Origin of the sequence: Streptomyces mauvecolor, assembly GCF_039532965.1 — a bacterium.
Classification (GTDB): domain Bacteria; phylum Actinomycetota; class Actinomycetes; order Streptomycetales; family Streptomycetaceae; genus Streptomyces; species Streptomyces violascens.
This window is the reverse complement of sequence record NZ_BAAASQ010000018.1, coordinates 282,609-324,238: the sequence shown is the minus strand read 5'-3', so window position 1 is coordinate 324,238 and position 41,630 is coordinate 282,609. Positions and strand designations below refer to the sequence as shown.

General features: G+C 71.3%; 38 protein-coding genes and 1 pseudogene (1 of these 39 only partly in view). 23 read left to right on the top strand and 16 right to left on the bottom strand.

What is annotated here, in order from left to right:
- Positions 1–567: 567 nt before the first annotated feature.
- Entirely contained in the window at positions 568–1,929 is a 1,362-nt protein-coding gene (locus ABD346_RS24510) for a glutamine synthetase family protein (protein WP_114035578.1), read from the bottom strand.
- 289 nt (positions 1,930–2,218) lie between these two features.
- Here ABD346_RS24510 and ABD346_RS24505 point away from each other — a divergent pair, with 289 nt between their 5' ends.
- The 6 genes from ABD346_RS24505 (at position 2,219) to ABD346_RS24480 (ending at position 9,000) form a co-directional block, all read left to right on the top strand.
- Positions 2,219–4,195: an APC family permease gene (locus ABD346_RS24505; protein WP_344377682.1), complete on the top strand. Its 1,977-nt coding sequence runs from the start codon at positions 2,219–2,221 to the stop codon at positions 4,193–4,195.
- A 102-nt stretch (positions 4,196–4,297) separates the two neighbouring features.
- Positions 4,298–4,696: a hypothetical protein gene (locus tag ABD346_RS24500; protein WP_344377680.1), complete on the top strand. Its 399-nt coding sequence runs from the start codon at positions 4,298–4,300 to the stop codon at positions 4,694–4,696.
- 69 nt (positions 4,697–4,765) lie between these two features.
- Entirely contained in the window at positions 4,766–5,458 is a 693-nt protein-coding gene (locus ABD346_RS24495; protein ID WP_344377679.1) for a thioredoxin-like domain-containing protein, read from the top strand.
- On the top strand, positions 5,455–6,096 hold the full coding sequence (locus ABD346_RS24490) for a DUF305 domain-containing protein (protein WP_381226590.1): 642 nt from the start codon (positions 5,455–5,457) through the stop codon (positions 6,094–6,096). The genes ABD346_RS24495 and ABD346_RS24490 overlap by 4 nt, the downstream gene beginning before the upstream one ends.
- A gap of 150 nt (positions 6,097–6,246) precedes the next feature.
- Positions 6,247–8,205, top strand: a complete 1,959-nt coding sequence (locus tag ABD346_RS24485) for a S53 family peptidase (RefSeq protein WP_381226592.1) — start codon at positions 6,247–6,249, stop codon at positions 8,203–8,205.
- Positions 8,206–8,577: 372 nt separating this feature from the next.
- Positions 8,578–9,000, top strand: a complete 423-nt coding sequence (locus ABD346_RS24480; protein ID WP_344377676.1) for an NHL repeat-containing protein — start codon at positions 8,578–8,580, stop codon at positions 8,998–9,000.
- Between the two features lie 55 nt (positions 9,001–9,055).
- On the opposite strand, the gene ABD346_RS24475 is transcribed toward ABD346_RS24480, so the two are convergent.
- The 4 genes from ABD346_RS24475 to gadC all read right to left on the bottom strand — a co-directional run bounded on the left by ABD346_RS24475 (position 9,056) and on the right by gadC (position 12,371).
- Positions 9,056–9,247, bottom strand: coding sequence for an HNH endonuclease (locus ABD346_RS24475; protein ID WP_344377714.1), 192 nt, complete (start codon positions 9,245–9,247; stop codon positions 9,056–9,058).
- A 136-nt stretch (positions 9,248–9,383) separates the two neighbouring features.
- Positions 9,384–10,229, bottom strand: a complete 846-nt coding sequence (locus tag ABD346_RS24470; protein WP_344377675.1) for an alpha/beta fold hydrolase — start codon at positions 10,227–10,229, stop codon at positions 9,384–9,386.
- Positions 10,217–10,906: a DUF998 domain-containing protein gene (locus ABD346_RS24465; protein ID WP_381226598.1), complete on the bottom strand. Its 690-nt coding sequence runs from the start codon at positions 10,904–10,906 to the stop codon at positions 10,217–10,219. The genes ABD346_RS24470 and ABD346_RS24465 overlap by 13 nt, the downstream gene beginning before the upstream one ends.
- Positions 10,907–10,937: 31 nt before the next feature.
- Positions 10,938–12,371, bottom strand: coding sequence for a glutamate/gamma-aminobutyrate antiporter GadC (gene gadC / locus ABD346_RS24460; protein WP_344377671.1), 1,434 nt, complete (start codon positions 12,369–12,371; stop codon positions 10,938–10,940).
- An 84-nt stretch (positions 12,372–12,455) separates the two neighbouring features.
- On the opposite strand from gadC, the gene ABD346_RS24455 reads away from it, so the two are divergent.
- Together ABD346_RS24455 and ABD346_RS24450 are read left to right on the top strand one after the other, a co-directional pair.
- Complete coding sequence (locus tag ABD346_RS24455) at positions 12,456–13,376, top strand: DUF4190 domain-containing protein (protein WP_344377669.1); 921 nt, start codon at positions 12,456–12,458, stop codon at positions 13,374–13,376.
- 129 nt (positions 13,377–13,505) lie between these two features.
- Positions 13,506–15,257 (top strand): NAD+ synthase, encoded by a 1,752-nt coding sequence (locus ABD346_RS24450; protein ID WP_344377668.1) that lies wholly within the window; start codon positions 13,506–13,508, stop codon positions 15,255–15,257.
- 47 nt (positions 15,258–15,304) lie between these two features.
- Here the strand turns inward: ABD346_RS24450 and ABD346_RS24445 are convergent, their stop codons facing one another.
- The 3 genes from ABD346_RS24445 to ABD346_RS24435 form a co-directional block, all read right to left on the bottom strand.
- Positions 15,305–16,330, bottom strand: a complete 1,026-nt coding sequence (locus tag ABD346_RS24445; RefSeq protein ID WP_344377666.1) for an endonuclease/exonuclease/phosphatase family protein — start codon at positions 16,328–16,330, stop codon at positions 15,305–15,307.
- 183 nt (positions 16,331–16,513) lie between these two features.
- The gene (locus ABD346_RS24440) at positions 16,514–17,125 is read right to left on the bottom strand and encodes a TetR/AcrR family transcriptional regulator (RefSeq protein WP_344377713.1); all 612 of its coding nucleotides are present in this window, start codon (positions 17,123–17,125) and stop codon (positions 16,514–16,516) included.
- Between the two features lie 61 nt (positions 17,126–17,186).
- Positions 17,187–18,794, bottom strand: coding sequence for an MFS transporter (locus tag ABD346_RS24435; protein ID WP_344377665.1), 1,608 nt, complete (start codon positions 18,792–18,794; stop codon positions 17,187–17,189).
- A gap of 199 nt (positions 18,795–18,993) precedes the next feature.
- Here ABD346_RS24435 and panB point away from each other — a divergent pair, with 199 nt between their 5' ends.
- The 3 genes from panB to ABD346_RS24420 all read left to right on the top strand — a co-directional run bounded on the left by panB (position 18,994) and on the right by ABD346_RS24420 (position 21,909).
- Positions 18,994–19,866, top strand: a complete 873-nt coding sequence (panB, locus tag ABD346_RS24430; protein WP_344377663.1) for a 3-methyl-2-oxobutanoate hydroxymethyltransferase — start codon at positions 18,994–18,996, stop codon at positions 19,864–19,866.
- Between the two features lie 154 nt (positions 19,867–20,020).
- On the top strand, positions 20,021–21,058 hold the full coding sequence (locus ABD346_RS24425; RefSeq protein WP_344377662.1) for an ATP-binding cassette domain-containing protein: 1,038 nt from the start codon (positions 20,021–20,023) through the stop codon (positions 21,056–21,058).
- Complete coding sequence (locus tag ABD346_RS24420) at positions 21,055–21,909, top strand: ABC transporter permease (protein WP_344377661.1); 855 nt, start codon at positions 21,055–21,057, stop codon at positions 21,907–21,909. The genes ABD346_RS24425 and ABD346_RS24420 overlap by 4 nt, the downstream gene beginning before the upstream one ends.
- A 13-nt stretch (positions 21,910–21,922) precedes the next feature.
- Here ABD346_RS24420 and ABD346_RS24415 read toward each other — a convergent pair whose 3' ends face one another.
- Positions 21,923–25,234: an AfsR/SARP family transcriptional regulator gene (locus tag ABD346_RS24415; RefSeq protein ID WP_344377712.1), complete on the bottom strand. Its 3,312-nt coding sequence runs from the start codon at positions 25,232–25,234 to the stop codon at positions 21,923–21,925.
- Between the two features lie 166 nt (positions 25,235–25,400).
- On the opposite strand from ABD346_RS24415, the gene ABD346_RS24410 reads away from it, so the two are divergent.
- Entirely contained in the window at positions 25,401–26,204 is an 804-nt protein-coding gene (locus ABD346_RS24410) for a site-2 protease family protein (protein ID WP_344377660.1), read from the top strand.
- Here ABD346_RS24410 and ABD346_RS24405 read toward each other — a convergent pair.
- Together ABD346_RS24405 and npdG are read right to left on the bottom strand one after the other, a co-directional pair.
- On the bottom strand, positions 26,188–26,364 hold the full coding sequence (locus ABD346_RS24405) for a hypothetical protein (protein ID WP_344377659.1): 177 nt from the start codon (positions 26,362–26,364) through the stop codon (positions 26,188–26,190). The genes ABD346_RS24410 and ABD346_RS24405 overlap by 17 nt on opposite strands.
- Before the next feature lie 116 nt (positions 26,365–26,480).
- Positions 26,481–27,194 (bottom strand): NADPH-dependent F420 reductase, encoded by a 714-nt coding sequence (gene npdG / locus ABD346_RS24400; RefSeq protein WP_344377657.1) that lies wholly within the window; start codon positions 27,192–27,194, stop codon positions 26,481–26,483.
- 97 nt (positions 27,195–27,291) lie between these two features.
- Here npdG and ABD346_RS24395 point away from each other — a divergent pair, with 97 nt between their 5' ends.
- Positions 27,292–27,894 carry a hypothetical protein gene (locus ABD346_RS24395; protein WP_344377656.1) on the top strand — a complete coding sequence of 201 codons (603 nt, stop codon included), beginning with the start codon at positions 27,292–27,294 and terminating at the stop codon, positions 27,892–27,894.
- 87 nt (positions 27,895–27,981) lie between these two features.
- Positions 27,982–29,280, top strand: coding sequence for an MFS transporter (locus tag ABD346_RS24390; RefSeq protein ID WP_344377653.1), 1,299 nt, complete (start codon positions 27,982–27,984; stop codon positions 29,278–29,280).
- 21 nt (positions 29,281–29,301) lie between these two features.
- Here ABD346_RS24390 and ABD346_RS24385 read toward each other — a convergent pair whose 3' ends face one another.
- Positions 29,302–29,535, bottom strand: a complete 234-nt coding sequence (locus ABD346_RS24385) for a hypothetical protein (protein ID WP_344377651.1) — start codon at positions 29,533–29,535, stop codon at positions 29,302–29,304.
- 76 nt (positions 29,536–29,611) lie between these two features.
- Here ABD346_RS24385 and map point away from each other — a divergent pair, with 76 nt between their 5' ends.
- Positions 29,612–30,481 (top strand): type I methionyl aminopeptidase, encoded by an 870-nt coding sequence (gene map, locus ABD346_RS24380; protein WP_344377648.1) that lies wholly within the window; start codon positions 29,612–29,614, stop codon positions 30,479–30,481.
- Between the two features lie 168 nt (positions 30,482–30,649).
- Positions 30,650–31,312 (top strand): biliverdin-producing heme oxygenase, encoded by a 663-nt coding sequence (locus ABD346_RS24375; protein WP_344377646.1) that lies wholly within the window; start codon positions 30,650–30,652, stop codon positions 31,310–31,312.
- Between the two features lie 245 nt (positions 31,313–31,557).
- Here the strand turns inward: ABD346_RS24375 and ABD346_RS24370 are convergent, their stop codons facing one another.
- Positions 31,558–32,235 (bottom strand): PhzF family phenazine biosynthesis protein, encoded by a 678-nt coding sequence (locus ABD346_RS24370; RefSeq protein ID WP_344377644.1) that lies wholly within the window; start codon positions 32,233–32,235, stop codon positions 31,558–31,560.
- 22 nt (positions 32,236–32,257) lie between these two features.
- Here ABD346_RS24370 and ABD346_RS24365 point away from each other — a divergent pair.
- The 5 genes and pseudogenes from ABD346_RS24365 to ABD346_RS24345 all read left to right on the top strand — a co-directional run.
- Positions 32,258–32,498 (top strand): annotated as a pseudogene (locus ABD346_RS24365) (ATP-binding cassette domain-containing protein); the annotation flags it as partial.
- Between the two features lie 118 nt (positions 32,499–32,616).
- Positions 32,617–33,762 carry an iron uptake system protein EfeO gene (efeO, locus tag ABD346_RS24360; protein ID WP_344377642.1) on the top strand — a complete coding sequence of 382 codons (1,146 nt, stop codon included), beginning with the start codon at positions 32,617–32,619 and terminating at the stop codon, positions 33,760–33,762.
- A gap of 26 nt (positions 33,763–33,788) precedes the next feature.
- Entirely contained in the window at positions 33,789–35,051 is a 1,263-nt protein-coding gene (efeB, locus tag ABD346_RS24355) for an iron uptake transporter deferrochelatase/peroxidase subunit (RefSeq protein WP_344377641.1), read from the top strand.
- A gap of 9 nt (positions 35,052–35,060) precedes the next feature.
- The gene (gene efeU / locus ABD346_RS24350; RefSeq protein ID WP_344377638.1) at positions 35,061–36,035 is read left to right on the top strand and encodes an iron uptake transporter permease EfeU; all 975 of its coding nucleotides are present in this window, start codon (positions 35,061–35,063) and stop codon (positions 36,033–36,035) included.
- The gene (locus ABD346_RS24345; protein WP_344377711.1) at positions 35,923–36,894 is read left to right on the top strand and encodes an SCO2278 family lipoprotein; all 972 of its coding nucleotides are present in this window, start codon (positions 35,923–35,925) and stop codon (positions 36,892–36,894) included. The genes efeU and ABD346_RS24345 overlap by 113 nt, the downstream gene beginning before the upstream one ends.
- 182 nt (positions 36,895–37,076) lie before the next feature.
- On the opposite strand, the gene ABD346_RS24340 is transcribed toward ABD346_RS24345, so the two are convergent.
- A complete protein-coding gene (locus ABD346_RS24340; protein WP_344377635.1) occupies positions 37,077–37,814 on the bottom strand; it encodes a bifunctional DNA primase/polymerase in 738 nt (245 codons plus the stop codon).
- Positions 37,815–38,072: 258 nt separating this feature from the next.
- Between ABD346_RS24340 and ddaH the strand changes: the two genes are divergently transcribed.
- Positions 38,073–38,972 carry a dimethylargininase gene (gene ddaH / locus ABD346_RS24335; protein ID WP_344377632.1) on the top strand — a complete coding sequence of 300 codons (900 nt, stop codon included), beginning with the start codon at positions 38,073–38,075 and terminating at the stop codon, positions 38,970–38,972.
- Here ddaH and ABD346_RS24330 read toward each other — a convergent pair whose 3' ends face one another.
- Positions 38,973–40,025, bottom strand: coding sequence for a small ribosomal subunit Rsm22 family protein (locus tag ABD346_RS24330; RefSeq protein ID WP_344377710.1), 1,053 nt, complete (start codon positions 40,023–40,025; stop codon positions 38,973–38,975).
- Positions 40,026–40,043: 18 nt separating this feature from the next.
- Positions 40,044–41,381, bottom strand: coding sequence for a multidrug effflux MFS transporter (locus ABD346_RS24325; protein WP_344377631.1), 1,338 nt, complete (start codon positions 41,379–41,381; stop codon positions 40,044–40,046).
- Positions 41,382–41,559: 178 nt separating this feature from the next.
- On the opposite strand from ABD346_RS24325, the gene ABD346_RS24320 reads away from it, so the two are divergent.
- Positions 41,560–41,630 carry the start of an SDR family oxidoreductase gene (locus ABD346_RS24320; RefSeq protein WP_344377629.1) on the top strand. 700 nt of this gene lie beyond the right edge of the window, so the window shows 71 of its 771 coding nt (coding positions 1–71); its start codon is at positions 41,560–41,562; its stop codon lies off the right edge, out of view.

Below are 41,630 nucleotides of genomic sequence, written 5' to 3'. Positions count from 1 at the left end.
GCATAGCCTCAAAACGAGATCACCGAGTGGCCGTCGATACACCACTCCAGTGGACGTGACCCAACTGGCCCGGCTCGAACGGGCTGGCCCGGTTCACAACGAGCTGGTGTTGCGGGTCTTCAGCACGTCGGTCCGACGCAGGCAGACTGAGCGTAGGGCAGTCCTCAGGGCACATGCACGGGTATTTCCCACGAGGAGCGACACCGGGTGAGTGTCCAACTGAGTGACAACGCCGACGAACAGCGGCGAACAGACGCGAACGTCTGCGGACCGTCAGCGCACGTGAGAGGCATATCAGCCCAAGGCAACGCCCCCCTACAAGTTGCTTCGGGAGGAAGCGGTCATCGGTCAAGAGCTCACTGCCGCGCTTCTGCCCGCGCAGACTAGGAAGTCAGGACTGTCCGGGGCCGCCAGCCTCTACAGTCAACGCTAACGCTTGATTCGGCACCAGACCCGACGTCACACGGCCCACAGACGGCCCAGGGCTGACCGCACACTGAGGGACCGACGGTCAACGACCATCGGTCCCTCGTTTTCTGATGATGCGAAACCTACTCTGACCTGCCCCTACAGCACCGGCAGATTCTTCCGCAGCTCGAACGCGGTCACCTCGCTGCGGTACTCCTCCCACTCCTGCTTCTTGTTGCGCAGGAAGAAGTCGAAGACATGCTCGCCCAGCGTCTCCGCCACCAGTTCGCTGCGTTCCATCAGGGTGATGGCCTCGCCCAGGTTCTGCGGGAGGGGTTCGATGCCCATGGCTCGGCGTTCCGCGTCGGTGAGGGCCCAGACGTCGTCGTCCGCGCCTGCCGGGAGTTCGTAGCCTTCCTCGATGCCCTTGAGGCCTGCCGCGAGGAGGAGGGCGTAGGCGAGGTACGGGTTGCAGCCCGAGTCCAGGGAGCGGACCTCGATGCGGGACGAGCCGGTCTTGCCGGGCTTGTACATCGGGACGCGGATGAGGGCCGAGCGGTTGTTGTGGCCCCAGCAGATGTACGAGGGGGCCTCGCCGCCGGCGCCCGCCGTGCGCTCCGAGCCGCCCCAGATGCGCTTGTAGGAGTTGACCCACTGGTTGGTGACCGCGGCGATCTCGGCGGCGTGCTTCAGGAGGCCCGCGATGAAGGAGCGGCCGACCTTCGAGAGCTGGTACTCGGCGCCCGACTCGTAGAACGCGTTCCGGTCGCCCTCGAAGAGGGAGAGGTGGGTGTGCATGCCCGAGCCCGGGTACTCCGAGAACGGCTTCGGCATGAACGTGGCCTGGACGCCCTGTTCGAGCGCGACCTGCTTCATGACCAGGCGGAACGTCATGATGTTGTCCGCCGTGGAGAGCGCGTCGGCGTAGCGGAGGTCGATCTCCTGCTGGCCCGGCGCACCCTCGTGGTGGCTGAACTCGACCGAGATGCCCATCGATTCGAGCATGGTGATCGCCTGGCGGCGGAAGTCCATGCCGACGTTCTGCGGGGTGTGGTCGAAGTAGCCCGAGTTGTCGGCCGGGACCGGGCGCGTGCCGTCGAGCGGCTTGTCCTTGAGGAGGAAGAACTCGATCTCGGGGTGCGTGTAGAAGGTGAACCCGAGGTCGGACGTCTTGGCCAGGATGCGCTTGAGGACGAAGCGGGGGTCGGCGAAGGACGGGGAGCCGTCGGGCATCCGGATGTCGCAGAACATCCGCGCCGTGCCGGGAGCCTCCGCGCGCCAGGGCAGGATCTGGAAGGTGGACGGGTCCGGACGGGCGATCATGTCGGACTCGTAGACCCGGGCGAAGCCCTCGATGGCCGAGCCGTCGAAGCCGATTCCCTCGTCGAAGGCCTGCTCCAGCTCGGCCGGGGCGACCGCCACCGACTTGAGGAAGCCCAGCACATCGGTGAACCACAGGCGCACGAACCGGATGTCGCGCTCCTCGAGAGTCCGGAGCACGAACTCCTGCTGCTTGTCCATAGCCACATCCTTGCAGTTCAGACGGCCTGTGCACCATGACCCCGTCAAGGACGGGGACGCCGGGCGGATCCTCAGTATCGAGGCGCGGGATTACCTCCACATTACGCACCCGGTATGACCTACAGCACGTCCCCTCCCCGCGGGCGCCCCTGCGGGCTTCGTGCGTGACGATGTGGTGAATACTCGCTCCTCGTTGCCCGCGCAACAGCCCGGGGCAACAGCCCCGTACAACGGCCCGGCTCACCGGCCCGGCGCAACCGCTCGGCAGAACGGCATAGGAGAACCTCGCATGACCGGCACCCAGGTGGATCCTCCGGATACCGCCGTCGCACCCCTCGGCCGGCGCCGCTGGCGCGGCTGGCTGCTCGACGGGCTGAGCGAGCGCTCCGCCCGCCACCCCGGGCCGCACGGCACCCCGCCGGCCGAGCACAAGGGCCACCGCTGGTGGCGGGTCATGTGCCTGACCGGTGTCGACTACTTCTCGACGCTCGGCTACCAGCCAGGCATCGCGGCGCTCGCCGCCGGGCTGCTCTCGCCGCTGGCGACCCTTGTGCTGATCGCGCTGACGCTCGGCGGCGCGCTGCCGGTGTACCGGCGGGTCGCGAAGGAGTCGCCGAACGGCGAGGGCTCGATCGCCATGCTGGAGCGGCTGCTGCCCTGGTGGGCGGGGAAGATCTTCGTCCTGGTGCTGCTCGGCTTCGCCGCCACCGACTTCATGATCACGATCACCCTTTCGGCCGCGGACGCCTCGGCGCACGTCGTGGAGAATCCTTTCGCCCCCGGCTTCCTGCACGGCTCGAACCTCTGGATCACGCTGGCCCTCGTGGCCGCGCTCGGCGCGGTCTTCCTCAAGGGGTTCAAGGAGGCCATCGGCATCGCGGTGGCGCTCGTCGGGGTCTATCTTGCGCTGAACCTCGTGGTCCTCTCCACCGCCGTCTGGAAGATCGCCACCGAGCCGGTCGTCATCGGCAACTGGTGGGACGCGATGACCGCCGAGCACTCCTCGCCGCTCGCGATGATCGGCGTCTCGCTGCTCGTCTTCCCGAAGCTCGCCCTCGGCATGTCCGGGTTCGAGACGGGCGTGGCGGTCATGCCGCAGATCCAGGGCGACGCATCGGACACGTACGACAAGCCCCTCGGCCGGGTGCGTGACACCCGGAAGCTGCTGACCACGGCCGCGCTCATCATGAGCGGCTTCCTGCTTGTCTCCAGCCTGGCGACGACCATCCTGATCCCGGAGTCCGAGTTCAAGGCCGGGGGCGGTGCCAACGGACGCGCGCTGGCCTATCTCGCCCACCAGCGCCTCGGCGAGGGCTTCGGGACGGTGTACGACATCTCGACGATCGCCATCCTCTGGTTCGCCGGGGCCTCGGCGACCGCGGGCCTGCTCAACCTCGTACCGCGCTATCTGCCGCGGTACGGGATGGCGCCCGAGTGGACGCGTGCGGTGCGGCCGCTGGTCCTGATCTTCATGGCGATCGCCTTCTTCATCACCTGGTGGTTCGACGCCGACGTCGACGCGCAGAGCGGCGCGTATGCCACCGGTGTGCTGGTCCTGATGCTGTCGGCCTCGTTCGCCTCGACGGTCGCCGTGCACCGGCGCGGCAAGCGGGCCGCCGCCCTCGGCTTCGGTGTGGTCACCGCGGTCTTCGCGTACACGCTGGTCACGAACGTGATCGAGCGGCCGGACGGCATCAAGATCGCGCTGCTCTTCATCGTGGGCATCGTGGTGTCGTCGTTCGCCTCGCGGGTGCACCGCGCCTTCGAACTGCGGGCTACGGCCGTCACCTTCGACGCGTGCGCCGCCCGGTTCGTCGACGAGGCGGCGAAGAGCGGGCCGCTGCGGATCATCGCCAACGAGCCGCAGGAGCACTCGACGCGGGAGTACCGCGCCAAGGAGTACAGCCAGCGCGAGGAGACCCACATCCCGGACGGGCGGCCGGTGCTGTTCCTGGAGGTGTTCATCCAGAACTCCTCCGACTTCACCACCGAGCTCACCGTCCACGGCGACGAGAAGCACGGGGTGCGCCGGCTGCGCGTCGAGGGCGCGGTCGTGCCCAACACCATCGCCGCCGTGATGATGGAGCTGCGCGACCGCACGGGCGAGGTGCCGCACGCCTACTTCAACTGGACCGAGGGCCACCCGCTCAGCCATCTGCTGCGCTTCCTGGTGTTCGGCGACGGCGAGGTCGCCCCGGTCACCCGTGAGGTGCTGCGCCGGGCCGAGCCCGATCTGCGCCGCCGGCCACGGGTCCACGTGGGCTGAGTCTCCCCGCCGTACGAGCGTGCTCTTTCGCGCCCGCTGTTTTCGGCCGGTACGGCACCCGGCCTGCCGTGAGCCGCACTCCCTCCCCTACCATCTGCGCCCATGGGGGGAGTGCGGCTCACGCGCATCACGCGTCCCGTGGCGCTGCTGAGCGCCATGGCGACGCTGCTCGCCGCACTCTTCGTCTGCCTCGCGGCGGGCGGCGGCGAGAACCCGGCCCGCCTCCCCCAAGCTCTCGACTTCGTTCGAGCAGGGGGGACCCCCATCGGGCCGCCGGCCGACGGGTCCGCCCAGTACGTCTGCCCGTACGACCAGGGCGACTGCGGGCTCTTCCCGCACACCGGCCCGGCCGTGCTCACCACGGCCCCGACGGACGCGCCGGTCCCGGCCGCGGCCCATGCCCTACGCCCGGTGCCGCCCCGCGCGGGCACCGCTCCCGTACGGTTCGGGCCCCGGCCGCGCGCGCCCGACCTGCACGTCCTTCAGGTGCTGCGGACCTAGAGGGCCCCGCGGCCGCACTCGGCTGCTCCTGCCCTCAACTCCCCATTCCCAGAAGGACGTCACGGACACATGGCCATTCAGGACGACCCCAACACCTCACGCAGAGCGCGCATGGAGGAGCTCCGCCGCATCGAGCAGACCCGGCAGCGGCGCGGCAGGATCGTGGTGATCTCCTCGGTCACCGCCGCCGTCGTCGCGGTCGCGGGCCTGGTCGGATTCGGCGTGTACGAGTTCGGCACGTCGAGCGACAGCGGCAGCAAGGACGGCCGGACCCGGACCGAGGCCCAGGCGCAGGGCGGCGCCGACTCCAAGGGGCCCATCGCGGGCGAGAAGGACTGGGATCCCAAGAAGCTGACCCGCAATCACGTGACCACCAAGGTGAATTACCCGATGAAGCCTCCGGTGGGCGGCGACCACGACCAGGTGTGGATGAACTGCGGGGGCGACGTCTACTCCCAGCAGGTCCCGGACATGAACGCCGTGCACTCCCTGGAACATGGCGCGGTGTGGGTGACGTACACCGGCAAGGCGTCCGCCGCCGATGTGAAGAAGCTCGCCGACAAGGTGTCGAAGACGCCGTACTCGCTGATGAGCCCGTACAAGGACCAGGCCGGGACGATCATGCTGAGCGCCTGGGGCAAGCAGGTCACCGTGAGCGGCGCGGACGATCCCCGGGTGAACCAGTTCTTCAGCAAGTACGTGCAGGGCCCGCAGACGCCCGAGCCCGGTGCGCCGTGCACGGGCGGGCTGGGCGAGCAGTGATCCGCCGCTACTGGGGGCTCGCCGCCGCGCTCGCCCTCGCGATGGTGTTCGCGGCGGCCGCAGTCCTCGTATCCTCCGGGGGCAGCAGGGCCACCGCCGAGGCCAACTCCCGTACGCCTACGGCGACTTCGGCCGATGCCGGGTTCGCTCGGGACATGTCGACGCACCACCAGCAGGCGGTGGAGATGTCGTTCATCGTGCGCGACCGCACCTCGGACGAGGAGGTGCGGCGCCTCGCGTACGACATCGCCAACACGCAGGCCAACCAGCGGGGCATGATGCTCGGCTGGCTGGACCTGTGGGGGCTGCCGAAGAACGAGGCGTCCCAGCTGCCGATGGCGTGGATGGGCATGGGCATGCAGCCGGGCGCCGACGGCGCGCTGATGCCGGGCATGGCCACCAACGCCGAGCTGGACAGGCTGCGGGGGCTCAGCGGCAAGGCCGCGGAGGTGCTCTACCTCCAGCTGATGACCGAGCACCACAAGGGCGGCATCCACATGGCGCAGGGATGTGTCGAGCGCTGCACGGTGGCGCCGGAGAAGCGGCTGGCGCAGGGCATGGTGGACTCGCAGCAGTCGGAAATCGACCTGATGGCACAAATGCTGAAGAAAAGGGGCGCCACGGAACGTACCGGCTGACGCATCAACTGACCGCGGGTAAACGCTCTTTGGCGTTTCTTGGCGATCACATGCCCCCCGCATGAACCGTTCCTGACAAGAGTGACGCATTACATGCGCGCATCAGACAGCGCGTGTACAGCATGCGAAGAACCTCACGCAGGGGGTTACATGAGAACCAGCCGCGCCAGGCGGCGCGCCGGTGTGAGCATGGCAGCGACACTGCCTCTGCTCGCCGGCGCGCTCGCCCTCGGCATACCGTCCGCCCAGGCGGCCGACCCGGTCCCGAGCGGACGGGCGGCCCTCGCGGGCACCCAGCCCGTCTGGGCCACCGGCTCCGCCGACCAGGGCGCCACCGCCGCGTCGACCAAGGTCAACGCCCGGGTGTACCTCGCCGGGCGGGACGCGAAGGGCCTCGACGCGTACGCCGCGGCGGTGTCCGACCCGCAGTCGGCGTCGTACGGCAAGTACCTCAGCGCCGCTCAGGCGCAGCAGCGCTTCGGCGCGACCCAGGAGCAGATCGACGCGGTCACCAAGTGGCTGAAGTCGTCCGGACTGACCATCACGGGCTCCACCCAGCACTACATATCGGTGTCCGGTGACGTTGCGGCGGCGGAGAAGGCATTCGCCACGCAGCTGCGCAACTACCGCAAGGACAACCGGACTTACCACGCCCCGTCCAAGGCCGCCTCCGCGCCGAACGCGCTCGCGGGCGCCGTTCTGACGGTGACCGGCCTGGACAACGCGCCGCACCAGTCGACGCACGAGGACACCCTGCCGGGGCCGGGCGCCGGCTTCCGCAACGCGGGTCCGTTCTCCAGCTACTACGGCCAGAACATCGCCAAGACGCTGCCGGACGCCTACGGCACCAAGGTTCCGTACGCCGTGCACGGCTACACCGGCAAGCAGCTGCGGGCCGCGTACGGCGCGGGCAAGTACACCGGCAAGGGCGTGACCGTCGCGATCACCGACGCGTACGCCTCGCCGACCATGGCCTCGGACGCGGCGACGTACGCCAAGCGCAACGGTGACGCGGCCTACAAGAAGGGCCAGTACACCGAGGTCCTCCCGGCGGCCTACAACAGCGTGGACGACTGCAAGGCGTCCGGCTGGTACGGCGAGGAGTCCCTGGACGTCGAGGCCGTGCACGCGGTCGCGCCCGACGCGAACATCGTGTACGTGGGCGGCGCGTCCTGCAACGACCCGGATCTGCTCGACGCCCTCAACAAGGTCGTCGACAAGCGCCTCGCCGACATCGTCTCCAACTCGTGGGGCGACATCGAGGCCAACGAGACCCCGGACATCGCGGCGGCGTACGACCAGACGTTCAAGCTCGGCGCGATCGAGGGCATCGGCTTCTACTTCTCCTCCGGCGACAACGGCGACGAGGTCGCCAACACCGGCAAGAAGCAGGTCGACACCCCGGCCAACTCGGCGTGGGTGACGGCGGTCGGCGGCACCTCGCTGGCGGTCGGCAAGAACGACAAGTACCAGTTCGAGACGGGCTGGGGCACCGAGAAGGCCGCGCTGTCCGCGGACGGCAAGAGCTGGACGAACTTCCCCGGCGCCTACACCAGCGGTGCGGGCGGCGGCACCAGCTCGACCGTGAAGCAGCCGTTCTACCAGCACGGCATCGTGCCGGACTCGCTCGCGAAGGCGAACGGCGCGACGCGCATGCGCACCGTGCCGGACATCGCCGCCGTGGCCGACCCCAACACCGGCTTCCTGGTGGGCCAGACGCAGACCTGGCCCGACAAGTCGGTGAAGTACGACGAGTACCGCATCGGCGGCACCTCGCTCGCCGCCCCGGTCACCGCGGGCATCCAGGCGCTGGCCCAGCAGGCCCAGCACTTCCCGATCGGGTTCGCGAACCCGTCGATCTACGCGCGGTTCGGCTCGCCGCTCTTCCACGACGTGACGGACCACCCGCTGGGTGCGAAGCGTGACCTCGCGGTCGCGCGTGTCGACTTCGCGAACAGCGTGGACGCGTCGGGCGGCCTGCTGACGTCGGTCCGATCCCTCGGCAAGGACAGCTCGCTGTCCGCGACGCGCGGTTACGACGACGTGACGGGCGTGGGCTCGCCCGCCCCCGGCTACGTGGCGTCGTACGGGTTCCCGTTCCGGCGGTGAATCGATGCCGGGCATCCCGGCGCCCTGGTGAGTAACCCGGTGACCCGGGTTACCCTCCCCGCCCCCGGTTGCGCGCTCCGCGTGCGGCTGGGGGCGGGGCTTTTCCGTTTTCCCCGCCCCGCTACGAGCCGTCCAGCACCCGTAGCGGGGCGGTGCCGTGCGCCTCTCGCGGCGCCCATCTCTGGTCAGCTCGGGGCACCCGGGGACAGGGCACGGGGAGGCGGGGTTTTCGGGGCAGGGGGGATCACCTCCGGTGGGGTGGGGTGCCGCCGACTTCCGTGCTGCTGGCTGGAATCCGCCTGGTTCGCCGTGATCGCGCCATGCAAGGATCGGCGACAGAAAGTAGGCGATCGACTACAGAGGGGTGGACTCATGTCCGACGGGCAGGCAGCGCCGGAAGACAGCAGCCTTGTGATCATTCCGCCGCAGGAGAGCGGGCTGACCATCCTCCAGGCGGAGGAGGTCGAGCCCGGGGAGGTAAGCACGCTGGGCCTGCACTACCGGGACGGTGTCCCCGTGCTGGTCGGGGCAGAAGGAGGCGCATTCCCTGCCGTGATCCAACTGATCGACGGCAGCGGCAACATTCTCGCCGCCTACACCGCGAACCAGGTACAGCCCAAGAGGCTCGATGTCACCAGCGGCGATATCACCACAGTTTCGGGCGTCGGCGTGGCCGGATTCTCTGGAGACGCTGGTCCTGCGATGTCCGCCCGGCTCTACTACCCGCAGGGTGTGGAGGTTGGCCAGGGGGGCGACGTCTACATCGCCGACTCGAGCAACCACCGCGTGCGCTGACCCGCACCCCCTCGCCCCGGAACCTGCGCCGACGCTGTGCCGGGGCGGAGCCATGTCACGCCGCAACACGTCCGGCTCCGAACTCCGTTGCCGTCTTGAGGTGGTGGCACCCGTGGCACAGCACGTGCACATTGCTGTCCATGTCTTCGCCACCGAGGGACAGCGGGCACACATGGTCCAGGTCCACCCCGGAGGCAGGGAAGCCCGCTGGGCACCAGCCGCACCACGTCTTGCCCCGTTCCTGCACTCGCCGGCGGAGCAGAGCCGCAGGGGGTGGTGAGGTGGTGGACACAGCCCTCAAATCTTCGGGAAGGGGTGGGGTGGGGGTTTCGGGGTCTGGGGCGGAGCCCCAGGTCACGGCTTCCGGGGCGCAGGCAGACCGTTCACCCCCGGCGGGTTTCGGGAAGGGGCGGGGTGGGGGGAATCGCCCCCGCCACCGCCCCCGGCCGGTCCAGCATCACCAAGTGGCCCGCCCCGTCCGCCACGTGGAAGCTCGCTCCCAGCGCCGCCGCCAAGCCGCGCTGTCGGTCGATCCAGGGCCCGCCTCCCGCACCGCCCGCCAGTACCGTCACCGGGGCCGCCGGAAGCGGCAACCGGCGGCGCAGCACAAGGAGTTCCGCTGCCATCGCCCCGTACCGCGCGTTCTCCAGGATCATTCCGCGCAGCACCCGCGAGGTGCCGTAGCAGCGGCGTACCAAGGCGCGCGGGGCCGGATCGCCACCCCCCGTGCGGGACGCGCGGACCGTGGCCCGGCGGACCGCGGGGCCGAGCGCGGCGGGCACCCCCGCGCCGCACAGCACCGCCCCCACCGCCTGCGCGAAAGCGAGCCGCAGCCCCGGGGCGGCCGGAGGGCGCGCGGCCTCCTCGATGCTGGAGTCGACCAGGACGAGCCCCGCCGTACGGGACGGGTACAGCCGCGCGAAGGCCTCCGCATGGAACCCGGCGATGGAGTGGCCGACCACCGTCACGGGCCCGGCCGCGCCCAGCGCGTCGAGGAGCCCCGCGATCCGGTGTGCCTCCCCCGCGGCGGTCGGCGGCACCACGGCCGGCCCGGAGAGACCGTGCCCGGGCCGGTCGAAGCGTACGACCGTGTGGTCCGGGGTGAGCAGCGGGACCACCGGGTCCCAGTCGAACCAGCTCATGCCGAGCCCCGCGCTGAGCACCACGAGCGGCCCGGCCCCCTCGACGACCACGTGGTGCGCGACTCCGCCGACCCTCACGAACGCCATGCCCGCCTCTCCCTCCCCACCGAAACCGCCAACGCCCCCAGCCAAACCGCCACCACCAGGACCTGAAGCCGCTGGCCCGCCCCGAGGGCCCAGGTGCCGCGGCCCGCCTGGAAGGCCGCCACCGATGCCAACGTCCAGGCCGTGGCCGCCAGTTCAAGGACCACCAGCACCGGGCCGAGGCGTACGCCGAGCAGCGGCCACCAGCCGTAGCGGCGGGCGGCGACCGTCAGGGCCACCACGCCCGTCAGCGCCCCCACCATCGCGAGGCTGCTGCTCACCGCGTGCGCGGTGTGCGTCGCCGGGACCAGGCCCGCTGTTTCGCGGGCCGCGCACACCGGGTCGGCGGTCGGGGCGCAGCTCAGCGGGAGGCGGGAGTCGACCGCCGTGGCCGCGCCGAACAGCGCGAGGCCCGACCAGCCCGCCAGCGACCAGCGCCGTCGGTCGCAGCGCCAGAGCGCGCACGCCGCGGCGGCCAGGACCAGGAGCCCCGCCGTCAGGTCGGTGGCGCGGAAGAGGCCGCCCAGCGGCTGGTCGGCCGCGGCGAGTTCACTCACGTACGCCTGGATCGGATCGAGGCCGGTCTGGAAGACGAGTTCGAGCACCCAGGCCGTGTAGGCGAGGGCGCCGAGCGCGAGCAGGACGGCCACGGGCCGGGTTCGCACACCACTGCGGGACATAGTGGGGCCAATGTTACGGGGGTGGCCGCGGTTACTGATGGTCCGGATGCACCCAGCTCGGCTTGCGGAACTTCAGGAAGGCCAGCGGCGCGAGGAGGCCGAGCACGAGCAGCCCGCCGCCGACGATCAGCAGATAGCGCCAGAGCGGCTGGTTGCCGAACTGGTCCGGCGGGACGAACCCGATGAACAGCGCGGCCACCGACGCCACGAACCCGGTGCCGGCGACCCACGCGACCGCCGGGACCCGGAACCCCCGCTCCACCTCGGGCCGGGTCCTGCGCAGCCTGACCACCGCCACGAACATCAGCAGATAGGCGATCAGATAGATCTGGACGGTGATGACGGAGAACATCCAGTACGCGCTCGACACGTCGCCGCTGAACGCGTACAGGATGCCGATCAGGGTGGTGACGACGCCCTGCGCGACCATGATGTTCCGCGGCGTGCCGTACTTGTTCAGCCTCTGGAACACCGGCGGCAGATAGCCCTCCTGACGGGACAGCAGCACCAGGCCCTTGGCCGGTCCCGCGAGCCAGGTCAGCATGCCGCCGAGCGCGGCCGCCACCAGCATCACGCCGACCACCTTGGTCATCCAGCCGATGTGGAAGTGGTCGAAGAACGCCTGGAAGGCCTGCATCAGACCGGCGGTGAGGCTGAGCTGCGACGACGGCATCACCCAGGAGATGGCCAGGGCCGGAAAGATGAAGATCAGCAGCACCAGGCCGGTCGCCAGGAACATGGACTTCGGGTACTCGCGCCCGGGGTCGCGCAGCGAGGACACATGGACGCCGTTCATCTCCATGCCCGCGTACGACAGGAAGTTGTTGACGATCAGGACCAGGCTGGCGAGCCCGGTCCACGGCGGCAGCCAGTGCGAGGCGCTCATCGGCGCCGCCGACGGGTTGCCCTGCCCGAGGAAGACGAAGCCGAGGGCCACCAGGACCACGCCCGGGACGAGCGTGCCGATGACGAGCCCCATGGAGCTGAGTCCCGCGACCGTCTTCGTGCCGCGCGACGAGATCCACACGCCGGTCCAGTAGATGACCACGATCACGACGGCGACGTACGGCCCGTTCTCGGCCAGCCTCGGGTCGATGACGTACGCGAAGGTCGAGGCGACGTACGCGAGCAGGCTCGGGTAGTACGCGATCGTCATGGCGAACTGGCACCAGACCGCGAGGAACCCGAGCGGTTTGCCCAGCGCCTCGCTCACCCAGCGGTAGATGCCGCCGGTCCAGCCGGAGGCGAGTTCGGCGCCGACCAGCGCGGTCGGGAGCAGGAAGACGAGGGCCGGCAGGAGGTAGAGGAAAATCGCGGCGAGGCCGTAGATGGCCATGGAAGGGGAGGGGCGCAGGCTCGCGACGGATGCCGTCGTCATCAGGCCCAGCGTCACCCAGGAGACGAACTGCCGTTTTGTCCCTTCGTCCGCGACGAGTTCTTCATCGGAGGCATCCGTGGTCGTCATGCGCCCATCCTCGGCTCGGCGGCGGGGTCGCGCACGTCGGGCCGTAGGGTGATCCGAAAAAATGGATCACCGAAGGACTCCCCCATGACCGTGCCCGTCAACTCCCCCGGCCAGCCGCAGTGGGGGCCGCCGCCACCCGGTCGCCCGGGTCCTCCGCAGGCCCCCGCACAGCAGGCCCGTAACGGTCTCGGCGCCGCCTCGCTGGTCCTCGGCGTCGTCGGGGTGGGCTTCGGCCTCGTGCCCTTCCTGTTCTGGCTCTCGGGCACGCTCGGGGTCCTCGCCGTGGTCCTCGGGCTCGCCGGGCACCGCCGGGCGCGCAGAAGAGGGGCCACCAACAAGGGTGTGGCGCTGGCCGGGAGCGTCCTCGGCGGCATCGCGACCGTGCTCGGGATCGTCGGCCTTCTGCTCACCGCGGTGTTCGTGAAGGACGCCGCCAAGAGCCCGGGCGGCACCATACCCAAGGCGCCGCCGGGCGCCGCCTCGTCCTCCGCGCCCAGCCCGAATCCGGCGCCGAGCGCCCCGCCCGCCCGGAAGCCGCAGCCGTTCGGGGCGACGCACGCCTACCCGGACGGCGTGAAGGTCACCGTCTCCAAGCCGGCCCCGTACACCCCGGACGCGTCCGCGTCGGGCCACCGCAAGGGCAACCGGGCGCTCCGCTTCACCGTCACCCTCGTGAACGACAGCGCCGAGTCGATCGACATCACGTCGGCGGTGCCGACCGTGCGCGGCGCGGACGGTATCGAGGCCGAGGCGATATACGACGACGAGCACGCGACGAGCATGTTCGCGGGCGCCCTGGAGCCGGGCGGCCGCGCCACGGGCAAGTTCGCCTTCTCCGTGCCCCCGGAGTCCAGGACCGTGGACTTCCAGATCGGGCCGCAGACCCTGAAGTACGACGAGACGGTGTGGAGCGGACCGGTCGGCACCGGTACCGGCCCAGGTACGGGAACGGGCCCAGGCGCCGGAAGCGGCACCGACAGCGACCCGAGCCCGGTCACCGACTGACCCTGCCGCCGGAGGGCCGCCGGAGAGCCACCGGCCGCCGCTGCGCCAGGCCCGCGGGGCGCCCGAACGGGCGCCCCGTATCGCCGCTCACCACCCCATCGCGTCGCATTGACGATTACACTGGGCCGCGTGCCTCAACTACGTCTCGCCCTGAATCAGATCGACTCGACCGTCGGGGACATCTCCGGCAACACCGAGGCGATCGTGCACTGGACACGGCACTCCGCCGAGCAGGGGGCGCACCTCGTCGCGTTCCCCGAGATGATGCTGACCGGCTACCCCGTCGAGGACCTGGCCCTCAGATCGTCCTTCGTCGAGGCGTCCCGGCAGGCACTCGCCGCGCTCGCGGCGCGCCTGGAGCGGGAGGGCTTCGGGGAGATCCCCGTGGTCGTCGGGTACCTGGACCGCTCCCCCGGCGCCGGGTACCGGCTCGGCCGGCCGGCGGGCGCCCCGCAGAACGCGGCGGCGGTGCTGCACGGCGGCCGGGTGGTGCTGGCCTTTGCCAAGCACCATCTGCCCAACTACGGCGTGTTCGACGAGTTCCGCTACTTCGTGCCGGGCGACACCCTGCCCGTCGTGCGGGTGCGCGGCATCGACGTGGCCCTCGCCATCTGCGAGGACCTGTGGCAGGACGGCGGCCGCGTCCCGGCCACCCGCTCGGCGGGCGCGGGCCTGCTGATCTCCATCAACGCCTCGCCGTACGAGCAGAACAAGGACGACTCCCGCCTCGACCTGGTCCGCAAGCGCGCCCAGGAGGCCGGCTGCACGCTCGCGTACGTGGCGACCATCGGAGGCCAGGACGAGCTGGTCTTCGACGGCGACTCGATCGTCGTGGACGCGGGCGGCGAAGTCGTGGCGCGCGCCCCGCAGTTCAGCGAGGGCTCGGTCATCCTCGACCTGGAGCTCCCGGCCGCGGGCCCGGCGCCGTCCGGCGTGGTCGACGACGGCCTGCGCATCGACCACGTGGTGGTCTCCGAGGAGCCGGTCCCGGCGTACGAGCCGGAGCTCACCGGCGGTTACGCCGAGCGGCTCGACGACGACGAGGAGGTCTACTCGGCGCTGGTCGTGGGTCTGCGCGCGTACGCCGCGAAGAACGGCTTCCGGTCCGTCCTGATCGGCCTGTCCGGCGGCATCGACTCGGCGCTGGTCGCCGCGATCGCCTGCGACGCGCTGGGCGCGGCCAACGTGTACGGCGTGTCGATGCCGTCGAAGTACTCCTCGGAGCACTCCCGGGGCGACGCGGCCGAACTGGCCCGGCGTACCGGGCTGAACTTCCGCACCGTCCCCATTGAGCCGATGTTCGACGCCTACATGGGCTCGCTCGGCCTCACCGGGCTCGCCGAGGAGAACCTCCAGTCGCGGCTGCGCGGCACGATGCTGATGGCGCTCTCCAACCAGGAGGGCCACATCGTGCTCGCCCCGGGCAACAAGTCCGAGCTGGCAGTGGGCTATTCGACCCTGTACGGCGACTCGGTGGGCGCGTACGGGCCGATCAAGGACGTCTACAAGACCGCGGTGTTCCGGCTCGCCGAGTGGCGCAACCGGGCGGCGGCCGAGCGCGGCCAGACGCCGCCGATCCCGGAGAACTCCATCACCAAGCCCCCCAGCGCCGAACTCCGCCCCGGCCAGGTCGACACCGACTCGCTGCCCGACTACCCGGTCCTGGACGCGATCCTGGCGTTGTACGTCGACCGGGACCAGGGCGCCGACGCGATCGTGGCGGCCGGGTACGACGCGGAGCTCGTGGGCAGGACGCTGCGGATGGTGGACACGGCGGAGTACAAGCGGCGGCAGTATCCGCCGGGGACGAAGATCTCGGCGAAGGGTTTCGGCAAGGACCGCCGCCTGCCCATCACCAACCGCTGGCGCGAGTTGGGGTGAGCCTCCCCGGGCCGAGCCCTGGGCCCCGCTTCTTGGGTCGCCCAGGGCTACACCTGCAAGCGGGCCGCGATCGGCAGATGGTCGCTCTTCGTTTCCGGGAGGGTCCACGACGACTTCGGCTCAAGGCCCTTGACCATGATCTGGTCGATGCGTGCCATCGGGAACGCGGCGGGCCACGTGAAGCCGAAGCCGTCGCCCGCGGCGCCCTGCGTGGAGCGCATCTGGGCGGTGATGTTGTTCAGGGAGCGGTCGTTCATCGTGCCGTTCAGGTCGCCGAGCAGGACCACCTTCTTGACGGGCTCGGCGGAGATCGCCTCGCCCAGCGTGTAGGCGCTGTTGTCGCGCTGGTTGGCGGTGAACCCGGCGTTCAGCTTGACCCGTACCGAAGGCATGTGGGCGACGTACACGGCGACATCGCCGGCCGGGGTCTTCACCGTCGAGCGCATCGCGCGCGTCCAGCCCATCTTGATGTCGACGGGCCTGCTGTCGCTGAGCTCGTACTTGGACCAGAGGCCCACCGTGCCCTGCACCGAGTGGTACGGGTAGATGTCGGCCAGCGCCTTCTTGTACGTCTCGACCTTGTCGCCCGGGATCTCCTCCAGGGCGAGCACCTGCGCACCGGAGGCCGCGACCTGGCGGGCGGTGCCGGCCGGGTCGGGGTTGTCCGCGTTCACGTTGTGGGTGGCCACGACCAGGTTGCCGCCGGAGCCCTGCTTGTCGGTGAGGAGGAGGCCGCCGAACACGTTGAACCAGACGATCACCGGGAGCAGCAGCGCGATCAGCGCGGTCGCCGAGCGGCGCCACAGCGCGAGCCCGAGGAGGACCGGCAGGAACACGCCGAGCCACGGCAGGAACGTTTCCGAGAGCGAGCCGAGGTTGCCCACCGAGTTGGGGATCCGGGCGTGCAGGATCATCACGAGCGCGATCACGACGGCGAGCCCCGCGAGGACCAGGCCGCGGCGCCAGATGCCCGGATCGCCGCGCCAGCCGTCGGCCAGGCGGCGGAACCGGGACCCGGTGCGCTCGCCCTCCGCGCTTCCGTCGCCCGTCTCCGTCATGTACGCCCGCGCCATACCGCTGTCCTCACTGCTGTTTTCCGCACATCGTCCCCGCCGTTCGACCCTAGGCGAAAACGGGTGGGATTCCCTGCCGCCGTACCTCGCGTACGGCATCCGTACGCCCCGCAGGACGACCGGGCGCGGCGGCGGGTTCCGTGTCGGGGCCCGGCACGGGCCCCTGTGACACAACGCGCATATTCAGCGGGGCGGGCGCAGCCCTTCGAGGACGGCGTCCACGATGCGCTCGGCGAGTTCGGGCCCGGGCAGTTCGCCGCCGGGCCGCATCATGGTGCGCACCAGCATCGGGGCGACGAAGAGGTCGGCGGCCATGTCCAGGTCGATCCCGGCGCGGAGTTCGCCGTTCTCGACGCCCCGCCGCAGCACCTCGTCGAGGAGCTCACGGCGGGGGTCGATGACCAGGCTGTGGTACTTCGACCAGAGCTTGGGATAGCTCTGCATCTGCGCGAAGACGTTGTGCAGAAGGGCGGAGGACTGCTTGGCGACGCTGCGTTGACGCACGTTCTCCACCATGCAGACGAGGTCGTCGCGCAGGGAGTGGCCGGGCAGCGGCGGGGCCGGCGACTCCATGGACTGGACGACCTCGACGTACAGCTCCTCCTTGCCGGCCCAGCGCCGGTAGATGGTGGCCTTGCCGACGCCCGCGGTGCGGGCGATGCGTTCGATGGAGAGGTCGGCGAGCGGGACGCCCTCCTCAAGCAGCTTGATCACGGCTTCCAGGATCTGGCGTTCGGCGGCTTCGGAGCGGGGCCGCCCGCGCCGTTGTTCGCCGGCCTTGCACTGCTTGTCCATCAGGGTCACGCCCGCTCCGCTTCTTCTCACCGACCCGCCGATTGTCCCGAAGGTCCGTCCCCTAGCTGCGGGCGGCCTCGGCGGGGCGGTCCTCCGCCCTGGGCGCCGGGGCCGCGGGCGGCTTCCCGGGCAGGAACAGGGCGACGACCACCGCGCCGAGCAGGGCCACGCCGGACGAGGCGAGGGCCGTGATGTGCATGGCGTGGATGAAGGCGTCGTTGGCCGGGGCGATGAGGGCCTTGCCCGCGGGGCCCATCCGCTCGGCGATGCCGAGGGTCGCCTCGATGGACTCGCCGGCCGCCTTGCGCGCCCCTTCGGGGACCGCGCCGAGGTGGCCCTCGATGTCACCGCGGTAGACGGTGGAGAGCACCGAGCCGAGCACGGCGACGCCGAGCGCGCCGCCGACCTGGCGGAAGGTGTTGTTGACGGCCGAGCCCGAACCGGCCTTCTCGCGCGGCAGCGACTGCATGATCGAGACGGTGACGGGCGGCATGATGTGCGCCATTCCGGCGCCCTGGATGAAGAAGACGACCTCCATGACCCAGATCGGCGTGTTCACGTCGAACAGGCCGAAGGCCGCGAGGCCGATCGCCACCAGGATCAGTCCGGCGGTGCAGACGGCCCGGGCGCCGAACCGGTCGACGACCAGCCGGGCCCGCGGCGCGAAGATCATCTGGGCGGCGGCCAGCGGCAGGATGAGCAGGCCGGACTGGAGAGCGCTGTAGCCGCGCACGCTCTGCATGTAGAAGACCGAGAAGAAGGTCACGCCCATCAGCGCGAAGAAGGTCAGCGCGATGGCGACGACGGCGGCCGAGAAGGCGGGCTTCTTGAAGTAGTCGATGTCGATCGCGGGGTGGTCGACACGCTTCTCGTACAGGACGAAGCCGACCAGGACCGCGACACCGGCGAGGGTCGTGGCGAGGACCGTCGTGTCGGTGAAGTCGGCCAGCTGGCCGCCGTGGATGATGCCGTACACCAGCAGGACGAGGCCCACGACGGACAGGAGCACGCCCACCGGGTCGAGCCTGCCGGGGTTGGGGTCCTTGGAGTCCGGTACGAGGAGGACCATCGCGATCAGGGCGATGATCACGACCGGCACGTTGACCAGGAAGACCGAGCCCCACCAGAAGTGCTGGAGCAGCACGCCGCCGGTGATCGGGCCGATCGCGATGGCGAGGCCGACGCCGCCGGCCCAGATGCCGATCGCCTTGGGCTGCTCCTCGCGCTCGAAGACGTTCATGAGGACGGCGAGGGTGGCGGGCATCACGAAGGCGCCGCCGAGGCCCATCAGGGCGCGGAACGCGATGAGCTGGTCCGGCGAGGTCGAGAACGCGGCGAGCACCGAGCCGAGGCCGAAGACCGTGATGCCGAAGAGCAGGATCTTCTTGCGGCCGAGCCGGTCGCCGAGGAGGCCGGAGGTGAAGAGCAGCCCGGCGAAGACGAGGGTGTAGGCGTTGATCGCCCACTCCAGCTCGCTCTGGGTGGCGCCGAGGCCGGTGGGGGCGGGGCTGGCGATCGTCTTGACGGCGACGTTCAGGATCGAGTTGTCCAGGACGACGATCAGCAGGCTGAGCATCAGGACGGCGAGGATCGCCCAGCGTCGGCGGTGGACGGCTTCGGGTATCCGAGGTGCGGCCGGGGCGCCGGACGCGGCAGGCGTGGTTGACATGCCGTCCAGCCTAGAGCCATTTCGATACGAGACCGTCTCGTATAGCAAGGTCTTTACTTTTCGGACACCGGTTCGTGTTTCCGGCCCGGTGCGCCGTCCCGTGCCACCCACTTCCCGGCACAGGGCACGGGATGCCACCATGGATGTGGTCCGGAGACGCCGTAAGGGCGCTTCGAGATGACGAACAGGAGCCGTTGCGATGACGCAACAACTTCAGGCTGCCCCCAAGGCGCCCGACAGCAGCAATCCCAAGGCGCTGTACGGAGGCAAGGGCACCCGGCGCATCACCGTGCACGACATCGCCGCCGCCAAGGCGCGCGGCGAGAAGTGGCCCATGCTCACCGCCTACGACGCGATGACCGCGTCCGTCTTCGACGAGGCCGGGATCCCGGTGCTGCTCGTCGGCGACTCGATGGGCAACTGCCACCTCGGTTACGAGACGACCGTCCCGGTCACCATGGACGAGATCACCCTGCTCTCCGCCGCCGTCGTACGGGGCAGCTCGCGCGCCCTCGTCGTCGCGGACCTGCCCTTCGGCTCGTACCAGGAGGGCCCGGTGCAGGCGCTCCGCAGCGCCATGCGCCTGGTGAAGGACGCGGGCGTCGGCGCCGTCAAGCTGGAGGGCGGCGAGCGCAGCCACGAGCAGATCCGGCTGCTCGTCGACTCGGGCATCCCGGTCATGGGCCACATCGGCCTCACCCCGCAGTCCGTGAACACGCTGGGCTACCGGGTGCAGGGCCGCGGCGACGAGGCGGCGCACCAGCTGCTGCGCGACGCCAAGGCCGTGCAGGACGCGGGGGCCTTCGCGATCGTCCTGGAGCTGGTCCCGGCCGAGCTCGCCGCCGAGGTCACCCGCACGCTGCACATCCCGACCGTCGGCATCGGCGCGGGCGCGGAGTGCGACGCGCAGGTGCTCGTCTACACCGACATGGTGGGCCTGACCGCCGGAAAGGCCCCCCGCTTCAGCAAGCAGTACGTGAACCTGCGCGAGTCCCTCGGGGACGCCGCGAAGGCGTTCGCCGGGGAGGTCGTCGGCGGGGCGTTCCCGGCCGAGGAGCACACCTTCCACTAGCCACTGCGGTCACGACGACAGTCCGCCGACTTCCCCCATCGGCGGGCTGTCCGTCGTCTGTGGGCCCGGTTGTCCACAGGGCCGCAGGCGGTTGTCCCCGGGCTGTCGGTGCTCTGTCGGTGGAATGTCGGTGGCGGCTGGCACCTTGGTGGACATGACGCGAATCGACAAGAAGCCCATGAACAGCGGGGCCGGTGCTGCCGCCGGCACCGCCGTCTCCGTACGGGGGCTGGTGAAGCACTTCGGCGACACCAAGGCGCTGGACGGCGTCGACCTGGACGTCCGCGAAGGCACCGTGCTCGGTGTCCTCGGACCGAACGGCGCCGGCAAGACCACCCTCGTACGCTGCCTGTCCACCCTGCTCGTGCCGGACTCCGGCAGCGCGACCGTGGCCGGTTTCGACGTGGTGAAGCAGCCCCGCCAGCTGCGCCGCACCATCGGCCTGACCGGGCAGTACGCCTCGGTCGACGAGAAGCTCTCCGGCCGCGAGAACCTGTACATGATCGGCCGGCTGCTCGACCTGTCCCGCAAGGACTCGCGGGCCCGCGCGGACGAGCTCCTGGAGCGCTTCTCGCTCACGGACGCCGCCAAGCGCCCCGCGATGACGTACTCGGGCGGCATGCGGCGCCGGCTCGACCTGGCCGCCTCCATGATCGGCCACCCGGCCGTGCTCTACCTGGACGAGCCGACCACGGGCCTGGACCCGCGCACCCGCAACGAGGTGTGGGACGAGGTGCGCCGGATGGTCGCCGAGGGCGCCACCGTGCTGCTGACCACGCAGTACATGGAGGAGGCCGAGCAGCTGGCGAGCGAGCTCACCGTCATCGACCACGGCAAGGTCATCGCCAACGGCGGGGTCGACGAGCTGAAGGCGAAGGTCGGCGGCCGCACCCTGCAGATCCGGCCCACCGACCCGGACCAGCTGGGCGCGATGGCGCGGGCCGTCACCGAGGCGGGCCTGGACGGCGTCTTGGGCACCCAGGTCGTCCCCGACGAGGGCGTGCTCAATGTGCCGATCCTCAGCGACGAGCAACTGACCGCCGTCGTCGGCCTGTTGGGGGCGCGCGGCTACGGCATCGCCCACATAGGCACCCATCTGCCCAGCCTGGACGAGGTGTTCCTGGCCATCACCGGCCAGAAGAGCAGCGCCGCCCAGGACACCACCCGTGAGACCGAGGAGGTCGCGGCATGAGCACCACCACCACTGTCGAAGCGCCTGTCCAGCAGACCCCTTCGCGCCCGCGGCAGGCCGCCGGGTCCGACGACGTACGCATCGGGCTGCGGGCGAACCTGCGCCACATCGGCGCCCTGGCGCGCCGCAACATGCTCCAGATCAAGGCCGACCCGGAGTCGATGTTCGACGCCGTCCTGATGCCGATCATCTTCATCCTGCTGTTCGTGTACGTCTTCGGCGGCGCGATGTTCGGCAGCGGCAACCAGGAGGCGTACGTCAACTACCTGGTGCCCGGCCTGATGGCGATGATGGGCCTGAACATCGCGATGGCGGTCGGCACCGGCGTCAACGACGACTTCAAGAAGGGCGTGATGGACCGCTTCCGGACGATGCCCATCGCGCGGTCGTCCGTCCTGATCGCCAAGATGCTCGTCGAGGTCGGCCGCATGCTGGTCGCCACCACGATCCTGCTGATCATGGGCTTCATCCTGGGCCTCAGCATCAGCACCTCGGTCTGGGGCCTGCTCGCGGCGGTCGGTCTGTCGCTGGTGTTCGGCGCGTCCCTCATGTGGATCTTCATCCTGCTCGGACTCACCATGAAGACGGCCCAGGCCGTCCAGGGAGTGGCCATGCTCGTGCTGATGCCGCTGCAGTTCGGTTCGTCCATCTTCGCCAAGCCGACCACGATGCCGGGCTGGTTGCAGTCCTTCACCGACTACAACCCGCTGTCCAACCTCGCGGACGCGGCCCGCGGCCTGATGACCGGCGGCCCGGTCGCCCACTCCGCGCTGATGACGCTTGCCTGGTCGGTCGGCATCACGGCGGTGATGGCCCCGCTGGCGGTCGCCAAGTTCCGCAAGCGCACCTGAGCCTGACGGCACGTCACTTCTTGCGATCGCGTCGCACGAGGGCGGTGGCCTCCTCCACGGAGAGGCCGCCGCCCTCGGCGTACCCGGCCTCGTACGCGGCCTCGTCCAGCAGGGCGCGGGCGGCCCGCTCGGCCTCGGCCCGCTGCTCCACCTGCAGGGGCGCCAGGAAGTGGCCGACCGGGAGCAGCGCGTCGTGCGCGCCGACGAGGCGGGCCGCGTCCTCGCCGTTGCCGCGGCCGCCGTGTCCGGCGATCGCGCAGGACGCGGTGAGCATGTGGACGGCGATCATCTCGGGCGCGACCATCCGCGAGAGCGGCCCCTGGGCCCGGTCCAGCGCGACCAGGGCGCCCGCGAGCCCGTCGGCGTACCGGCCCTGCACGTTGTCCAGCCAGGCCCGCACGCCCAGGACGAACCCCTCGAACAGGACGAGGTTGGCGGAGCTGAACTCCCTGAGCATCACCTCGACCTGCTCGCGCGCCTCGTCGATCCGGCCGGTGCGGCCGAGCCACATGGTGAGGAAGAGCCGGGCCGCGGGCCGTGCCTCGACGCCCTCCCGGTTCCCGTCGGCGAGGATCTCGCGCAGCATGGCCTCGCCGCGCTCGCCCTCCCCCATCTCCAGGAGGACCGAGGCGAGCCGCGCCTTGAGGAGGGTCACCTGGGCCTGGGCGCCGAGCTGCTCGGCGTGGCGCAGGGCGGCCGTGAAGTCCTCGGCGGCCCGGCCGAAGTCGCCCCGCTTCTCGCGCGCCTCGCCCCTGGCACCCAGTGCCTCGGCCGAGCCCCAGGCGTCCCCGAGGCGCTGGAAGAGCAGGAGGCTGGCGTCGGCGTCGGCGGTCGCGTCACCGGCCCACTCGGTCCGGTTGGCCAGGACGTTGGCGCGCATCTGGAGGGCGGCGGCCAGCTCCCACTCGTAGCCGAGCTCCTCGGTGGCCTCGACGGTCGCGTCGAGGACCTCCTTCAGCCGGGCCTGGTCGCCGGTGAGCACCACGGGGAAGAACCAGAGCGAGCCCGGCATCCGGCAGGTCTGCGGCAGGCCGGGGCGGTAGGCGGAGACGATCGCGCGGAGCCGTTCGGCGGCCTGCGGCGTCGTCCACTGGTCCATCTCGTGGTCCATGGCGGCCAGTTGGACGAGCCGCACGCCGCGCCGGGCTTCCTGGAGCACCTCGGGGTCGAGCGGCGGCGGGGCGTCCGTGCACTGGACGTAGACCGGCGGCGCGGGTGTCACGGGCGGCGCGAACGGGTCGGGACCGAGAGCCGCCGCCTCCTGCGCCCAGTGGCGCGACTCGGCACGCAGATCGCGCATCTGCCAGTACCAGAGCAGGGCGTGCACCAGGCAGAGCGCCTCCTCCTCGTCGCGCAGCGCGACGGAGCGGCGCAGCGCGGTGCGCAGGTTCTCGTACTCGCGCTCGAAGGCGTCGATCGCTCCCCGCTGTCCGGGGCCGCGCAGGCCGACGTCGGTGCGGCGGGCGAATTCGCGGTAGTACGTGAGGTGCCGGCGCTCGGCGGCGCCGCGGTCCCCGGCGGCCTCAAGCCGCTCCGTCGCGTACTCGGCGACGGTTTCGAGCAGCCGGTAGCGCATCTCGCCGGTATCGTCGGGCGCGGCCACGACGAGCGACTTGTCGACCAGCGAGCCGAGCACGGCGGGCACGTCCGGGGCGTCGAGGCCGTCGCCCTCGGCGCACACCGCCTCGGCCGCCGCCAGGTCGCAGCCGCCCGCGAAGACGGCGAGGCGGCCGAGCACCGCGCGTTCGGGCGCCTCCAGGAGGTCCCAGGACCAGTCGACGACGGCCCGCAGGGTCTGCTGCCTCGGCAGCACCGTACGGCTGCCGCTGGTGAGCAGGCGGAAGCGGTCGTCGAGCCGGTCCGCGATCTGACGAGGCGTCAGCATGCGGAGGCGGGCGGCGGCCAGCTCGATGGCGAGCGGAAGTCCGTCCAGGCGGCGGCAGATCTCGGCGGCGGCGTCCGGATCGTCCTCGACACGGAAGCCGGGCCGGGCGGCGGCTCCCCGCTCGGCGAGCAGCCGCAGCGCGAACGGCGCGGGCAGCGGCTCGACGGGACGCACCAACTCCCCCGGCACGCCCAGCGGTTCACGGCTGGTGGCGAGGACGACCAGGTGCGGGCAGCGGGCCAGGAGGTACTCGGCGAGTTCGGCGGCGGCGCCGATCACGTGCTCGCAGTTGTCCAGGAGCAGCAGCATGCGGCGCGGCCCGCAGTGCTCGGCGAGCCGGACCAGCGGGTCGTCCGCGTGCCGGTCGGCGGCCCGCAGCTCCTCGGCGCCCGCCGAGTGCAGCACCGTCTTGCGGGCGCCGACGGCGGTGAGGACGGCGGCGGGCACCCCGGCCGGGTCGTCCACGGGCGCGAGTTCGGCCAGCCACACCCCGTCCGGCCAGCAGGCCGCGGCGCCCTCGGCGGCCTCCTGCGAGAGCCGGGTCTTGCCGGCCCCACCGGGCCCGAGCAGGGTGACGAGGCGTGCGGATTCGAGGTCGCCGCGGATGTCCGCGAGTTCGGCCTCGCGCCCGACGAAGGAGGTGAGCCGGGCCCGCAGATTGCCGTGCACCGCGGCGGCCGCGGGGACGGCCGCCGGGGCGGGAGCGGCCGCCGGGTTCAGCAACTCGGCGTGGATGGCGCGGAGTTCCGGCCCGGGATCGGCGCCGAGCTCCTCGGCGAGCGTGGTGCGCACACCCTCGTACGCGGCGAGCGCCTCGGCGGGGCGGCCCGCGGCCCGCAGCGCCCGGATGCGCAGGACGTGCAGCGGCTCGTCGAGCGGGTGGCTCGCGCACAGCGCGGCGAGCTCGGCCAGCGTCTCCCCGGCCCGGCCGAGCGCGAGGGCGGCGGCGAGCCGCAGCCGCCGGGCATCCAGCCTGCGGGCCTCGGCGCGGGAGGCGAGGGCGCCGGGGTCGGGCAGGTCGGCGAGCGCCGGTCCCGCCCAGAGCGCGATCGCGTCGTCGAGCAGCGTCACGGCCTTCGCCGGGTCGCCCTCCTCCAGGGCGCGGGCGCCGTCGGCGGTGAGCCGCTCGAAGCGGTGCAGGTCGACGGCGTCGGACTCGGCGGCCAGCCCGTATCCGCCGCCGTCCGCGGAGAAGACCGCGTCGTGGCCGAGCACCCGGCGCAGCCGGCCGACCAGCGCCTGGAGCGCGGCCGGGGCGTCGGCGGGCGGTTCGTCGCCCCACACCTCGCCGACGAGGACGCCCACCGGGGCGGCCCGGCCCGGCCGCAGCGCGAGCACCGTCAGGAGCGCGCGCAGCCGCGCACCGCCGAGGGCGACGGGACTGCCGTCGAGGTGGTGGACCTGGGTGTTGCCGAGAATCCGGTAGCGCACGCCCCCCATTCTCGTCGACACGGCAGGGACCCGGGCTCGCGGTGCGGAACTCCCGCCCCTTCCCGGGACGTTTGACGCTCAGCACCTGTACGGTCGGGCGCGTCCCGCACACTCGGGCCCTGTACGGTCGGGCGCGTCCCGCTCGACCGTCCCACCAGCCACTGGAGTCCACGGCATGGCCACCACGACCTCCCGCCACCACGACCGGCGGATCAGCCCGGTCTTCCTCGGGATCGTCGCCGTCATGGCGGTCTCCGGGTGGGCGGTGTGGACGAGTTACGCCTCGTCCCGCAGCTTCGCGGTGTTCCTGTTCGTGACGTCCGCGTGGGTCGTCTCGCTGTGCCTGCACGAGTACGCGCACGCCCGCACCGCGCTGCACGGCGGGGACATCACGGTGGGCGCCAAGGGCTATCTCACGCTGAACCCGCTGAAGTACACGCACGCGCTGCTGTCGATCGTGCTGCCGGTCATCTTCGTGATCATGGGCGGCATCGGTCTGCCCGGCGGCGCCGTGTTCATCGAGCGGGGCCGCATCCGGGGCCGCTGGAGGCACAGCCTGATCTCGGCGGCGGGCCCGCTCACCAACGTCCTGTTCGCGATCGTGTGCACAGCCCCGTTCTGGCTGCACGCGCTCGACGGGGTGCCCGCCGACTTCCGCAACGCGCTGGCCTTCCTGGCGCTGCTCCAGGTGACGGCGGCGCTGCTGAACTTCCTGCCGGTGCCGGGTCTGGACGGGTACGGGATCATCGAGCCGTGGCTGTCGCACTCGGCCCGCCGCCAGGTCGAGCCGTTCGCGCCGTTCGGCCTGCTCGCCGTGTTCGCGCTGCTCTGGGTCCCCGAGATCAACCAGGAGTTCTTCCGGCTGGTCTACGCGATCCTGGACGGGCTCGGGGTGTCCGACGTGGACGCGGCGACGGGCCGCAGCCTCTACCAGTTCTGGCCGGACATGCCGAGCCTCTCGCTCACTCCGCAGGGCTAGCGGCGCGGCCCCGGCGCACGTAGTACCAGGTCATGTTGGACGAGAGTCCGACGAGCAGCACCCAGACGATTCCGAGCCAGCTGCCCTGGGCGAAGGAGACCACGGCCGCGACGACGGCGAGGACACAGACGACGAGGGCGTACAGAGCGAGGCGGGGCATGGAGGTCGGCTCCTGTCGGGTACTTCGGCACTCAGGTCGAACGGGGTGGAACGTGAAAGCGGACGGGCGGGCGCCTTCGCACCCACCCGTCCAGTGTCCACCATGCCCCGCCGTCCTCAGACGTCGGTGACGCGCAGCCCCGCGTGCGCCTTGTAGCGGCGGTTCACCGAGATCAGGTTGGCCACGAGCGACTCCACCTGGTGGGCATTGCGCAGCCGCCCCGCGAAGACGCCGCGCATCCCGGGGATGCGCCCGGCCAGGGCCTGCACGAGGTCGGTGTCGGCGCGGACCTCGCCCAGCACCATCACGTCCGTGTCGATCTCCTCGATGGACGCGTCCTGGAGCAGCACCGCGGACAGGTGGTGGAAGGCGGCCGTCACCCGGGAGTCCGGCAGCAGGGCGGCGGCCTGCTGGGCGGCGCTGCCCTCCTCGGGCTTGAGGGCGTACGCGCCCTGCTTGTCGAAGCCGAGCGGGTTCACGCAGTCGACGACGAGCTTGCCCGCCAGCTCCTCGCGCAGCGATTCCAGCGTCTTGGCGTGGCCGTCCCACGGCACCGCCACGATCACGATGTCGCTGCGCCGCGCGCACTCGGCGTTGTCGGCGCCCTCGATGCCGAGGCCGAGCTCGTCGGCCGCGGCCCGGGCCCGCTCGGCGGCGCGCGAGCCGATGATCACCTTCTGGCCGGCCCGGGCGAGCCGGTAGGCGAGGCCGCGGCCCTGGTCGCCGGTGCCGCCGAGCACGCCGACGACGAGGCCGGAGACGTCCGGAAGCTCCCAGGGGTCCTTCGCGGCGGGCTTCGATGCGTTACCGGCGTTGTCAGTGGAAGTCATGAGGGCGACCCTACTCGGCCGTAGCAGGGCCCTTCGTCCGGATGACGAAGCCCGGTTCGGCCCCCGCGCACGGGAGGGATGCGGCAGGCTGCCGGTCATGGATGCCGTACGGGTCGCCCTGCTGCGGGAAGTGCTCGCCGGGACGGAGTGGCTGCGAGCCACCCGCCGCTTCGCGGGCGTGCTCCGCTCGTCCGTCGTACCGCACGGCGGCGGGCTGCTCCTGGTCGGCACCGAGCGGTACGAACCGTGGCACCTGGCCGCCCACCTCACCGACGAGGCGGCCTGGTCGGGGCTTCCCGAACTGAGCCCGACGCTGGTGCGCCACCGCGTCGAGCCGGGCGGGCCGCCCCATCTGTCCGTCGGGCTCGGCCGTCTCGAAGCGGCCCGGCGCGGCGAGACGCTGCTCGTGGTGGCGCCCGACCGGCCCGCCGACGGGCTCCTTGAGCGCGTCCACGACGCCCGCCGGGCGGGGGCGACCGTGCTCGCCCTGGACGGCGGCGACCGCGAGGTGCGGGGCCTGGTCCACGAGTCCCTGACGGTGGCTTCGGACGCGGAGCTCGACCTGGACACCGTGCAGCACCTGGTCAGCGCCGCCGCGGGCGAGAACACCCTGCCCCCGCAGCGCGGTACGGGCCGCTTCCGCGACCGGCTCGGCCGGCTCGCCGACCAGCTGACGGCGCCGCCGCCGGGGCGCTGGTGAGCCCTCGTCCGTGAATCCTCGACGGGATCGCGCGGGCACCGTTAATTCGTTTGCCTCCGGCGCTCCGGGTGCGGAGCATGGCCGCTCGTGCCCGAAGAACTTCCCGCGTCCCGACTCCGCTCGATCCTGCCCGACCTCGCCCCCTGGCGGGCCTCGGCCGACTTCCGGCTGCTCTGGGTGCAGGGCCTGATCACCAACTTCGGCAGCTTCATGGCGATGGTCGCGCTGCCGCTGCAGATCAAGGAGCTGACCGACTCACCGCTCGCGGTGGGTGCGATGGGCGCGGTGGAACTGGTGCCGCTGGTCCTCTTCGGCCTGTACGGCGGCGCCCTCGCGGACGCCGTGGACCGCCGCAAGGTGATCCTCGCCACCGAGGCCGGTCTCGGTCTGCTCGCGCTGATCCTGCTGGTCAACGCGCTGCTCCCGGACCCCGTGCTCTGGCCGCTGTACGTGGTGGCCGCGGGCGTCTCGGCCCTCGCCGGTCTGCAGCGCCCGGCGCTCGACTCGCTGATGGCCCGGATCGTGCCGCACGACCACTTGCCGGCGGCCGCAGCGCTCAACGCCCTGCGCTGGCAGCTCGGCGCGATCGCGGGACCCTCGCTGGCCGGCCTGGTGGTGGCGTACGCGGGCACGGCGACGGCGTACGCGACGACGATCGGCACCTTCACCGTCTCGGTGGCGATGTGCGCCCGGCTGACCCCGGCACCCCCGGCCCACGACGCCCAGAAGCCCTCGCTGCGCGGCATCGCGGAGGGCGCCCGCTACGCGTGGTCGCGCCCGGTGCTGCTCGGGACCTATGCGATCGACCTGGCCGCGATGTTCTTCGCCTTCCCGAACGCGATCTTCCCGTTCCTCGCCGACAGCCTGGGCGCCGACTGGTCGCTGGGTCTGATGTACGCGGCGGGCTCGGTCGGTTCGGTGCTGCTCAGCCTGACCAGCGGCTGGACCTCGCGGGTGCGGCGGCACGGCCTGTTCGTGGTGGTCGGGGCGGTCGTCTGGGGTACGGCGATGGCCGGGGCGGGTCTCTTCGGCAACGTGTGGCTGGTGCTCGCCTGTCTCGCGGTGGCGGGCGCCGGCGACATGCTGAGCGGCCTCGGCCGCTCCACGATCTGGAACCAGACGATCCCCGAGGAGCTGCGCGGCCGCCTGGCCGGCATAGAGGTGCTCTCGTACAGCGTCGGCCCGCAGCTCGGCCAGGTCCGGGCGGGCGCGATGGCCGGCTGGACCGGGACGAGGGCGGCGGTGTGGTCGGGCGGGGTGGCGTGCGTGGCGGCGGTGGGACTGCTCGCCGCGGCGCTGCCCCAGCTGATCACCTACGACTCGGCGACCGACGAGGACGCGGCCCGCCGCCGGGCGGCGGGGCAGCCCACCGCCACGGCGGTCTAGCACCTGCCCGGCGGGGCGGGCCTAGTCGGTGCCGCCGTCCTGCGGCGCCGACTTGTCGTGCCACTTGGGGTCGTTCTCCCACTCCAGGTTCCGCTCCTGCGCGCTCTGCATCGCGTGCTCGGCCTCCTCGCGAGTCGAGTACGGCCCGAAGCGGTCCTTGGCCGGGCACTCGGGGCCCTCCTCGACCTTCTGGTGGACCAGGCAGTAGAACCACTCGCCGGGTTTGCCGACGGTGCGCTTCTTGAACAGAGCCATGGGTGCCTCTTCCCTGGGACGGTGGCGGGGACCTCAAGGCCATGCTGCCCCACACCCGCTCGATAGACTCGCCGGCATGTCTGGCCAGCCGAAGTCGCAGTCCCTGCTCGTGCCCGGGGAGATCTCTCCGGCCCGTTCCGTCCCGGGTCGTATCCGGCGTCCCGAGTACGTCGGGAAGCCCATGCCCACGCCGTACACCGGCCCCGAAGTGCAGACCGCCGAAACGATCGAGCTGATGCGGATCGCCGGCCGGATCGCGGCGCAGGCCATGGAGGAGGCGGCCAAGCACATCGCGCCCGGGGTGACGACGGACGAGCTCGACCGGGTCGCTCACGAGTTCATGTGCGACCACGGCGCCTACCCCTCCACGCTCGGCTACCGCGGCTTCCCCAAGTCGCTGTGCTCCTCGGTCAACGAGGTCATCTGCCACGGCATCCCCGACTCGACCGTCCTGAAGGACGGCGACATCGTGAACCTGGACGTCACCGCGTACATCGGCGGCGTGCACGGCGACAACAACGCCACGTACTTCTGCGGCGACGTCGACGAGGAGTCCAAGCTGCTCGTCGAGCGGACCCGGGAGTCCCTCAACCGCGCGATCAAGGCGGTCCGGCCCGGCCGCCAGATCAACATCATCGGCCGGGTCATCGAGTCGTACGCCAAGCGCTTCGACTACGGCGTCGTACGGGACTTCACGGGCCACGGGATCAGCACGGCCTTCCACTCCGGCCTGATCGTGCCGCACTACGACGCCCCGCACGCGACCACCGTGATCAAGCCCGGCATGACCTTCACCATCGAGCCGATGCTGACCCTGGGCACCCACGAGTACGACATGTGGGAGGACGGCTGGACGGTCGTCACCAAGGACCGCAGGCGCACGGCCCAGTTCGAGCACACGCTGGTGGTCACGGAGACCGGCGCGGAGATCCTCACGCTGCCGTAACGCTGTGCCGCAGTTCCGGGCCGGGCGGGATTTTTCGATCAGGTGTCGCACCCCGGCCCCACCGGGTACGTTTTTACCGACAGGACGTCGGGAACCAGTTGACTTAGGTAAGCCTAACTTGAGACGATCTCACTGGTTCCCGCACCCCTCGGTCCCCGGAGGCACGCCTTGACCACCACCGCGACCACGCCGTTCTCCACCCTCATCCGTACTGCCTCGCACGAGCAGCACACGGAGGCGGAGACGTCGACGTTCATGGGCGACCTGCTCGGCGGCCGGCTCGGGGTCGACGCCTACGCCCGCTACACCGAGCAGCTCTGGTTCGTGTACCGGGCCCTGGAGGAGGGCGCCTCCGCGCTCGCCGACGACCCGGTGGCGGGGCCGTTCATACAGCCCGAGCTGATGCGCACGGCCTCCCTGGAGCGGGACCTGGCCCACCTGCGCGGCGCCGACTGGCGGCGCGGCGCGAGCCCGCTGCCCGCGACGGCCGCGTACGCGGCGCGCATCGCCGAGTGCGCGCGGGACTGGCCCGCCGGGTATGTGGCGCACCACTACACGCGCTACCTCGGCGACCTGTCCGGCGGGCAGATCATCCGCGACAAGGCGGAGCGCGCGTGGGGGTTTGCCCGCAAGGGCGACGGCGTACGGTTCTACGTCTTCGAGGGCATCGCCAACCCGGCGGCGTTCAAGCGGGGTTATCGCGATCTGCTCGACGCCCTGCGCGCGGATGAGCTGGAGCGGCGGCGGGTTGTCGAGGAGTGCAAGCGGGCTTTTGCTTTGAACACGGCCGTGTTCAGGGAGCTGGGGAAGCTGTTCCGGGCCGGCGCGTAACGCTCCGCGAGGGGCGAGGTTTTGGGTGTGGGGGGGGCTGGGGGTGCTTTGCGCAGTTCCCCGCGCCCCTGACCCCGATGTTCCCTGCGGGCCGTATGCGGCTGATCGCGCAGTTCCCCGCGCCCCTCAACCCTCTTTCGGCCTCGGGCCGTGCGTGGTGCTCGCGCCCACGCGGTGGAGCCGCAGAATGTCACAGCCCCGCGCCCCTGACGGGCACCCAGTACCCGTCGCGGATCCGCGCGATGTCAGGACGGGGGGCGGGTCATGGCGCGCTCCAGCAGCACCCGGCCCCCCAGCTCGATCGTGTCGTCCGGGCCCGGGGCCGTCAGGAGTTGGGAGCCCCGGCCCTGGGTGATGTTCAGGGCTCGGCCCAGGGACTGGGTGAGGAGCAGGGCTGCTGCGCCCGTTGCCTCGTCCTCGTCGATTCCGTCGGCCCGGCCGGGGAAGGCCCTCGCCCTCACGCGGCCTGCCGCCTCGTCCTGCCAGGACCAGGCGTAGATCCACTCCCCCGGCTCCGGAACGGCCAACGCGTCCACCTCGGCCGGCGAGGCGTACTGGCGCAGGGTGCGTGGTGGGGCCCAGTCGGCGCGGGCCGTGATCCAGGTGAACTCGCCGTCCTGGCGGGCGAAGACGTCGCCCATCGGGAGTTCGAGGACGTCCAGGTCCAGGAGCCACGCGGCACCGACGACCGGGTGGCCGGCGAACGGGAGGCGCACTCCCGGGGTGTAGATCTCGACCGTGCCGCGCTCGGGGTCGTCCACGAACACGGTCTCGCTGAAGCCGAGTTGACGCGCCAGCTCCTGTCGCGCCGCCTCACCGGACACGGTCGCGCCGTCGCGCACCACTCCGAGGGCGTTGCCGTGCCGGCCGTCGGGGCCGCAGAAGACCCTGAGCACATCGATCAGTACATCTCTTTCGCTCACCTGCGCATTGAAGCAGCAGGCGGCGCACGCGATGGCGGCGACCGGGTTCGCGGGAAGGACCTTCGACGCGCTGTCCGGGGGCGAGCGGGCGCGGGTGGCGCCGGCCCGGGTGCTCGCCCAGCGCACCCCGGTGCTGCTGCTCGACGAGCCGGCCGCCGCGCTCGACCTGCGCCATCAGGAACTGGGTCCACCGGCAGCCCGTGGAGGTGCTCGCGCATCCCCGCACAGGCACGCCGCTGGTGGTGCCCCGGCGTGATCCGTGACCCCGCCGTGACCGGTGAGAGCTGAATCACGCACCCAGTGGGTATCGGCCAGGTAAGGCTCGGTTAAGTTAGGTCCGCCTCAGTCGACCCGTCGACCCTGAACCAGCGTGGAGCCCGCATGCGACCCGTCCGTACCTCCGTAGTCACCGCCGCCGCTGCCGTCGCGGCACTGACCGCCGTCACGGGCTGCGCCGACAAGAGCGACGCCAAGTCGGGCGGCGCCGGTGACGCGATCCAGGTCACCGCCACCGACAGCTCCTGCAAGCTCTCGAAGACCGACTTCCCGGCCGGGCACGTCAAGTTCGACATCGAGAACAAGGGCTCCAAGGTCACCGAGGTCTACCTGCTCTTCCCGGACGACCGCATCGTCGCCGAGCGCGAGAACATAGGCCCCGGCCTGAAGCAGCAGCTCACCGCCGAGGTCAAGGCCGGCTCCTACGAGGTGGCCTGCAAGCCCGGCATGAAGGGCGACGGCATCCGCCAGAAGGTCAACGTCACCGGCGGCGCCGCCGTCAAGCGCAACCCGCAGCTGGACACGGCCGTCGCCGAGTACCGCAAGTACGCGCAGGAGCAGGCCGACGAGACGCTGCCCAAGGTCAAGGTCTTCACGGACGCGGTGCGGGCCGGCGACGTGGAGGCCGCCAAGAAGGCGTTCGCCCCCTCGCGCCTGGGCTGGGAGCGCACCGAGCCGGTAGCCGAGTCCTTCGGCGACATCGACCCGAAGACGGACACCCGCGAGGACGGCCTGGAGAAGGGCCAGAAGTGGACCGGCTGGCACCGTCTGGAGAAGTCCCTCTGGGCCGACAACAAGATCGGCCAGGACGAGAAGGACCTCGCCACCGAGCTCGACAAGGACCTGGCGGACTGGCAGAAGCGGGTCGGCACCGCCGAGATCACCCCGACCTCGATGGCCAACGGCGCCAAAGAACTCCTCGACGAGGTCGCCACCGGGAAGATCACCGGTGAGGAGGACCGCTACAGCCACACCGACCTGTCCGACTTCAAGGGCAACGTCGAGGGCGCGCAGAAGGCGTACGAGCTGCTCAAGCCGGTCGCCTCGAAGAACGACCCGGCGCTCGCCACCGAGCTGGACAAGCAGTTCGCGGCCCTGAACACGCTGCTCGACAAGTACCGCACGGACAAGAACTCCTACGACTTCACCGCGTACGACAAGGTCGGCGAGGGGGACCGCAAGCAGCTCTCCGACACGGTGAACGCGCTCGCCGAGCCGCTGTCCAAGCTCGCCGCCGCCGTCACGAAGTAACGCCCGGAGCCAGGAGGAGATCCGTCATGAGCGAAACGACCGAGGCCACCGGCCCGGGCAGGACCCCTTCGCGCCGGGCGCTGCTCGGCTGGGGCGGTGCGGGGCTCGCGCTCGGCGCGGCCGCGGCCGGCGGTGCCGTGGCCGTCGTGAAGGACAGCGGCGGCGACGCGGTGCCCGCCGCGGACACGGGCGCCGCGGTGCCCTTCCACGGCGCCCACCAGGCCGGCATAGCCACCGCCGTCCAGGACCGGCTGCACTTCGCCTCGTTCGACGTGACGACGAAGGACCGCGCCGAACTCGTCCAGCTCCTCAAGGACTGGACGGCGGCCGCGGCCGCGATGACCGAGGGCAAGCCGGTCGGCGCGGGAGCCTACGGCGGGCTCGCCGAGGCGCCGCCGGACGACACCGGTGAGGCGCTCGGCCTCAAGCCGTCACGCCTCACCCTGACCTTCGGCGTCGGCCCCTCGCTCTTCGCCAAGGACCGCTTCGGCCTGGAGGCCAGGCGGCCCGAAGCGCTCGTCGACATCGAGCAGTTCCCCGGCGACAACCTGGACGCGGCGCGCAGCGGCGGCGACCTGTGCGTGCAGGCCTGCGCGGACGACCCGCAGGTCGCGGTGCACGCGATCCGCAACCTGGCCCGCATCGGCATGGGCAAGGTCGCCATCCGCTGGTCGCAGCTCGGCTTCGGCAAGACGTCCTCGACGACGCCGGACGCGCAGACCCCGCGCAACATGATGGGCTTCAAGGACGGCACCCGGAACGTACCGGGCACCGACGCCAAGGCCCTCGACGACCACGTCTGGGTCGGCGCGAAGGACGGCAGCGACTGGATGACCGGCGGCTCCTACCTGGTGGCCCGCCGCATCCGGATGCACATCGAGACCTGGGACCGCACCTCGCTCCAGGAGCAGGAGGACGTGTTCGGCCGCGACAAGGGCGAGGGCGCCCCGGTCGGCAAGGCCAAGGAGCGCGACGAGCCGTTCCTGAAGGCGATGAAGCCGACCGCGCACGTGCGCCTGGCACACCCCGACTCCAACGACGGCGTACGGATCCTGCGCCGCGGCTACTCCTTCACGGACGGCACGGACGGCCTCGGCCGCCTGGACGCGGGCCTGTTCTTCCTGGCCTACCAGCGCGACGTCCGCAAGGGCTTCCTGCCCATCCAGCGGAGCCTCGCGCGCCATGACGCGCTCAACGAATACATCCAGCACGTGGGTTCGGCGATTTTCGCGGTTCCGCCGGGCGTCCGCGACAAGGACGACTGGTGGGGCCGGGGACTCTTCGGCTGAGAGGGAGACATGTTCGCCAACTATCTGATCGGCCTGCGCGAGGGTCTCGAGGCCAGCCTGGTCGTCTGCATCCTGGTCGCGTACCTCGTGAAGACCGACCGTCGCGACGCCCTGAAGCCGGTGTGGATCGGCGTGGGGGTGGCCGTCTTCGTGGCGTTCGCGTTCGGCGCCGGGCTCGAATTCGGCTCCCAGGAGATGACGTTCAAGGCCCAGGAGGCGCTCGGCGGTTCGCTGTCGATCGTCGCCGTCTGCCTGGTCACCTGGATGGTGTTCTGGATGCGGCGCACCGCGCGGCACCTGAAGACCGAGCTCCAGGGCAAGCTCGACTCGGCGCTGCGGATGGGCACCGGCGCGCTCGTGGCCACCGCGTTCCTCGCGGTCGGCCGTGAAGGCCTGGAGACGGCCCTCTTCGTGTGGACGTCGGTGCACGCGGCCGGTTCCGAGAACGGCACCGTCCAGCCGATGGCCGGCGCCCTGTTGGGCCTGGCCACGGCGGTGTTCCTGGGCTGGCTGTTCTACCGCGGCGCCCTGAAGATCAACTTGGCGAAGTTCTTCACGTGGACCGGCGGCATGCTGGTGGTCGTCGCGGCGGGCGTCCTCGCGTACGGGGTGCACGACCTCCAGGAGGCGGACTTCCTGCCGGGCATCAACTCCCTTGCCTTCGACATCAGTTCGACGATCGAGCCGGACAGCTGGTACGGCACCCTGCTCAAGGGCGTCTTCAACTTCCAGCCCGATCCCACCGTCGTCCAGGTCGCGGTCTGGGTCCTGTACCTGATCCCCACGCTGGTGTTGTTCTTCGCCCCGGTAGGGTTCCGGAAGTCCGTGGGGACTACGAGGGTCGAAGGGCAGAAGGCGGTTCATGAGCAGGGTGAGTCGGCTGACGGCGGGGCTCGCGACGGCGACCGTACTGACGGTGACCGCGAGCGGCTGCGTGACGGTGCACGGGGAGCGGGAAGTCGTACCGTCGGCGACGAAGGCTGAGGCCGCCGAGGCGCTCACCGCGTTCACCGACGCCTACAACAAGGCGGACAAGGCGTACGACCCGGCCCTGGACGCGGGCCGGGTCACCGGCGCGTTCGGCGCCACCACGCAGGCGGGCTTCACGGCGGCGCACGTGACGAACCCGGCGGGCAATGCCCGGCACTCGGAACTGGCCCTGACCGACGCCAAGTACACGATCCCCAAGCAGGCCGGCTGGCCGCGCTGGTTCGTCGCCGACACCGACTCCAACCGCGACCAGGACGACAAGGGCCCGAACGACACCCGCTGGCTGCTGCTCTTCATACGCAGCGGCCCCGAGCAGGTGTGGAAGCTGGCCTACCTGTCCATCCTGGGCGTCAAGGACGTCCCCGCCTTCAAGACGGACAAGGACGGCTGGGCCGAGCCGGTACGCCCCGACGACCCCTCGCTGGCGGTCGCCCCGAAGGACCTGAGCGCCGACTACGCCTCCTACCTCCAGGACGGCAAGCCGCCCGTGTTCGCGGCCGGAGAGCACACCAGCGGCTGGCGCGACGCCCGCCAGAAGAACGCGGTACGGTCCGGCCGGATCAGCCAGTTCATCGACCAGCCCCTGACCGAGGGCGACTTCGCCCCGCTGGGCCTGCGCACCGCGGACAACCGCGCCCTGGTCTTCTTCGCGGCCCGCCACTTCGAGCGCCAGACCGCCGCGAAGGGGGTCCGCCTGGACATCTCCCCCGACGAGAAGGCCCTGCTGACCGGCCAGGTCAATTCCTCCCTGACAAGGGAGTGGATCTCGAACGAACTGGCCCTGGTCGCGCCCCAGGGAGCCGTCGTCGTGGCGAACCGGGTGCAGGGGCTGGTGGGGGTGAAGGGGGCGTAGGGCTCCGCGCCCCTGACAGGGTCGTCCTTGGCAGCGTGCCGGTGCAGGCATACCCAGCCTGTCCGGCGTTTGAGGACGAGCGCCCTCAAGGCGCGATACGGGGTCTGGGGCGGAGCCCCAGGAGACGGAGCTTCCCTCAACCACCCACCCCCGGCGGGTTTGGGGAAGGGGCGGGGTGGGGCCTACCGGCCCAGCGGCCAGGCTGCCGCGTGAGGCCCCGCATCGCCCGCATACCGCGCACACGCATCCGTCAACGCCTCCAGCAACGTCAGCGGATCCACCAGCGCATGTTCCGGCCCCCGGACCCACCCCACCTCGAGCTCCCCCGGCAGCCGCGCGGGCGGTACGAGGACGTAGCTCCCGCGGCAGTGCCAGCGCAGCCCCGGATGCTCGTCCATCGTCTCGGGGTGGCAGTCCAGCTCGCAGGGCCACCACTCGTCCTCGTCCTCGGGCGTGCCCCGGGTCGCGGTGAAGAAGAGCATGCGCCCGTGATCGCCGTCACCGGCGGCCTCGGCGACGGGCCCGACGTCGATCCCCTCGGACAGGAGCCGGGCCAGCGCCTCGCGCCCCGCTTCGAGCGGTACGTCGAGCACGTCGTGGACCATGCCGGTCGCGGTGATGAAGTTCGCCTCGGGCTGCCCGAGCGCCCAGCGCTCGACCTGCGCGCGGTCGGTGGTGGACTGCGTCTGCCAGGCGAAGGAGACGGGGTGGCGGGCGGGCGTGGGACAGCCCATCCGCTCGCAGGAACACGAGTAGCCGACGGGGTACGCGGCGGGCGCCAGGGGCAGGTCTGCGGCGGCCACGGCCAGCAGCAGGCCGAGCCGGCCCTGGTCCGCGCCCGGAGCGTCCTTGGGCCGCCTGCGCAGCCAGCGGGACAGTTTGCTCTCCTCGCCGCGGGAACGGCCGAACTCAGCGCCCATCTATCCCCTCACCTCACCGTCGACCCCGAGGGACTTTCATCCACTAGGGACTCTCGTCCACGAGGAACATCGTCCCACCATCCTGCTCCCCGGGTGACCGCACCGGACATCCGGGGTGTGTGACATGACCCGCCCGTGACCATCGGACGGCGTCGACGTGAGCGGGGCGGGTCGATTCGGCGGCCCCCGGCCCCCAGAGGCGGGCCCGGGCAAAAATACCCGGACGGTTCACTGCGCGGACGCTCTTCACGGCGGACCATGGGCTGCACGCGGCCGCGCACTCGCGCGGCCCAAGTCGCCCGTGAGGAGCCCTCATTGCCTCGTGAAGCCCGTGACTTCCGTACGCAGAGAACCGCCCGACCCCGGCGCTATCTGATGTGCCCACCGGCACACTTCAAGGTCACGTACTCCATCAATCCCTGGATGGACCCCGAGAAGCCGGTCGACCTGCCGCTGGCCCTGGCCCAGTGGGAGGACCTGCGCGACCGCTACCGTTCGCTCGGCCACACCGTCGAACTGCTCGACCCCCGCCCCGAGCTGCCCGACATGGTCTTCGCCGCCAACGGGGCCACCGTGATCGACAACCGGGTGCTCGGCGCCCGCTTCGCGCATCCCGAGCGCGCGGCGGAGGCCGAGGTCCACCTCGACTGGTTCCGGGCGCACGGCTTCACCACCGTCCACGAGCCCTCGCACATCAACGAGGGCGAGGGCGACTTCGCCGTCACCGACTCGTATCTCCTGGCCGGACGCGGTTTCCGGTCCAGCCCGCTCTCGCACGACGAGGCCCAGGAGTTCTTCGGCCGCCCGGTCATCGGGCTCGATCTCGTCGACCCGCGCTACTACCACCTGGACACGGCCCTGTGCGTCCTGGACGACTCGGCCGACGAGATCATGTACTACCCGCCGGCCTTCTCCCGGGGCAGCCGGGCCGTGCTGGCCCGGCTGTTCCCGGACGCGCTGATCGCCGAGGAGCCGGACGCGGCGGCGCTCGGGCTCAACGCGGTGAGCGACGGGCACCACGTCCTGCTCCCCCAGGGGGCCATCGGCCTCTTCGACCCGCTGCGGGCCCGCGGGTACGAACCGATCGGGATGGACCTGGGCGAGCTGCTCAAGGGCGGCGGCAGCGTGAAGTGCTGCACCCAGGAAATCCGTTCCTGACTAGGAGGGCGACGATGCGGAGTGGGGCGGCCAGGGGTCGCCCCACTCGGCATCCCGGGCCGCCCGGTACAGCGTCCCGTGCCGCTTGCTGACCGTCTCACGGCGCAGTTGCTCCTCGGCCGTGCACAGATCGAGCAGCACCTGCCCCTTGCGGATCTGCGGCCGCCGGACGATCCGGGACGGGGCGGGTTCGGGGGTGATGGGGGCCCCTCCCCGCTCCTTGAGAGCTTGGGGGATCGTGGCGGCGACGTAGCTGAACTTCTCGTCCTCGTACGCCAGTGAGCCGCCCTTGATCTGGCGGTGCAGCGAGGAGCGGCTGACCCGGGCCGAGAAGTGGCACCAGTCGGTGCCGGGCTCGATGGGGCAGGCGGCGCTGTGCGGGCAGGGCGCGGCCACGCGCAGGCCCGCCGCGATCAGCCGGTCGCGCGCCTCGATGACGCGGGCGTAGCCGTCGGGGGTGCCGGGCTCGACGATGACGACGGCGCCGGTGGCCGCCGCGGCCGCCGTGTCGATCAGGGTGCGGCGGTCGTCGGGGGTGAGCTCGTTCAGGACGTACGAGACGGTGACGAGGTCGGCGCTCTCCAGGGTGAGGGCCGAGCCGATGCGGGCGCGCTCCCAGCGGGCGTTGCGCAGGCCGGGCAGCCCGGAGGCCTCGGCGAGTTCGCGGCCGACGGCGAGCGCGGGCTCGGCCCAGTCCAGGACGGTGGTGGCGACGGGGGTGTCCGCGTCCTCCCAGGCCTCGGCGACCGCCCAGCTCGCGGCGCCGGTGCCGCCGCCGATGTCGGTGTGCGTGGCAGGCGTCCACGGGCCGGCCGCGTCCCGGAACGCGTCGAGCGCGGAGCGCACCGCCTCGAAGGTGGCGGGCATCCGGTACGCGGCGTAGGCGGCGACGTCGGAGCGGTCGCGCAGTACCGGGGCGTGGGTGGGGACGACGCCGCGGTAGTGGCCGATCAGCCGGTCGACGGCGCCCGCGGCCTGCGAGGGGGGAAGACCGTCGAGCAGTCCGGCGAGCGCCGAGCGCAGGACGTCCGGGACGGGGAGGGAGTGGTTCACCGGGTTCACCGGGGGAGTCTACTTTTGCCGCGCCGGGTCCCCGGACCCTCCGGCCGTCGCGGCGGGGGACTCGCGCTTGCGCTGCCAGGGCCGGCACAGAAGCAGGAAGCAGAGCAGGGCCGCGACGGCCGAGGCGAGCTGGACGACCGCCATGGGCACGGCCGTCGCCTCGCCCGCGATGCCGACCAGCGGCGATGCGACCGCGCCGACCAGGAACGAGGACGTGCCGAGCAGCGCGGAGGCGGAACCGGCCGCGTTGGGGGTGCGCATCAGGGCCTGGGCGTTGGTGTTCGGCATGGCGAGGCCCATCGCGGACATCAGCACGAACAGGCCGGCCGCGATCGGCGCGAGGCCCACCTCGCCGAACACCCCGGACGTCATGAGGAGCAGCGCCGTCGCCGCCAGCGTGATCACGGCGAGCCCGAAGCCGAGCGCCTTGTCGAGGCTGACCCGGCCGATGAGGAGCTTGCCGTTGATCTGGCCGACGACGACCAGGCCGACGGAGTTCAGGCCGAACAGCAGGGAGAAGGTCTGCGGGGACGCGCCGTAGATCTCCTGCACCACGAACGGGGAGGCCGAGATGTAGGCGAACAGGGCGGCGAAGGCGAGGCCGCCCGCGAGCATGTAGCCGGTGAAGACCCGGTCCCCCAGCAGGCCGCCCATGGTGCGCAGGGCCTCGCTTACGCCGCCGGAGTGCCTCCGGTCCGCGGGCAGCGTCTCGTGCAGCCACTTCCACACGACGGCGGTGAGCAGCACTCCGATCACGGTCAGTACGGCGAAGACGCCGCGCCAGTCGGTGAGCCGCAGCACCTGTCCGCCGATCAGCGGGGCCACCACGGGGGCCACGCCGGAGATCAGCATCAGGGTGGAGAAGAAGCGGGCCATCTCGACGCCGTCGTAGAGGTCGCGCACCACGGCGCGGGCGATCACGATGCCCGCGGCGCCGGCCAGCCCCTGCAGAAGGCGGAAGCCGATGAGGAGTTCGACGTTGGGCGCGAAGGCGCAGACCGCGGTGGCCAGGACGTACACGATCATGCCGATGAGCAGCGGTCGGCGGCGTCCCCATTTGTCGCTCATCGGGCCGACGACGAGCTGGCCGAGCGCCATGCCGGCCAGGCACGCGGTGAGGGTGAGCTGGACGGTCGCGGCGGGTGAGCGCAGTGCGTCGGTGACCTCGGGCAGGGCCGGCAGGTACATGTCCATGGAGAGCGGCGGGAGCGCGGTGAGCCCGCCGAGCACCAGCGTGACCAGGAGACTCGTGCGGCGCACGGCGGCGGTCGCGGCGGCACCGGGCGCCTTCGCGTCGGCCGTGGTCGATATGTAGCCCTGGGTGTCCTGGCCCCCGCGCTCCGGCATCGCTTTCACTCCTGAAAGTTGAATCGAATAACCATGTTCTCAGCCGGACCCGGGTGAGGGGACCAGTCGGCAGGAACGGGAAACGAGGGACGGGTCACACCGGGATACGACCCGTGCGGGCTCCCACATCGCGGACGAGCCGTCTCACGCACGAGCCCCTCCCGTACGCTCCGGGCCCATGGACACCACCTCGCAAAAGCCCCGGAAGTCTGCCGTCGTGACCGGTGCCGGGTCCGGCATCGGCCGTTG

Coding starts and splice junctions, on each gene's coding strand:
- ABD346_RS24495 (WP_344377679.1), top strand. CDS start 4,766: ATGGCCATTCAGGACGACCCCAACACCTCACGCAGAGCGCGCATGGAG.
- ABD346_RS24415 (WP_344377712.1), bottom strand. CDS start 25,234: ATGGGGGGCGTGCGCTACCGGATTCTCGGCAACACCCAGGTCCACCAC.
- efeU (WP_344377638.1), top strand. CDS start 35,061: ATGTTCGCCAACTATCTGATCGGCCTGCGCGAGGGTCTCGAGGCCAGC.
- ABD346_RS24325 (WP_344377631.1), bottom strand. CDS start 41,381: ATGCCGGAGCGCGGGGGCCAGGACACCCAGGGCTACATATCGACCACG.
- ABD346_RS24445 (WP_344377666.1), bottom strand. CDS start 16,330: ATGGCGCGGGCGTACATGACGGAGACGGGCGACGGAAGCGCGGAGGGC.
- ABD346_RS24410 (WP_344377660.1), top strand. CDS start 25,401: ATGGCCACCACGACCTCCCGCCACCACGACCGGCGGATCAGCCCGGTC.
- ABD346_RS24485 (WP_381226592.1), top strand. CDS start 6,247: ATGAGAACCAGCCGCGCCAGGCGGCGCGCCGGTGTGAGCATGGCAGCG.
- npdG (WP_344377657.1), bottom strand. CDS start 27,194: ATGACTTCCACTGACAACGCCGGTAACGCATCGAAGCCCGCCGCGAAG.
- ABD346_RS24480 (WP_344377676.1), top strand. CDS start 8,578: ATGTCCGACGGGCAGGCAGCGCCGGAAGACAGCAGCCTTGTGATCATT.
- ABD346_RS24435 (WP_344377665.1), bottom strand. CDS start 18,794: ATGTCAACCACGCCTGCCGCGTCCGGCGCCCCGGCCGCACCTCGGATA.
- ABD346_RS24465 (WP_381226598.1), bottom strand. CDS start 10,906: ATGTCCCGCAGTGGTGTGCGAACCCGGCCCGTGGCCGTCCTGCTCGCG.
- ABD346_RS24510 (WP_114035578.1), bottom strand. CDS start 1,929: ATGGACAAGCAGCAGGAGTTCGTGCTCCGGACTCTCGAGGAGCGCGAC.
- ABD346_RS24405 (WP_344377659.1), bottom strand. CDS start 26,364: ATGCCCCGCCTCGCTCTGTACGCCCTCGTCGTCTGTGTCCTCGCCGTC.
- efeB (WP_344377641.1), top strand. CDS start 33,789: ATGAGCGAAACGACCGAGGCCACCGGCCCGGGCAGGACCCCTTCGCGC.
- gadC (WP_344377671.1), bottom strand. CDS start 12,371: ATGACGACCACGGATGCCTCCGATGAAGAACTCGTCGCGGACGAAGGG.
- map (WP_344377648.1), top strand. CDS start 29,612: ATGTCTGGCCAGCCGAAGTCGCAGTCCCTGCTCGTGCCCGGGGAGATC.
- ABD346_RS24500 (WP_344377680.1), top strand. CDS start 4,298: ATGGGGGGAGTGCGGCTCACGCGCATCACGCGTCCCGTGGCGCTGCTG.
- ABD346_RS24395 (WP_344377656.1), top strand. CDS start 27,292: ATGGATGCCGTACGGGTCGCCCTGCTGCGGGAAGTGCTCGCCGGGACG.
- panB (WP_344377663.1), top strand. CDS start 18,994: ATGACGCAACAACTTCAGGCTGCCCCCAAGGCGCCCGACAGCAGCAAT.
- ABD346_RS24505 (WP_344377682.1), top strand. CDS start 2,219: ATGACCGGCACCCAGGTGGATCCTCCGGATACCGCCGTCGCACCCCTC.
- ABD346_RS24455 (WP_344377669.1), top strand. CDS start 12,456: ATGACCGTGCCCGTCAACTCCCCCGGCCAGCCGCAGTGGGGGCCGCCG.
- ABD346_RS24440 (WP_344377713.1), bottom strand. CDS start 17,125: ATGGACAAGCAGTGCAAGGCCGGCGAACAACGGCGCGGGCGGCCCCGC.
- ABD346_RS24420 (WP_344377661.1), top strand. CDS start 21,055: ATGAGCACCACCACCACTGTCGAAGCGCCTGTCCAGCAGACCCCTTCG.
- ABD346_RS24340 (WP_344377635.1), bottom strand. CDS start 37,814: ATGGGCGCTGAGTTCGGCCGTTCCCGCGGCGAGGAGAGCAAACTGTCC.
- ABD346_RS24425 (WP_344377662.1), top strand. CDS start 20,021: ATGACGCGAATCGACAAGAAGCCCATGAACAGCGGGGCCGGTGCTGCC.
- ddaH (WP_344377632.1), top strand. CDS start 38,073: ATGGGCTGCACGCGGCCGCGCACTCGCGCGGCCCAAGTCGCCCGTGAG.
- ABD346_RS24470 (WP_344377675.1), bottom strand. CDS start 10,229: ATGGCGTTCGTGAGGGTCGGCGGAGTCGCGCACCACGTGGTCGTCGAG.
- ABD346_RS24385 (WP_344377651.1), bottom strand. CDS start 29,535: ATGGCTCTGTTCAAGAAGCGCACCGTCGGCAAACCCGGCGAGTGGTTC.
- efeO (WP_344377642.1), top strand. CDS start 32,617: ATGCGACCCGTCCGTACCTCCGTAGTCACCGCCGCCGCTGCCGTCGCG.